General features: G+C 63.8%; 60 protein-coding genes (1 of these 60 cut by a window edge). 21 read left to right on the top strand and 39 right to left on the bottom strand.

What is annotated here, in order from left to right:
• The 6 genes from wecB to ABT23_RS03010 form a co-directional block, all read right to left on the bottom strand.
• Positions 1-624: the 5' portion of a UDP-N-acetylglucosamine 2-epimerase (non-hydrolyzing) gene (gene wecB / locus ABT23_RS03035; protein WP_296630957.1), read on the bottom strand. Its footprint begins 498 nt before the window's first position; 624 of the gene's 1,122 nt are visible here — the first part of the coding sequence; the start codon lies at positions 622-624; the stop codon falls past the left edge of the window.
• A 10-nt stretch (positions 625-634) separates the two neighbouring features.
• Complete coding sequence (locus tag ABT23_RS03030; RefSeq protein WP_296630955.1) at positions 635-1,669, bottom strand: XrtA/PEP-CTERM system-associated ATPase; 1,035 nt, start codon at positions 1,667-1,669, stop codon at positions 635-637.
• 72 nt (positions 1,670-1,741) lie between these two features.
• Positions 1,742-3,373 (bottom strand): TIGR03016 family PEP-CTERM system-associated outer membrane protein, encoded by a 1,632-nt coding sequence (locus ABT23_RS03025; RefSeq protein WP_296630952.1) that lies wholly within the window; start codon positions 3,371-3,373, stop codon positions 1,742-1,744.
• A complete protein-coding gene (locus ABT23_RS03020) occupies positions 3,345-4,277 on the bottom strand; it encodes an XrtA-associated tyrosine autokinase (protein WP_296630949.1) in 933 nt (310 codons plus the stop codon). The genes ABT23_RS03025 and ABT23_RS03020 overlap by 29 nt, the downstream gene beginning before the upstream one ends.
• An 8-nt stretch (positions 4,278-4,285) precedes the next feature.
• The gene (locus tag ABT23_RS03015) at positions 4,286-5,821 is read right to left on the bottom strand and encodes an XrtA system polysaccharide chain length determinant (protein ID WP_296630947.1); all 1,536 of its coding nucleotides are present in this window, start codon (positions 5,819-5,821) and stop codon (positions 4,286-4,288) included.
• Between the two features lie 51 nt (positions 5,822-5,872).
• The gene (locus ABT23_RS03010) at positions 5,873-6,496 is read right to left on the bottom strand and encodes an XrtA/PEP-CTERM system exopolysaccharide export protein (RefSeq protein WP_296630944.1); all 624 of its coding nucleotides are present in this window, start codon (positions 6,494-6,496) and stop codon (positions 5,873-5,875) included.
• A 211-nt stretch (positions 6,497-6,707) separates the two neighbouring features.
• On the opposite strand from ABT23_RS03010, the gene ABT23_RS03005 reads away from it, so the two are divergent.
• From ABT23_RS03005 to ABT23_RS02980, 6 genes are all read left to right on the top strand, one after another.
• Complete coding sequence (locus tag ABT23_RS03005; protein ID WP_296630942.1) at positions 6,708-7,103, top strand: nucleotide pyrophosphohydrolase; 396 nt, start codon at positions 6,708-6,710, stop codon at positions 7,101-7,103.
• Positions 7,100-7,417: a (2Fe-2S) ferredoxin domain-containing protein gene (locus tag ABT23_RS03000; protein ID WP_296630940.1), complete on the top strand. Its 318-nt coding sequence runs from the start codon at positions 7,100-7,102 to the stop codon at positions 7,415-7,417. Before ABT23_RS03005 ends, ABT23_RS03000 begins: the two co-directional genes overlap by 4 nt.
• A gap of 22 nt (positions 7,418-7,439) precedes the next feature.
• Positions 7,440-8,042: an alpha/beta hydrolase gene (locus ABT23_RS02995; protein WP_296630937.1), complete on the top strand. Its 603-nt coding sequence runs from the start codon at positions 7,440-7,442 to the stop codon at positions 8,040-8,042.
• Positions 8,036-8,941, top strand: coding sequence for an ATP-binding cassette domain-containing protein (locus ABT23_RS02990; protein WP_296630934.1), 906 nt, complete (start codon positions 8,036-8,038; stop codon positions 8,939-8,941). Before ABT23_RS02995 ends, ABT23_RS02990 begins: the two co-directional genes overlap by 7 nt.
• 4 nt (positions 8,942-8,945) lie before the next feature.
• Positions 8,946-9,731 (top strand): ABC transporter permease, encoded by a 786-nt coding sequence (locus tag ABT23_RS02985; RefSeq protein ID WP_296630932.1) that lies wholly within the window; start codon positions 8,946-8,948, stop codon positions 9,729-9,731.
• Positions 9,732-9,885: 154 nt separating this feature from the next.
• Positions 9,886-10,728: a PEP-CTERM sorting domain-containing protein gene (locus ABT23_RS02980; RefSeq protein WP_296630930.1), complete on the top strand. Its 843-nt coding sequence runs from the start codon at positions 9,886-9,888 to the stop codon at positions 10,726-10,728.
• Positions 10,729-10,742: 14 nt separating this feature from the next.
• On the opposite strand, the gene lipA is transcribed toward ABT23_RS02980, so the two are convergent.
• The 13 genes from lipA to ABT23_RS02915 form a co-directional block, all read right to left on the bottom strand.
• Positions 10,743-11,669 (bottom strand): lipoyl synthase, encoded by a 927-nt coding sequence (lipA, locus tag ABT23_RS02975; RefSeq protein ID WP_296630927.1) that lies wholly within the window; start codon positions 11,667-11,669, stop codon positions 10,743-10,745.
• Positions 11,670-11,776: 107 nt separating this feature from the next.
• Positions 11,777-12,085: a non-heme iron oxygenase ferredoxin subunit gene (locus ABT23_RS02970; protein WP_296630924.1), complete on the bottom strand. Its 309-nt coding sequence runs from the start codon at positions 12,083-12,085 to the stop codon at positions 11,777-11,779.
• Positions 12,085-13,200 (bottom strand): anthranilate phosphoribosyltransferase, encoded by a 1,116-nt coding sequence (locus ABT23_RS02965; protein ID WP_296630922.1) that lies wholly within the window; start codon positions 13,198-13,200, stop codon positions 12,085-12,087. The genes ABT23_RS02970 and ABT23_RS02965 overlap by 1 nt, the downstream gene beginning before the upstream one ends.
• Before the next feature lie 49 nt (positions 13,201-13,249).
• Positions 13,250-13,888 (bottom strand): lipoyl(octanoyl) transferase LipB, encoded by a 639-nt coding sequence (lipB, locus tag ABT23_RS02960; protein WP_296630919.1) that lies wholly within the window; start codon positions 13,886-13,888, stop codon positions 13,250-13,252.
• Positions 13,888-14,154, bottom strand: a complete 267-nt coding sequence (locus ABT23_RS02955) for a DUF493 domain-containing protein (RefSeq protein ID WP_296630917.1) — start codon at positions 14,152-14,154, stop codon at positions 13,888-13,890. The genes lipB and ABT23_RS02955 overlap by 1 nt, the downstream gene beginning before the upstream one ends.
• Positions 14,151-15,014, bottom strand: coding sequence for a D-amino acid aminotransferase (locus ABT23_RS02950; protein WP_296630915.1), 864 nt, complete (start codon positions 15,012-15,014; stop codon positions 14,151-14,153). Before ABT23_RS02950 ends, ABT23_RS02955 begins: the two co-directional genes overlap by 4 nt.
• A complete protein-coding gene (locus tag ABT23_RS02945) occupies positions 15,011-16,126 on the bottom strand; it encodes a D-alanyl-D-alanine carboxypeptidase family protein (protein WP_296630913.1) in 1,116 nt (371 codons plus the stop codon). The genes ABT23_RS02950 and ABT23_RS02945 overlap by 4 nt, the downstream gene beginning before the upstream one ends.
• Before the next feature lie 14 nt (positions 16,127-16,140).
• Positions 16,141-16,959 (bottom strand): septal ring lytic transglycosylase RlpA family protein, encoded by an 819-nt coding sequence (locus tag ABT23_RS02940; protein WP_296630910.1) that lies wholly within the window; start codon positions 16,957-16,959, stop codon positions 16,141-16,143.
• A gap of 18 nt (positions 16,960-16,977) precedes the next feature.
• Positions 16,978-18,078: a rod shape-determining protein RodA gene (rodA, locus tag ABT23_RS02935; protein WP_296630907.1), complete on the bottom strand. Its 1,101-nt coding sequence runs from the start codon at positions 18,076-18,078 to the stop codon at positions 16,978-16,980.
• Entirely contained in the window at positions 18,065-19,960 is a 1,896-nt protein-coding gene (gene mrdA, locus ABT23_RS02930; RefSeq protein ID WP_296630904.1) for a penicillin-binding protein 2, read from the bottom strand. Before mrdA ends, rodA begins: the two co-directional genes overlap by 14 nt.
• A 7-nt stretch (positions 19,961-19,967) precedes the next feature.
• The gene (gene mreD / locus ABT23_RS02925; RefSeq protein WP_296630901.1) at positions 19,968-20,468 is read right to left on the bottom strand and encodes a rod shape-determining protein MreD; all 501 of its coding nucleotides are present in this window, start codon (positions 20,466-20,468) and stop codon (positions 19,968-19,970) included.
• Entirely contained in the window at positions 20,465-21,310 is an 846-nt protein-coding gene (mreC, locus tag ABT23_RS02920) for a rod shape-determining protein MreC (RefSeq protein ID WP_296630897.1), read from the bottom strand. The genes mreD and mreC overlap by 4 nt, the downstream gene beginning before the upstream one ends.
• 28 nt (positions 21,311-21,338) lie before the next feature.
• Entirely contained in the window at positions 21,339-22,382 is a 1,044-nt protein-coding gene (locus tag ABT23_RS02915; RefSeq protein WP_026240916.1) for a rod shape-determining protein, read from the bottom strand.
• A 101-nt stretch (positions 22,383-22,483) separates the two neighbouring features.
• Between ABT23_RS02915 and gatC the strand changes: the two genes are divergently transcribed.
• Genes gatC through gatB form a run of 3 tightly spaced genes read left to right on the top strand, consistent with a single transcriptional unit; the run spans position 22,484 to position 25,677 of the window.
• Positions 22,484-22,771 carry an Asp-tRNA(Asn)/Glu-tRNA(Gln) amidotransferase subunit GatC gene (gene gatC, locus ABT23_RS02910; RefSeq protein ID WP_296630895.1) on the top strand — a complete coding sequence of 96 codons (288 nt, stop codon included), beginning with the start codon at positions 22,484-22,486 and terminating at the stop codon, positions 22,769-22,771.
• A gap of 3 nt (positions 22,772-22,774) precedes the next feature.
• On the top strand, positions 22,775-24,232 hold the full coding sequence (gene gatA / locus ABT23_RS02905; RefSeq protein WP_296630893.1) for an Asp-tRNA(Asn)/Glu-tRNA(Gln) amidotransferase subunit GatA: 1,458 nt from the start codon (positions 22,775-22,777) through the stop codon (positions 24,230-24,232).
• Positions 24,232-25,677, top strand: a complete 1,446-nt coding sequence (gene gatB / locus ABT23_RS02900) for an Asp-tRNA(Asn)/Glu-tRNA(Gln) amidotransferase subunit GatB (RefSeq protein ID WP_296630890.1) — start codon at positions 24,232-24,234, stop codon at positions 25,675-25,677. The genes gatA and gatB overlap by 1 nt, the downstream gene beginning before the upstream one ends.
• Before the next feature lie 49 nt (positions 25,678-25,726).
• On the opposite strand, the gene ABT23_RS02895 is transcribed toward gatB, so the two are convergent.
• Together ABT23_RS02895 and pyrE are read right to left on the bottom strand one after the other, a co-directional pair.
• Positions 25,727-26,380 carry a DUF4124 domain-containing protein gene (locus tag ABT23_RS02895; protein WP_296630886.1) on the bottom strand — a complete coding sequence of 218 codons (654 nt, stop codon included), beginning with the start codon at positions 26,378-26,380 and terminating at the stop codon, positions 25,727-25,729.
• Complete coding sequence (pyrE, locus tag ABT23_RS02890; protein ID WP_296630883.1) at positions 26,319-26,957, bottom strand: orotate phosphoribosyltransferase; 639 nt, start codon at positions 26,955-26,957, stop codon at positions 26,319-26,321. The genes ABT23_RS02895 and pyrE overlap by 62 nt, the downstream gene beginning before the upstream one ends.
• A gap of 27 nt (positions 26,958-26,984) precedes the next feature.
• Here pyrE and ABT23_RS02885 point away from each other — a divergent pair, with 27 nt between their 5' ends.
• The 3 genes from ABT23_RS02885 to ABT23_RS02875 are packed head-to-tail and all read left to right on the top strand — an operon-like array spanning position 26,985 to position 29,823.
• Positions 26,985-27,764, top strand: coding sequence for an exodeoxyribonuclease III (locus ABT23_RS02885; RefSeq protein WP_296630879.1), 780 nt, complete (start codon positions 26,985-26,987; stop codon positions 27,762-27,764).
• On the top strand, positions 27,761-29,146 hold the full coding sequence (locus ABT23_RS02880; protein WP_296630876.1) for an MFS transporter: 1,386 nt from the start codon (positions 27,761-27,763) through the stop codon (positions 29,144-29,146). The genes ABT23_RS02885 and ABT23_RS02880 overlap by 4 nt, the downstream gene beginning before the upstream one ends.
• Positions 29,143-29,823, top strand: a complete 681-nt coding sequence (locus ABT23_RS02875) for a sulfite exporter TauE/SafE family protein (RefSeq protein WP_296630873.1) — start codon at positions 29,143-29,145, stop codon at positions 29,821-29,823. The genes ABT23_RS02880 and ABT23_RS02875 overlap by 4 nt, the downstream gene beginning before the upstream one ends.
• Before the next feature lie 19 nt (positions 29,824-29,842).
• Here the strand turns inward: ABT23_RS02875 and ABT23_RS02870 are convergent, their stop codons facing one another.
• The 8 genes from ABT23_RS02870 to ABT23_RS02835 all read right to left on the bottom strand — a co-directional run bounded on the left by ABT23_RS02870 (position 29,843) and on the right by ABT23_RS02835 (position 36,852).
• A complete protein-coding gene (locus ABT23_RS02870; RefSeq protein ID WP_296630870.1) occupies positions 29,843-30,271 on the bottom strand; it encodes a DUF4426 domain-containing protein in 429 nt (142 codons plus the stop codon).
• Positions 30,272-30,318: 47 nt separating this feature from the next.
• Entirely contained in the window at positions 30,319-30,921 is a 603-nt protein-coding gene (locus tag ABT23_RS02865; protein WP_296630867.1) for an ABC-type transport auxiliary lipoprotein family protein, read from the bottom strand.
• Positions 30,918-31,865: an MlaD family protein gene (locus ABT23_RS02860; RefSeq protein WP_296630864.1), complete on the bottom strand. Its 948-nt coding sequence runs from the start codon at positions 31,863-31,865 to the stop codon at positions 30,918-30,920. The genes ABT23_RS02865 and ABT23_RS02860 overlap by 4 nt, the downstream gene beginning before the upstream one ends.
• Entirely contained in the window at positions 31,855-32,622 is a 768-nt protein-coding gene (locus tag ABT23_RS02855; protein ID WP_296630861.1) for an ABC transporter ATP-binding protein, read from the bottom strand. The genes ABT23_RS02860 and ABT23_RS02855 overlap by 11 nt, the downstream gene beginning before the upstream one ends.
• On the bottom strand, positions 32,622-33,716 hold the full coding sequence (locus tag ABT23_RS02850; protein WP_296630858.1) for an ABC transporter permease: 1,095 nt from the start codon (positions 33,714-33,716) through the stop codon (positions 32,622-32,624). The genes ABT23_RS02855 and ABT23_RS02850 overlap by 1 nt, the downstream gene beginning before the upstream one ends.
• Complete coding sequence (locus ABT23_RS02845; protein WP_296630855.1) at positions 33,713-34,765, bottom strand: homoserine O-succinyltransferase; 1,053 nt, start codon at positions 34,763-34,765, stop codon at positions 33,713-33,715. Before ABT23_RS02845 ends, ABT23_RS02850 begins: the two co-directional genes overlap by 4 nt.
• Before the next feature lie 2 nt (positions 34,766-34,767).
• Positions 34,768-35,619, bottom strand: a complete 852-nt coding sequence (locus ABT23_RS02840) for an ATPase (RefSeq protein WP_296630852.1) — start codon at positions 35,617-35,619, stop codon at positions 34,768-34,770.
• 111 nt (positions 35,620-35,730) lie between these two features.
• Positions 35,731-36,852: a methyl-accepting chemotaxis protein gene (locus ABT23_RS02835; RefSeq protein ID WP_296630849.1), complete on the bottom strand. Its 1,122-nt coding sequence runs from the start codon at positions 36,850-36,852 to the stop codon at positions 35,731-35,733.
• Between the two features lie 630 nt (positions 36,853-37,482).
• On the opposite strand from ABT23_RS02835, the gene ABT23_RS02830 reads away from it, so the two are divergent.
• Both ABT23_RS02830 and ABT23_RS02825 read left to right on the top strand, forming a co-directional pair.
• A complete protein-coding gene (locus ABT23_RS02830) occupies positions 37,483-39,699 on the top strand; it encodes a bifunctional diguanylate cyclase/phosphodiesterase (protein WP_296630846.1) in 2,217 nt (738 codons plus the stop codon).
• On the top strand, positions 39,689-40,552 hold the full coding sequence (locus tag ABT23_RS02825; RefSeq protein WP_296630841.1) for a hypothetical protein: 864 nt from the start codon (positions 39,689-39,691) through the stop codon (positions 40,550-40,552). The genes ABT23_RS02830 and ABT23_RS02825 overlap by 11 nt, the downstream gene beginning before the upstream one ends.
• Before the next feature lie 70 nt (positions 40,553-40,622).
• Here the strand turns inward: ABT23_RS02825 and ABT23_RS02820 are convergent, their stop codons facing one another.
• From ABT23_RS02820 to ABT23_RS02810, 3 genes are read right to left on the bottom strand one after another with little or no spacing between them, the layout of a single operon-like run.
• Positions 40,623-41,381, bottom strand: a complete 759-nt coding sequence (locus ABT23_RS02820; protein ID WP_296630838.1) for an anti-sigma factor — start codon at positions 41,379-41,381, stop codon at positions 40,623-40,625.
• A complete protein-coding gene (locus tag ABT23_RS02815; protein WP_296630831.1) occupies positions 41,378-41,881 on the bottom strand; it encodes a sigma-70 family RNA polymerase sigma factor in 504 nt (167 codons plus the stop codon). Before ABT23_RS02815 ends, ABT23_RS02820 begins: the two co-directional genes overlap by 4 nt.
• Positions 41,865-42,239, bottom strand: a complete 375-nt coding sequence (locus tag ABT23_RS02810) for a hypothetical protein (RefSeq protein ID WP_296630828.1) — start codon at positions 42,237-42,239, stop codon at positions 41,865-41,867. The genes ABT23_RS02815 and ABT23_RS02810 overlap by 17 nt, the downstream gene beginning before the upstream one ends.
• A gap of 195 nt (positions 42,240-42,434) precedes the next feature.
• Between ABT23_RS02810 and ABT23_RS02805 the strand changes: the two genes are divergently transcribed.
• Positions 42,435-43,001, top strand: a complete 567-nt coding sequence (locus ABT23_RS02805) for a hypothetical protein (protein WP_296630824.1) — start codon at positions 42,435-42,437, stop codon at positions 42,999-43,001.
• A 37-nt stretch (positions 43,002-43,038) separates the two neighbouring features.
• Here ABT23_RS02805 and ABT23_RS02800 read toward each other — a convergent pair whose 3' ends face one another.
• Together ABT23_RS02800 and ABT23_RS02795 are read right to left on the bottom strand one after the other, a co-directional pair.
• Positions 43,039-43,329, bottom strand: coding sequence for a coiled coil domain-containing protein (locus ABT23_RS02800; protein ID WP_296630821.1), 291 nt, complete (start codon positions 43,327-43,329; stop codon positions 43,039-43,041).
• A 1-nt stretch (position 43,330) separates the two neighbouring features.
• A complete protein-coding gene (locus ABT23_RS02795) occupies positions 43,331-43,822 on the bottom strand; it encodes a hypothetical protein (RefSeq protein WP_296630818.1) in 492 nt (163 codons plus the stop codon).
• A gap of 161 nt (positions 43,823-43,983) precedes the next feature.
• Between ABT23_RS02795 and ABT23_RS02790 the strand changes: the two genes are divergently transcribed.
• The 5 genes from ABT23_RS02790 to ABT23_RS02770 all read left to right on the top strand — a co-directional run bounded on the left by ABT23_RS02790 (position 43,984) and on the right by ABT23_RS02770 (position 49,288).
• Positions 43,984-44,661, top strand: a complete 678-nt coding sequence (locus ABT23_RS02790) for a YceH family protein (RefSeq protein ID WP_296630811.1) — start codon at positions 43,984-43,986, stop codon at positions 44,659-44,661.
• 169 nt (positions 44,662-44,830) lie between these two features.
• Positions 44,831-45,310 carry a YbhB/YbcL family Raf kinase inhibitor-like protein gene (locus ABT23_RS02785; protein ID WP_296630808.1) on the top strand — a complete coding sequence of 160 codons (480 nt, stop codon included), beginning with the start codon at positions 44,831-44,833 and terminating at the stop codon, positions 45,308-45,310.
• 263 nt (positions 45,311-45,573) lie between these two features.
• Complete coding sequence (locus ABT23_RS02780; RefSeq protein WP_296630805.1) at positions 45,574-46,446, top strand: patatin-like phospholipase family protein; 873 nt, start codon at positions 45,574-45,576, stop codon at positions 46,444-46,446.
• 47 nt (positions 46,447-46,493) lie between these two features.
• Positions 46,494-48,254, top strand: a complete 1,761-nt coding sequence (locus tag ABT23_RS02775) for an ABC transporter transmembrane domain-containing protein (RefSeq protein ID WP_296630802.1) — start codon at positions 46,494-46,496, stop codon at positions 48,252-48,254.
• Positions 48,255-48,337: 83 nt separating this feature from the next.
• Complete coding sequence (locus tag ABT23_RS02770; RefSeq protein WP_296630799.1) at positions 48,338-49,288, top strand: hypothetical protein; 951 nt, start codon at positions 48,338-48,340, stop codon at positions 49,286-49,288.
• Between the two features lie 176 nt (positions 49,289-49,464).
• On the opposite strand, the gene ABT23_RS02765 is transcribed toward ABT23_RS02770, so the two are convergent.
• The 5 genes from ABT23_RS02765 to ABT23_RS02745 all read right to left on the bottom strand — a co-directional run bounded on the left by ABT23_RS02765 (position 49,465) and on the right by ABT23_RS02745 (position 53,876).
• Positions 49,465-50,076, bottom strand: coding sequence for an SCO family protein (locus ABT23_RS02765; protein WP_296630796.1), 612 nt, complete (start codon positions 50,074-50,076; stop codon positions 49,465-49,467).
• Entirely contained in the window at positions 50,073-50,531 is a 459-nt protein-coding gene (locus tag ABT23_RS02760; RefSeq protein WP_296630794.1) for a copper chaperone PCu(A)C, read from the bottom strand. Before ABT23_RS02760 ends, ABT23_RS02765 begins: the two co-directional genes overlap by 4 nt.
• A 97-nt stretch (positions 50,532-50,628) precedes the next feature.
• Positions 50,629-51,501, bottom strand: a complete 873-nt coding sequence (locus ABT23_RS02755) for a cytochrome c oxidase assembly protein (RefSeq protein WP_296630792.1) — start codon at positions 51,499-51,501, stop codon at positions 50,629-50,631.
• 525 nt (positions 51,502-52,026) lie between these two features.
• A complete protein-coding gene (locus ABT23_RS02750; RefSeq protein WP_296630789.1) occupies positions 52,027-52,587 on the bottom strand; it encodes a dihydrofolate reductase family protein in 561 nt (186 codons plus the stop codon).
• A gap of 746 nt (positions 52,588-53,333) precedes the next feature.
• On the bottom strand, positions 53,334-53,876 hold the full coding sequence (locus ABT23_RS02745; RefSeq protein WP_296630786.1) for a hypothetical protein: 543 nt from the start codon (positions 53,874-53,876) through the stop codon (positions 53,334-53,336).
• A 238-nt stretch (positions 53,877-54,114) separates the two neighbouring features.
• Between ABT23_RS02745 and ABT23_RS02740 the strand changes: the two genes are divergently transcribed.
• Complete coding sequence (locus tag ABT23_RS02740; RefSeq protein ID WP_296630783.1) at positions 54,115-54,729, top strand: OmpA family protein; 615 nt, start codon at positions 54,115-54,117, stop codon at positions 54,727-54,729.
• Positions 54,730-54,754 lie beyond the last annotated feature (25 nt).

Genomic DNA, 54,754 nt, shown 5'->3' with positions numbered 1-54,754 from the left:
CACATTGGACGGCCGGTGCAGCGTCAACACCGCGTACTGCGACAGCGTGGCGCCCAGGGTCCGGGCGCTCGGCACGGCCTGTTCGAGGTTGCGATGCAGGGTGTCGATCATCACGTTGCCGACGAACTCGACGCGCGCGGGATCGATCCCCTCGCGCTGCAGGTTGGCCAGTGCGCTACGCTCGGTGGTGAACAACAGATCAGAAATCTGGTCGGTCAATACGCGGTTGATTTCTTCCGGCATGCTGCGGTCGTAGCTGCGCAGGCCGGCCTCGACATGGATCACGCGCACGCCGCGCTTGGCGGCCACCAGCGCACACGCGATGGTGGAATTGACGTCGCCCACCACGAGCACGGCCTGCGGCCGCACGCTTTCGAGCACGGGTTCGAAGCGTTTCATCACTTCAGCCGTCTGCACCGCATGACTGCCCGAACCCACTTCCAGATGATGGTCGGGCCGCGGAATGCCCAGATCGGCGAAAAAACTGTCACTCATCGCCGCGTCGTAATGCTGGCCGGTATGCAGCAGCTGCGCGGCAATGCCGGTCTCGGCCAGGGCGGCCATCACCGGGGCGATTTTCATGAAATTGGGGCGCGCACCTGCGACGCATAAAACCTGAGTCATGGCTGGATCGTCAGTGCGTGGTATCGGGGCTGTCCGGCGAGGCATCGCCGTCTGCCGCCGCGTGGCGTTCGCTCACCGTGTACAGGATTTTGCGCACGATGGGCAAGATACGGTTGACCGAACGTTCCACCTGATCGATGCGTTGCGCCAGACGGGCGCTATCTTCGTTATTCAGCACCCCGACTGCCTGCGCATGGTTGTTCACACCCGTTGTGCCATTGAAATCCTGGTGCGCGACCTCGTTCTTCAGATCGGCGATCACCTCGGCCACCTCGGCTTCGCCGAAATGATTTTTCTCTTCGAGAAAGCCGAACAGCAACAGGCGGTCGCAGGTGGTATTGAGGCGTCGCGGAATGCCGCCTGTAAAGCGGTGCAATTCGGCGAAGGCCTCGTCATCGAATCCCGGCGTGCCATGCCAGCCGACCGTACGCAGGCGGTGCTCGATATAGCCGCGCGTTTCGTCGGCATCGAGCGGTCCCAGATGGTAGGAGGCCACCACGCGCTGGCGCAGCTGCTGCATGTCCGGGCTTTGCAGAATGCCACGGAATTCGGGCTGTCCCAGCAGGAAGGTCTGGATCAGCGAACGTTCGCTGGTCTGGAAATTGGACAGCATGCGCAGCTCTTCCACGGCGCGCGGTGTCAGGTTCTGCGCCTCGTCCACCACCAGCAGCGCGCGCTTGCCCTGGCGCGCGGCCGCGGCCAGGAAATCCTCCAGATTCTTCAGCAGTGCGGATTTGGTCAGGCCTTCGTGCTCCAGGCCGAACGATGCGGCCACGCTACGCAAGGTGTCCTCCGCATCCAGCTGAGTCGACACCAGCTGCGCCGCCACCAGATTGTGGGACTCGAGCTGACGGAACAGGTTACGTACCAGCGTGGTCTTGCCGGCACCGACCTCGCCGGTGATGACGATGAATCCCTCGCCCAGCGACAGGCCGTAATCCAGGTAGGCCATCGCCCGCTTGTGGCCCTTGGAGCCGAAGAAAAATCGCGGATCGGGATTGAGCTGGAACGGCTTGGCGCTAAAGCGGTAATAGTCTTCGTACATGGACAATCCGTTGTCTGAGTGGAGGCACGGCGCACTGGATAAAGCAACCGCTGTGCCATGCCGGCGGATCGGTCAGAAGCGCATGTTGACCGACGCCGTAAGGCTGTTTTCGTCGTAGTCGGCGTTCGCCACGTTCGAACTCCGTTGGGTATGGCGGAAAGTCAACGCACCGTAGAGCTTGTCGGCAAAGCGGCGGTTGAGGCCGAGACTGAGACTGAGGAGGTCGTCCTGCCTGGCCACGCCACCGGCCACCAAACTATCCAAGTTGGTACGGGTCAGTGACAGGCTACTGTTGACTGTCGTTGCAGCAGACAGACGATAGCTTACCGTCCCCACCACACTTTGAATATGATCCTGGGCATTGCTCAATTGCTGGTACAGTCGTTTCGTGTCCTGCGCCGAGAGACCGAATCCCAGTTTCCCGATATCCCATGACACTCCAGCTGTGAGGCTCTTGATGATGAAAATACCATTGGCCGTCCCAATCCCAAGATCCCCCCTCAACCCCAGATTTGCGTACAAATCCAACAATTCCTGTTGAGTCGTCGCCAGATTAAGTAATTCGAATGGTTCGTAAGGTCCGTCGCAAGTCGACATAGGCCGCTGATTGGGATCAGTCACCAATATATATTGATTACGTCCTCCTCCAAGTGGGCACTTCCAGTAAGTACGGCCACTCTGCAATAGCAATTGCTGACTGATATCACTCACATCCTCGGAATAGCTCATCCGCCATTGCGTGAGCCGCGTGCGGTGGTTGGCGGCCAGGCTGAACGTGCGACCAAAATAGCGCTCGCCGGCCGAGGCTTCGACGCTCGTACGGCGCGTGGGCGACCAGCCGAAGCCGGCGCTGTAGAAGGAACCGCTCGTTCCGCTCCGGCTCAGGTAATCGTTCGAATCATGACCGACCGTGCCGAACACCCTGAATTGGCGGGTCAAGGCATAGCCAGCCGTTGCACTGGCGCTCTCGAAAGTGGCGTCCGTATTGTTGACGCTATTGATGGCATTGCTGTTCTGCAGTTTGCGGAGGGAGTAATTGAGTCCCCAACTGAGATCGGTAAAGCGGGTGCCGCTTTTCAGACTGGCCGCAAACGAATTCGAATTGGCATTGGGCGCGACGTTATTCTGAAAAATCGCCCCGCTGGCTGTGTAACGTGCCTGCGCGAAGGCGAAGGTTCCCAGCCGCTGCTGGATGTAGGGGCTGATCGAATAGGTGCCGACGGTGGTCCGGTTGCTGTTGTTGACCGTGGCATCGGCAGGCGACCCCAGCAGCGAGATCAGTTGCTGCGAGATGTGGGCATTGCCATCGATGAACAGGAAATCCTGGACCAGTTCGGCTTTCCCGACCGCGTTCAGGTTGTGATAGAAGTTGTCGCTCTGGCCGCCGCCGAAACGCTTCACGCCCGTCAGGCCGTATTGCAGACTGGCCTGCACCCTACGCGATCCTTCCGAGCGCAATGTGAAACCGGGCGTCGCGGTGAGGATCAAGGCGTCCTGCGTATTGCTCGAGCTCTGTTTGACGTTGTCGGTGTAGGTGGACGACGCATTCAGGGTGGGTTCGAAGCGCCAGTCGATGGCGTGGGCGGTCGGCGCGACGGCCAGCGCCATGAGGACACCACACGCACCGGCACGGCGAATCGCCTTGTTCCATGCCGCCGGCGCGCCGGGGCGGCGCTTACTTGCCGTAACTGCCATAGTAGCCATAGTAGTAGTCTGCGCCCGGGGTCGGCGTGGTCTTGTTCAGCAGCATGCCGACGACCTCGCACGATTGGATATGGCTCAAGGCTTCGCGTACCGCCTCCTGCGAGGTTTTTTCGGCTTCCACCACCATGACGATCTGGCCCATGTGCGTGGCGAGTACGCTCGACTCGCTGGTCGCCAGCAGCGGCGGCGAATCGAACAGGATGATACGGTCGGGGTACCGGTTGCCGATGTCCTCGATAAGACGCGTCATGGCGGCACTCGCCAGCAACTCGGTCGCGCGCTTGTAGGTGCGGCCGGCAGGCAGCACGGTCAGCTTGGCGATGTCGGTCTTGATCAGCACGTCGGACAATTTGAGGTCCTTGTCCTGCAGCACGTCGAGCAGGCCTTTGTCCGCATGGATACCGAGGTATTCGGGTACGCGCGGCTTGGCGACGTCGGCGTCGATCAGCAGGACGGTGCGATCCATCTCCATCGCCATCGAGATCGCCAGGTTGATGGCGCAGAAGCTCTTGCCCTCGCCCGGCAGCGAGCTGGTGACCATGATGAGATTGCCGTTCTTGACGCGTGCCGTACCCTGGCCAAATGCATTGGCGATGAGCGGCCGCTTGATGATACGAAACTCTTCGGCGATCTGGCTCTTTTCCGCATCCGGCGCGACTACGCCCATCCGATGCAGGCGCGCCAGGTTGATCGACTGCACCTGACTTCCGCCTTCCATCGCGAGGGTATCCGGCGCATTGAATATCGGCTCGACCGGTGTCGCCACAAAAGGCGCCGCATGGCTGCTGCGTTGCTTGTTGAGCGCATTTTCGATCAGGCTGGCGTCGTGGCCGGGATCGCTCTGGGGAGCGGGATGCGGCGCGCCCGTGCCAATCTTGCCTGCTGCTTTTTCAATAATGCTCATGGTTTCTCCTAGCCGGCGCGCGACACGAGCAGTTGCAGGACCATCACCGCGCCATAGGCGGCAATCAGGCTACCCAGTGCTGCCAGATACGTCAGCAGGCCTTTGCGTTTGCGGCGACGGGTTTCGTCGGTTTCCACCCGGGACACGGCGCCCAGCAGCGGCAAACCGGTCAGTTCGCGCAGGACACGGCGATCGGTCACGGTACGGCGCAGCTGGCTCAACAGGAAGGCCACCGCAATGCCGGCACCGAGTCCGCCCAGCGTCACCAGCGAAAGCAGCAATGGGCGGTTCGGCCAGGCCGGCTGGCTCGGCACGAAAGGCGGATCGATCACGCGGAAATCGACGGTGTCGGTCTTGCTCTCGACTTCGCCCGACATGGTGACCGACTCGCGGCGCTTGAGCAGGGCATCGTAGTTCTGTCGATACACGTCGTAATCGCGCATCAGCTGGGTATATTCCTGCTCCACCTGCGGAATCATGTTGGACGCATTGCGCAACTCGGCATAACGGCGTTGATATTCCGCCACGCGCGCGCGCAGGGAGGACACGTTGGCATCCGCTTCGGCGATGGAAAGCGTGAGCTGCTGATAGACCGGATTCTGAATCTTGGAGCCCGACGGGTCGGCCTTGTGCTTCGCCAGATCGGCCTTCTTCTCCGCCTCCAGTTTTTCGATCAGGCGCTTGGTCGCCTGGACATCGGGATGCAGGTCGGTGTATTGCAGGCGCATTTGATCCATCTGCTTTTGCAAAGCCTGGATGCGGTCATCGATTTCGCTGTTGGTCGCACCCGCCGCTGCCGCAGCGGTCAACTCAGGTTCCTCGTCCGACAACTGGCGCTTCAGCTGGTCGCGACGGTTGATCGCTTCCTGCTGGTCCAGCTGGGCCTGCCGCAACTGGGTGCTCACCTCGGCCAGCTTCGCGTAATAGTCGCCCCCCTGCCCCGGCATCATGCCGATATGCTTCTGCTTGAATTCCTTGAGCGCGTTTTCGGCATCGGTCAGCTTCTGCTGATACTGCTGCAACTGCTCTTCGATGAAGCGTTGCGAACTGGAAATATCCTGGCGCGTCTTGCCGAGACTGGATTCCACGAAAATGGTCAGCAACGACTGCACGACCTTCTTGGCCAGTTCGCCGTTGGCATCCTGGTAGCTGATGGTATAGAGATTCTCGCGCCCCGCATCGGCGATGGAAATCTTGCTCGCCAGGTCGTTCAACATCCGTTCGGTCTGTTCGGACGTTTTCGCCTTGACGTCCAGATCGGTCATGCGCGCAACTTTTTCCAGCGTCGGCCGGCTCACCAGCTGGCGCGTCATCAGTTTGATCTGCTGCTCGACGTTAGGCTCCGCCGCCAGCCCTGACAGCAACGGCTTCAACAGGGTTTGCGTATCCACATAGACGCGCGCTGACGCCTGGTAGCGGTCCGGGATCATCATCACCCAGGTCCAGCCGACGACGCATACCAGCCAGGCTATCGCCACGCCCCACCAGCGACGATACCAGGCGGCTTTGGCATAGCCAAAAAGTTGCTGCAACAATTGATCCATGTGGACGTTCCGCCATCAAGAAGCGCCGCCCAACGGCGGCGCAGACACGTTTTAGAACAGGCTTTCCGGCACGACCAGCACGTCACCCGGCCGCATGTCGACGTTGGCCGACGTATCGCCGCCGCGCAGCAGGTCGTCAAGTCGCACGCCGAGACGTTCCTGCTTGCCGTCCACAGTACGCAGGATGTAGGCCTTGTTGCCCGCCGCGAAATCGGTCAGTCCGCCCACCGAGATCATCAGGTCGATCAGGCTCATATGCTCGCGGTAGTTCAGCGCCTGCGGTTTGGCCGCCTCGCCCACGACACGGATCTGCTGATCGAACGGACCGATGCCGCCCGAGACGATGACGGTGACGATGGGTTCCTGGATGTATTTGCCGAGCGCCTTCTCGATATCGCGCGCCAGCTGGGTGGGGGTCTTGCCGGAGGCCTGGATATCCTCGACCAGATTCATGGTCATCTTGCCGTCAGGGCGGACCGGGAAGGTTCCGGAGACTTCGGGGTTGCGCCAGACGAAGACCTGGACCGAATCGCCCGGGCCGATGAGGTAATTCCAGTTGTAGCTTCCCGTCTGCGCAGGGGCGGGCGGATAGGTCGGCGTGCTGGAGCAGCCTGCCATGGCAGCGACGGCCAGCATGACGCCAGCACGTGCAAGATGCTTCTTGATCGTAAACATATCCATCCTCCCTTATATGCCGTTAATCCGCTGGCATTATGCCAGAGCGAACTAGAAAACTGGTGTCAACGCAAAGACTGCTAGCAAGCCGCAGGCCAAATCGGAATTTTCTCGAAATCCCCGCCACGCCGCGATTTACGCGTCCCCCGCCATGGCTGGAGCGTCGGCCGCTCGACAGCGATGTCGTAAGTCTGTCGCCTGCCGCGCTATTATGCCAACCATGAGCACGCATGAAATCGACAGCCTAGACACCCTGCGCCAGCATATTCGCGATTTCGCGCTGGCACGCGCATGGGAGCGTTACCATACCCCCAAGAATCTGGCCATGGCGCTTTCCGTGGAAGCGGCGGAACTGCTCGAGCCTTTCCAGTGGCTAACGGCAGAACAGAGCGGGCAGTTGAGTCCGGAACAACACGAAGCGGTACGCCAGGAAATCGCCGACGTATTGATCTACCTGACCCGGCTGGCTGACCTGCTGGACATCGACCTGCTCGACGCCGCCGCCGACAAGCTGGCGATCAATGCACGCAAATACCCGGTCGACAAGGCGCACGGCAACGCGCTCAAATACTCAGCCTTCCAACCCGATCAAGACAGCCCAGAATGACCAACCAGTATTACAAGCACCATGTTTTTTTCTGCACCAACCAGCGTGACGACGGCGCCAAATGCTGCGGCGCGTCCGGCGGCCAGCAGATGCGCGATTACCTGAAGAAAAAGGTCAAGCACGTTCATCTCAACGGCGAAGGCAAGTGCCGTATCAACAGTGCCGGCTGCCTCGACCGCTGTGACGAGGGCCCGCTGCTGGTCGTGTACCCCGAAGGCGTCTGGTATACCTATGTGGACGAAGCCGATATCGACGAAATATTCGAGGTCCACCTCAAGCAGGGGCGTATTGTCGAGCGCTTGCAATTGAAGTGACGCGGCCGAGCGGAACGGCCACATGAAGCGTTACAAGCTGCGTATCCCGGTATCCGTAGGCAAGCTGGAAACCGTGATCGACGACCCCGAGACCGAACGCCGCGGCCTGCTGCTGGTCGCCCATCCGCACCCCTTGCATGGCGGCAGTCTCGACAACAAGGTGGTGACGACCCTGGCCAAGGCGGCCAACGAGGCCGGCTGGATCAGCGTGCGCCCGAATTTCCGCGGCGTCGGCATGAGCGACGGCGAATTCGACGCCGGCGTCGGCGAAACCGAGGACCTGCTCGCTGTCGCCCGCTTCGTCGAGGCCAGCTACCCCGGTCTGCCGTGGGCACTGGCCGGTTTCTCGTTCGGCGCTTTCGTGCAGCATCGGCTGCGCCAGGAACTCCATGCAAAACGCCTGATCCTGGTCGCCCCGGCGGTCACCATGTACGAATTCGATCCGGTTCCACCCGACACGATTGTGATTTTTGGCGATGCCGACGAACTCATCCCGCCCACCGCGATCCGGCTGTGGGCCGAGCAGCAGCAGCTTGCGGTGAAAGCCATCCCCGGCGCTGGGCATTTCTTCCACGGCAAGCTGAAGGAACTGAAGCAGGCGTTTCTGGAGGCCTGTCCATGCTGAAGGTACGCGGGCTGACAAAAAAATACGGCGACACCGAAGTGGTGCGCGGCCTCGACCTGACTGTGCGGCGCGGCGAGTGTTTCGGCCTGCTCGGGCCCAACGGCGCCGGCAAGACCACCACGCTGCGCCTGCTGCTGGGCCTGATCGAGCCGGATGGCGGCAGCATCGAACTGGCCGGCATCGCGGTCCCGCAACGCTCGCGCGAGGCCCGCATGAAAGTCGGCGTGGTGCCGCAGATGGACAACCTCGACCCGGACTTTTCGGTACGCGAGAACTTGCTCGCCTACGGCCGTTATTTCGGCATGAGCAAGGCCGCCGTCACGGCACGCGTGCCGGAATTGCTCGATTTCGCCGGGCTCGCCAGCAAGGCCGATGCGCAGATCGCCCAGCTGTCGGGCGGCATGAAACGACGCCTCACGCTCGCCCGCGCGCTGGTGCATGATCCCGACATCCTGTTCCTCGACGAGCCCACCACCGGACTCGACCCGCAGGCGCGCCATCTCATCTGGCAGGGCCTGCGGCGGCTGATCAACGCCGGCAAGACCATCGTGCTGACCACGCATTTCATGGACGAGGCCGAACGCCTCACCGACCGTCTCGCCATCCTCGACCACGGCCGTGTCGTCGCCGAAGGCGCGCCGCGCGCGCTGATCGAAACGCATATCGAGCCGGCAGTGGTCGAAGTGTTCGGCGAAGGCCTGGCCGATTGGACCGGCCAGCACGCGGCCGATCTGTGCCAGCGCTTCGAGACCGTCGGCGAAACGCTGTTCTGCTACACCAGTACGCCCGACATCGTGATCGACGCGCTCAAGCATGCCCCGGCCTTGCGCTACCTGCACCGCCCGTCGAACCTGGAGGACGTGTTCCTCAAGCTCACCGGGCGCGACTTGAGGGATTGAGCGCATGAATCCTTTATTCCGCCTTCCCCGTCTGTCGGCACGCTTCATTCCGGTATGGCAGCGCAACTACCTCGTGTGGAAGAAGCTCGCCATCCCGTCCATCCTCGGCAACCTGGCCGACCCCATGCTGTACATGCTCGGATTGGGCTACGGCCTTGGCAGCCTGCTGCCTGACGTCGGCGGCATGCCCTACCTGACCTTCCTCGCTGCCGGTACCGTGGCCTACAGCACGATGAACGCGGCCACCTTCGAGGTGCTGTATTCGAGCTTCTCGCGCATGCACGTACAGCGCACCTGGGATGCGATCCTCAACGCGCCGATGACGCTCGACGACGTGATGCTGGGCGAACTGACCTGGGCTGCGTCCAAAAGCCTGCTCTCCGGCGTGGCGATCCTGGCGGTGATCTGGGGACTGGGGCTCTACGGAAATTTCTGGATGACGCTGTGGATCGTCCCCGTCGTCGCCCTGGTCGGCTTCTGCTTCGGCGGCATGGGCTTGGTGATGAACGCGGTCTCGCCCAGCTACGACTTCTTTCTCTACTATTTCACGCTGGTGATCACGCCGATGGTGCTGCTGTGCGGGGTGTTCTTCCCCGTGTCGCAGCTGCCTGCGGCCGTGCAAGGCGTGTCCGCCTGGCTGCCGCTCACCCACGCCATCGACCTCGCTCGACCGCTGGTCGTCGGCACCGTGCCAGACAACATCGCGCTGCACGTGATCGCGCTGCTGGTTTACGGCAGCCTCGGCTACATCGTCGCGCTGGCGCTCACCCGCAGACGGCTCCTGAAATAAGCGGGTGTCGAAACGCCGACGACCGCGTCGGCCCATGGACGCAACAGGCAACTGGAAAACGGCATGCCGCCCGGCTCGACGCGGGTTACGGTCCATTTGACCACGGGTACGGGAATTGCGAAGTCATTCGCAATTCCTCACCCAGATCTTCGCCATGTCCCGCAAACCCTCCGCTTCACGCGCCCGCACCCGTCGTATCGGTCTGCTTGGTCTGCTGCTCGCCACGGCACTCACGCCGGCCGGCATTCTGATAGGCACGGTCACCGCCGCTGCCCTGGTCGGGGGGCTGGCACTTCATCTGGACCACGCCAGGCCCACGTCGCCTGCCGTCGTCACACCTCACTTTGTCGCGAAGCAGCGCCTGCATCCGCTCGCCATCGAACACAAGGGGGAAACCCTCTCGCTTGTCATGGCCGAGAGCGATTTTGCAGACGGCGGCAACCTGGACCCATTCATCCTCACCGGGCCGTCACCCGGCAATCCTGCCGGCAACGAGGCGGCGCCTGACCATATGGAACACGGCATGCCGGGCCCGGACCGCGCGCCGGGCGGCAAACCTGACAGAGCGCGTCCTTTGGCGCCGTCGCATCCACCATCGGGCGAGCCCGCCGGCATCCCGCCCGGCGACGGATCTTTCTTTCCTGCAGGGAAGCCGCAAGGCAGCCCCGCCATCCCGCCCCAGGCAAACGGCCCCTCCACCCCACCTCCAGGCGGCCCGCACTCACCCGAGCATAACGGCCCGACCGGGGGACCCGGTGCACCCTGGGCGCCGACATCGCCCGACGAAGCACCGGGCGGGAACATGCCGCCGACCCCGTTCCCCGCAGCCGGCCCCGGTTCGTGGACGCCGCCCCAGACGGACACGCCCCTCGGCCCGCCGTCAGGCCAGCAAGCAGCCACTCAGCCTCATGCCGTACCGGAACCGTCGATGATGGGATTGATGGCGCTCGGTATCGCCACCCTGCTCTGGATGGGGCGCCGTCGGACGATGCCGTAGGGGACAGCCGGATTCTAGACGCCTGCCGCCTGCTGGTCGGCGTGGTAACTCGAGCGCACCATCGGCCCGCAGGCGGCGTGCTTGAAGCCCATTGCCAGTGCTTCCTGCTCGAACTGGGCGAAGCGTTCGGGGGTGACAAAGCGCAGCACGGGCAGATGATGCTGCGAAGGCTGCAGATACTGGCCCAGCGTCAGCATGTCCACATCGTGTGCACGCAGATCGCGCATCACCTGCAGGATCTCGTCGTCGTCCTCCCCCAGCCCCAGCATGAGGCCGGATTTGGTCGGGATGTCCGGATGGTGTGCCTTGAAGTCCCGGAGCAGTTTCAGCGAGTGCGCATAATCCGCACCAGGACGCGCCGCCTTGTAAAGGCGCGGCACGGTTTCCAGATTGTGGTTCATCACGTCGGGCGGGGCGGTGGCGAGCATGTCGAGCGCCTTGTCGAGCCGTCCACGGAAATCGGGGGTCAGGATTTCGATCCGCGTCGACGGCGAAGACTCACGCACGGCAGCGATGCACTGCGCAAAATGTTCGGCGCCGCCATCGCGCAAATCGTCGCGGTCGACACTGGTGATCACTACGTATTTCAATGCCATCAGCGCAATCGTATCGGCCAGATGGCGCGGTTCTTCAACGTCTGGCGGCAGTGGCGTGCCATGGCCGACGTCGCAGAAAGGGCAGCGCCGCGTGCACAGGTCGCCAAGGATCATGAAGGTGGCGGTGCCATGGCCGAAGCATTCGCCCAGGTTGGGGCACGAGGCCTCTTCGCACACCGTGTGCAGCTTCGCTTCGCGCAGGATGCCCTTCAGCCGGGCCACGTTGGGCACGTTGGGCGACTTGGCGCGGATCCAGGACGGCAGCCGCATCCTGGGTTGCGGCACGATCTTGATCGGGATTCGCGCGGTCTTGGCTGCGCCTTTGTGCTGGAGAGGGTCTGCCATGGTCTGACCATACCGGGAAATGCAATTCCCGGATTCTAGCCTATGCGCCCAACAACCCCGACCCTGCCGGCTGTATGGTGTGCACTACGCCCGACTCGATCGGCAGTCTAGACTTCCACCCAGACTTGGCCGGCTTCTATTTTCACCGGATAGGTCCGGATCGGCTCGTCTGCGGGGTCGCAGGTGGGCTGACCGGTGGTGAGATCGAAATAACTGCCGTGCAGCGAGCACTTGATCTTGCCATCCTTGATACAACCCAGGTACAGCGAGTAATCCTCGTGGCTGCACATTTCGTCGACGACGTAATGGGTGCCGCCGGCATTGCATAGCAGCAGCCGCTTGCCGTCGACAAGGACGCGCTTCATCTCGGCGGGTTTGAGCTCGTCGGCAGCGGCGATGGCAATGTATTTGCCCATCACTTGACCCGTACGACGGCCTTGCCGGAATCCAGCACAGCACGAATCTGCGCGGCCGCGTCGGCCACGCTGGCGGCCTTGCCGACGTGATGCAGGACAATCGAACCGGCCAGCACCAGTGAATCATAGGTCGCACCCTTGTCGCCCTTGAGCGCCAGGATGCCCGCTTCGGCAGCAGCGTGCGCGGTGGCCTTGATGTCGATCGCGGCGACGATCTCGTCCTCGCCCGCTTCGGTGGCGACCGCGCCGGGCAGTGGCACCGCGCGTACCGGCTGAGCGATGCCGAGCGCCACCGGATCGACCGTCGCTTCGATTTCGACACCCCGATCGTGATAGTGGAAATACTTGCCAGCCTGGCGCAGCGACGGGATCACGCCGCCTTCGACGCCGCGCACGATACAGGCCGTGTCAAAGCCGGCCTCACGCGCGAGGTCGGCATACACCGGCGGATAAGGCTTGTGCACGTAGCCTGTGACGAAATGGGTCAGCTTGCGGCCCTCTATGGGCTTGGATAGCACTTCCACCGTCGTCAGTACCTGGCGCTTGATCATCTGCGCACGGAGCGTGGTGAGGTTGTGCAGACCGGGATTGGATTGTGCCTGGTCGATGTAGGTCCAGCCGAGGGTGGGATCGGCCAGCCGCGCGGCGGCCTCCGCCGGCGTCAGGTTGACCGGCACGCCCGCGGCTTCCAGCACATGGCGCGCCGTCACGCCGTACTTGGGCCCGACCTTGTCGAGGCCATGACTGACGACGTGCACGCCGAATTCGGCCAGCAAGGGGCCCAGGAAAGGCGCGGCAGGCAGGCAGCGATTGTAGCCGTCATAGGGATCGCCGATGTCGACCACTTCGTCGACCTCCGCCGTGACGCGGCGGGTGGTTTCGAGCACGGCGTCGAGCACGCCGCGGTTTTCGTCCATCGTCTCGCGTTTCATGCGCAGGGCGATGAAATAGATGCCGACCTGAATCGGGTCGATCACGTTGTCGATGATGGCCTTGGTGCCCAGATGCGCCTCGGTGCGGCTGATGTTCTTGGACAGGTCCGGACCGGTGGCGATGCGCTGGATGATCGAGCGCATCAGGAGTTTAGGGTCGGACGGCAGCGTATCGGTGCTCATGAATAACTCCATTAGAAGTTATAAGAATACTTATAACCAAGTAAATCAGTCAAGAATAGATCGTGTCCTGCAGGCAGCGGACAAGCGCCTGTCCGGCTTCGGCCGGAGACCATTTCAGGCCGAGATCGCGACATTGCGTCACCCGCATCCCCGCGTAGCCACACGGGTTGATGGCGGCGAACGGACGCATATCCATGTCGACGTTGAACGCCAGGCCATGATACGTGCAGCCGTGTCTGACGCGCAGGCCGAGTGCGGCTATTTTCGCGCCATCGACATACACGCCTGGCGCGCCTCCCAGGCGTGCGGATGCCACGCCCTGCTCCGCCAGGAGATTGATCACAGCCTGTTCCAGGCGTGTCACCAACTCGCGGATGCCGTAGCCACGCCGCCGCAGGTCGATCAGCACGTAGACCACGACTTGTCCCGGGCCGTGATAGGTAATCTGCCCGCCACGGTCGATTGGCACGACGGGAATGTCGGTCGCGGCGATCAGGTGCTCCGGCTTGCCGGCCTGACCCTGCGTGTAGACAGGCAAATGTTCAAGCAGCCAGATTTCGTCCGCGGCATCGGGTGCACGCCGTGCGGTGAAAATCTGCATCGCCCGCCAGGTCGAAATATAGTCGACCTGCCCCAGTAGCCGAATGATCGCCTCGCCGCTCACCGCTTGCTGCTCACCGCTCGCCATCAAAGCGCCATCTTCACCCACGGATGGGCGGTGATTTCTCGATACAGCGCATCGAGCTGGGCTTTCGAGGTGGCGCGCACCACGCAGGTCACTGACAGGTAGTTGCCGCTGCTGGATACGCGCATCTCGACGGTCTCGGCCTTGAAATCAGGCGCATGCCTCAGCACCAGCTCGACCATGGTCTGCGCAAAATCGTCGCGGCGTTCACCCATGATCTTGATGGGAAAGTCGGTGGGGAATTGCAGCAGGGTTTCCTGTTCACTCATGACCGCATCACCTGTTGTTTGAAGGTCTGGTACAGCGCATCCATCCGCCTGGCCAGCGGCCCCGGTACGCCGGCGCCGACCGGCACGCCGTCCAGTGCCACGATCGCCATGATCTCCTTGGTGGACGAGGTCATCCAGAGTTCGTCCGCGCCACGCACCTCGGCTTCGGTAATCGCCCGCACCTCGTGCGGTATGTCGTGGGCAGCGGCGAGTTCCAGCACCACGTCGTAGGTAATGCCGGTCAGCATCAGGCTGGACGGCGGCGGCGCACGCAGCACGCCGTCTTTCACCACAAAGATATTGCTCGCCGCGCCCTCGGTCAGGAAGCCGTCGCGCAGCATCACGGTTTCGGCGCAATCCGCGTCCACCGCCTGCTGACGCAGCAGGAGATTGGCCAGCAGGGAAATGGCCTTGATGTTGCAGCGCAGCCAGCGGTTGTCGACCGCGCTGACGGCACAGACGCCGGCAGCCTTCTGCGCCGGCGTGGCGGTCACCAGCGGCTGCGCAAACATGAACACGGTCGGCGACACATTGGATGGAAAGGCATGGTCGCGCAGAGGCTGTCCTTCGGCAGGCGTGCCGCGCGTCACCTGAATGTAGACTGATTGGTCGGCAAAATCCTGCTGCGCGATCAACTGCAGGATGCGCTCACGCCACTCGCCCACGCTGTGCGGGTTGGCCAGGCGGATGCCGTCGAGGCTGAACTGCAGGCGACGCAGGTGCGCGTCGAGCCGGAAGGGTTTCCCCGAATACACCGGGACCAGTTCGTAGACGCCGTCACCAAAGACAAAGCCACGGTCGAGCACCGACACCTTCGCTTCGGCGAGCGGCAGGAACTGTCCGTTCAGGTAGACGCTCATTTTGCGAACAGCAGCCGGATCGAATCCCAGCCGCGGCCGAACAGGCCGGCCACGCCGACATCCTCCAGGGCGACCAGCGGATAGTCGCCGATCGACTTGCCGTCGAGCGTCAGCCGCAGGGTACCCAGGCGCTGCCCCCTGTTGATCGGTGCCACAATGGGTTGCCGGGTGATGACTTCCGCCTTGACGCGTGCGGCGCTGCCTCGCGGGACCAGCAGATGGAAATCCTGCTCGAACCCCATACTCACCGACGGGCGCTCGCCCCGGTAGATATTGATGACCTTGACGGCCTGGCGAGCCCGATAAAGCGGCACACTGTCGAAATTCTCGAAACCGTAATTCAGCAGCTTCAACGCATCCTGCGTACGCTGCGCATCCGAGCGTGCATCCAGTACCACCGCGATGCGGCGCTGGTCACCGCGCTGCGCCGAAGCCGCCATGCAATAGCCGGCCTGCGGCGTACGCCCGACCTTCAGGCCGGTCACGGTGCTGTCGCGCCACAACAGTCGGTTGCCGTTGTAATACGTGACGCCCTTGTAAGGCAGCTCCTTCTGGCTGAAGAAGGGCAGCCGCTCCGGGAAATCGCGCGCCAGTGCGCGGCCGAGCAAGGCGAGGTCGCGTGCGCTCGATTCATGGCCTGGCGCATTCAGACCGGTCGCATTCATGAAGCGGGTCTTGCTCATGCCCAGTCGCTTGGCCTCGCGGTTCATGCGCGCGACGAACGCGGCTTCGCTGCCATCCGCTGCCGTCACCAGCGCAATCGTGGCATCGCTGGCCGATTCCACCAGCATTGCCTGCAGCAGCGTATCGACGCTCACCTGGTCGCCCGCCTTGAGGAAGACGCGCGCACCATCCATCTGGGTGGCCGCCGCCGGCACGGTCACCATCTCGCCCAGGCTCAGCTTGTTCTTGCGGATATCGCCCAGCAGAACATAGGCTGTCATCAGCTGGGTCAGCGAGGCCGGGGCCAACGGCAGGTCGGCCTGGCTGGCCGCCAACTCGCGCCCGCTTGCCTGGTCGATCACGACCCAGGCACGCGACGAGACATTGGGCGGAGCGGCCCATGTCGTTGCTGTAAACAAGAGTGCCAGCCCCAGCCAGAAGAATTTCATGTTCAGCCTTTTCATCAATCGCGTTTGACCAGGACTGCATTCAGGTCGAGGCGTTCCCGCACGCGCGCACGATCCGACTGTGCCGCATCGTCATTGGCATACGGGCCGAGCTGCACGCGATGCAACCCGCCATCCAGCACCACGCGCGTCTGGCTGGCGTCGATGTCGAGCTGGCGTTTCAGGCGGTCGAGCAACTGTTGCGCATTGTCGGCACGCGAGAAAGCGCCCACCTGTAGGTAGATACCATCCTGTAACGCCTTGCCCTGCGTGTCGTAAGTGTCGGGGTCGATGCTTTCCACCCGCACCCGGGCGCTGCCGCGTCCCAAGTACCCCAGCTTGTAGGCCGCGGTATACGACAGGTCGATGATGCGCTTGCTGTGAAACGGCCCGCGATCGTTGATGCGTACCACCACCGATTTCCCGGTGTCGAGCGACGTGACCCGCGCGTAGCTCGGAATCGGCAGGGTCGGATGCGCAGCCGTCATGGCGTACATGTCATAGGGCTCGCCCGAGGAAGTTTTCTTGCCCTGGAAACGGCGGCCATACCACGAGGCCAGCCCTTCCTCGCTGTAGGGCTGGCGCGTGGTCTGCGGCGTATACGTCGTCCCCAGCGCGACATAGGTGCGGTTGGCAAAGGGATGCAAGGGTTCCTTGCGCGGCACAGCGTCGGGAACGGCATCCAGATTTGCCGGCGGATTGGCCTCCGGGCCATCGTCGAGGTAATAGCCTCCGCCTTTGGGGGCAGTGGAGGCCTGTTTTGCGGGCGGCGTGCTGGCACATCCGCCGAGGGTCAGGGCGAGGACAATCATCCCCAGGAGCGATTTAGTTTTCATGGCACTTATTTTATCGCGTCATGATTTATTGAGTTGGCGATGCGTCGCTACGCTCATCAGGATACCCATCCCCAGCAGCAGCGTGACGAGCGCCGTTCCGCCGTAACTCATCAGCGGCAAAGGCACACCGACCACCGGCAGGATGCCTGACACCATGCCCATGTTGACGAACACATAGGTGAACAGATTGAGGCTCAGGGTGGCCGCCATCAACCGGCCGAACAGCGTCGGCGCCCGCGCGGCGATGACCAGGCCGCGCGCGACGATGGCCAGATAGAGACACACCAGCAGAATCGCGCCGGCGTAGCCGAATTCCTCGCCGAACACGGCGAAGATGAAATCGGTGGTGCGCTCGGGGATGAAATCGAGCTGGTTCTGCGTGCCCTGCATCCACCCCTTGCCGAACAGTCCGCCGGAGCCGATGGCGATGGTCGACTGAATGATGTGATAGCCCGCGCCCAGCGGATCGGACGCAGGATCGAGCAGCATCAGCACGCGGCGCTGCTGATAGTCATGCATCAGCCCCCACACCACAGGCAGACTCGCCGCGCCCAGCGTGGCGCCTCCCAGAATCACCTTCCAAGGCAGACCGGCAAAGAACAGCAGATAAAACCCCGATGCGCCGAGCATCAGCGCCGTCCCCAGATCAGGCTGTCGCAGGATCAGCAGGAAGGGCACCAGCAGCAGGATGCCGCCGACCATGAAATGCTTGGCGCGCAGCACCGCTTCGTTGCGCTGGAAATACCAGGCCAGCATCAGCGGCAAGGCCAGCTTCAACAGCTCGGACGGCTGAAACGCGATGAATCCCAGATCCAGCCAGCGGCGCGCACCGTTGCGTATCTCGCCGAACAGCGCCACGCCGACCAGCAGCACCACGCCCGCCGCATACAGGGGCGGCCCGACTTTTGACAGCAGATGCGGCGGCACGTTGGCCATCAACACCATCACCGCCAGCGCCAGCCCGATGTTGACCAGGTGGCCGCTGATGCGTACCGGACTCTGCCCCGAGGCGCTCGTCACCACCGCCAGGCTGATGCCCAGCACCAGCAGCGCCAGCGTCAGCAGGATGCCGTCGACATGGTGCAGGCCGCGCAGGAGCCAATGGCTAGTCCGAGGCATCGCTTCCTCCCTCCAGTTTCATGTTACCGGGGCGTTTCCCGGTCAGGTAGTAATCGAAGACCGCACGCGCAATCGGCGCCGCCGTGGAGCCGCCATGGCCGCCGTTCTCGACCATGACCGCCACCACGATGGTGGGGTTCTCGGCCGGCGCATAAGCAATGAACAGCGCATGGTCCCGATTTTTCCGGGACAGGCTGCCAGCGTCATAGCGGGCGCCCTGCTTGATGCCGACCACCTGCGCGGTGCCGGTCTTGCCGGCAATGGTGTAGGGTGCGCCGGCAGCTGCGGCCGCGGCCGTACCGCCCGGCCGCATCGCGTCCAACATGCCCTGCCGCACCACGGCCAGATCCTCCGGTTTGAGCGGCAGTTGTTCGTGCACCACTACCGGCTGCGGCTGCCAGACGTGGGTAAGCGGGTCGCGTACCGCCTGCACCAGGCGCGGTTCGATCCGCTTGCCGCCGTTGGCGATCATGGCGGTCGCGGTCGCCAGTTGCAGCGGTGTGGTGAGATGGTAGCCCTGGCCAATGCCCGCGATCACCGTCTCGCCGGGATACCAGACTTTCTTCCAGCGGCGCTGCTTCCATTCGCGCGAAGGCAGCAGGCCGGCGGATTCGCCATCCAGATCGATGCCGGTTTTCTCGCCGAAACTGAATTTCTGCAGATAGTCGTGCATGCGGTCGATCCCCATATCGACCGCCAGTTTGTAGAAATAGGTGTCGCACGATTGCGCGATGGCCCGGCGCAGATCGACGATTCCATGGCCGCCGCGTTTCCAGTCGCGGTACTGGTGGCTACTGTTGGGCAAGCTGAAATAACCGGGGTCGACGATGGTGTCCTCGGGCTTGCGTACGCCCAGTTCCAGTCCGGCCAGTCCCATGAACGGCTTGATCGTCGAGCCCGGTGGATAGATGCCGCGCAGCACGCGGTTCACCATCGGCCGCTCAGGCGATTCGTTGAGCGTCTTCCAGGTTTCCGGGTCGATGCCGTCGATAAAGAGATTGGGGTCGAATCCCGGCTTGCTCACCAGCGCCAGCACGCCGCCGGTATTGGGATCGAGCGCCACCAGCCCGCCCATGTAGTCGCCAAACGCATGTTCGGCCACCGCCTGCAGCCCTTCGTCCAGGTACAAGCGCAAATCCTTGCCCGGCACCGGCGGAATCCGCGACAGGGCGCGTACGGCGCGGCCGCTGGCGTCGGTCTCCATCTGGTCGAATCCGGTGCGGCCATGCAGCAGGGTTTCGTAACTCTGCTCCAGCCCTGTCTTGCCGATATGGACCGTGCCCCGATAGTTCTGCTCTCGCCCCGATTCCCGCAGGCTCTTGAGATCGCGATCATTGATCCGGCCAATGAAGCCGACCACGTGCGCCATGCCGGGTCCTGCCTGATAGTTGCGGAACAGCCGCGCCTTCACTTCCGCCCCCGGCAGGCGGTAGCGGTTGGCCGCCAGGATCGCGACCTCTTCGTCGGACAGCTTGCTTTTCAGGGGCACCGTTTCGAACTCGTGCGATTCAGCGAGAAGGCGCCGAAAACGCCGCAACTCGCCCGGCGTGATCTCAATCAGCTTGGCCACTTCGGTCAGGGTGGCTTCCAGATCGTGGGGCTGCGCCCGCGCCAGTTCGAGCGTATACGCCGAGTAGTTCTCCGCCAAGATGTGGCCTTTCCGATCCAGGATCAATCCACGGTTGGGCGCCACGGGTACCAGCGAAATACGGTTGTTTTCCGCGCGCTGGATATAGTAGTCGTGCTGCGTGATCTGCAGATAGAAGGCGCGTCCCAGCAGCGCGGCCGCGAGCAGCACGACGAAGATTCCGCCCGCTTTCAGCCGCCCGTGAAAACGGGCCAGTTCACGATCCAGGTTTTTGAGCGGAGTGGCTAACGGCATGTCCGGCTCATGCCCGGTCCTGGGCACCCTTGCCATGCCACAGGCGCACGAACAAGGCGATCAGATACCACAGAACGGTACTGCTCAGCACCGGAATGAGGATACTCAATCCGGCCGGTGGGTTGACCGCGAGCCAGCCGACCAGCAACACCATCAACTGCACCCCCAGCAGGATCGGAAACATTTGCGCAGCCTGCCGGGAGGGGTCGAACTGCAACAGGCGCAGACGCAGGTACAGCACCACGTACACTCCGATCGCATAGGCGATGGCATGCTGGCCGAACACTGCGCCATCCTGGAAATCGGCCAGCAGGCCGAAAAAGAACGCCACGCCGAAACCGATGCGCTCAGGCTGGTGCAAGGCCCAGAAGAGCACGGCGACCAGCACGAAATCCGGCCGCACGATCAGCGCCCAGCCGGACCACGGCAACTGCTCCAGCAAGACCGCCAGAACCAGGCTGCCGAGAATGCGACGCCAGCTGCTGCCGGACTGGGTCGACACGTTCATCGTGCCGTCACCTGTGGTTCGGCAATCAATACCAGCACGCCGCGGGAACGATCCAGGCCTGCCAGCGGCAGACAGTCCACCCGCAGGTAGGGGCTGGACTGCGAGCGGGACACCCGATTGATGGTTGCCACGGGGATACCCGCCGGATATACCCGGTCGATGCCCGAAGTCAGCAGGCGATCGCCCGCTCGGAGGTCGGTCTGCGACGGCATGTAACGCAACTCCATCTGGCCGTGCCCGCTCCCTGCAGCCAGCCCGCGCTGGCCGGTGCGCTCGACGAACACCGGCGTCAGCTGATCGGTGCTGCTGACCAGCGTGACTTCGCTCGATCCGGGATATACCCGCGTCAGCTGCCCCACCAGACCGTCCGCATCGACCACCGGCAAACCGGTGCGTAGCCCGGCCCCACTTCCCTGGTCCAGCGTAAGGCGCTGGGCAAACCAGTCATGCCCTTGATACAAGAGCGCCGCGTGCACCACTTTCTGGCCCGGACGGATCTGTAATTGCAGCAGGGCGCGCAATTCGGCGTTCTCCCGGGCCAGTTCGGCCGCGCGATTCACCCCGAGCTGTAGCTGCGCCCGTTCAGCCAGCAGGGCGTCGCGCTCTTTTTGCAGGAGACGGTGGCGGGTGAAAAAACCTGTCAGTTCGGAGGCAACGCTGGTGGGAACCCGCATGACTTCACGCACCGGTTGCAGCAGCAGTGAAAACCCGCTGCGCAGGCCGTCGAGCGCGTGATAACGGACATCGACCACCACGCAGGACAAGCCGATCAGGAGCCAGATCATCAGGCGTGCCGTCGGCCCCAGCCGGCGGGCGAACATGAGCTGGCCCGGCATGGCCATCAGGGGTTCCGGTCAGCTGCGACTGCGTTCACTCGTTGGTGAACACCGACGCCAATTTGTCCATCTCTTCGAGCGCACGGCCCGACCCGCGCACCACGCAAGTCAGCGGATCGTCGGCGACGATCACCGGCAGGCCGGTCTCTTCCATCAGCAGCCGGTCGAGATCGCGCAGCAGCGCGCCACCGCCGGTCAGCACCATGCCCTTCTCGGCGATGTCGGCGCCGAGTTCCGGCGGCGTCTGCTCCAGCGCCTGCTTGACCGCGCTGACGATGGCATTGAGCGGCTCGGTCAGCGCCTCGAGGATTTCATTGGACGACACGTTGAAGCTGCGCGGCACGCCTTCGGCGAGGCTGCGGCCCTTGACTTCCATTTCCAGCACTTCGGCACCGGGGAAGGCCGAGCCCATTTTCTTCTTGATCTGCTCGGCGGTGGCTTCGCCGATCAGCATGCCGTAGTTGCGGCGGATGTAGTTGATGATCGCTTCGTCCATACGGTCGCCGCCGACGCGCACCGAATTGGCATAGACCACGCCGCCGAGCGAGATCACGCCGACCTCGGTGGTGCCACCGCCGATGTCGACCACCATCGAGCCGGTCGCCTCGGCCACCGGCAGGCCGGCGCCGATCGCCGCGGCCATCGGTTCCTCGATCAGATACACCTGGCGCGCGCCGGCGCCAATCGCCGACTCGCGGATCGCACGGCGTTCCACCTGGGTCGAGCCGCACGGTACGCAGATGATGATGCGCGGGCTGGGGCGCAGCATGCGGGTGTCGTGCACCTTCTTGATGAAATACTTGAGCATCTGCTCGGTGACGGTGAAGTCGGCAATCACGCCGTCCTTCATCGGCCGGATCGCCTGCAAGTTGCCCGGTGTGCGGCCCAGCATCAGCTTGGCCTCCGCGCCCACCGCCTGCACGGTGCGCTTGCCGCCTGCTGCCGCATCGGTGCGGATCGACACCACCGAGGGCTCGTCCAGCACGATGCCCCGGTCGCGCACGTAAATCAGCGTGTTGGCGGTGCCGAGATCGATCGCGAGGTCGGTCGAGAAATAGCTGGTCAGAAACTTGAACATGGTGGCGGCAGCACCCGCGCCAGCGGGCGAAAGGGCAGAAAAAACAAGGGGGCTATGATACCCTAACGCGCTTCGTTCCCGTAAGTCATTCAGGTGCTTCCATGTCCCTCAGTCCGGACGACGTCAAGCGCATCGCTCGCCTTGCGCGCATAGAAACCAGCGATGCCGAGGCGCAGGCCACACAGGCCCAACTCAACACCATTTTCGATCTCATCGCCACCATGCAGGCGGTGGACACCCGCGGGATTGCCCCGATGGCCCATGCGCAGGAGGTCTTCCAGCGCTTGCGCGACGACGCCGTGACCGAGACCGATCGTCATGCAGCCTTCCAGGCCATCGCGCCAGCGGTCGAGAACGGCCTGTATCTCGTGCCCAAAGTCATCGAATAAGCCATGTCCGACACGTCTCTTTCCACGCTTGCCGCGCAGCTCGCTGCGAAGCAGGTCTCCAGCCGTGAGCTGGCGCAGACCTATCTCGACCGCATCGCCGCGCTGAATCCGTCGATTAATGCATTCATCACGGTCGATCCCGAGAAGACCCTGCTTGAGGCCGCCGCCGCCGACGCCCTGATCGCCGCCGGCCAGGCCGGTCCGCTGACCGGCGTGCCGATCGCGCACAAGGACATCTTCTGCACCGACGGCTGGCTCACCACCTGCGGCTCGAAGATGCTGCACAACTTCGTCGCCCCCTACGATGCCCACGTGATCCAGCGCTTCAAGGCCGCCGGCATGCCGAGTCTCGGCAAGACCAACATGGACGAGTTCGCCATGGGATCGTCGAACGAGACGAGCTACTACGGCGCGGTGAAGAATCCGTGGGACACCGCCCGCGTGCCGGGCGGCTCGTCGGGCGGCGCCGCCGCCTGCGTGGCGGCGCGCATGGCGCCCGCCGCCACCGGCACCGACACCGGCGGCTCGATCCGCCAACCGGCCGCGCTGTGCGGCATCACCGGCCTCAAGCCCACCTACGGCCTGGTGTCGCGCTACGGCATGATCGCGTTCGCCTCCAGTCTCGACCAGGCCGGGCCGATGGCGCCCTCGGCCGAGGACTGCGCACTGCTCTTGAACGTGATGACCGGCTTCGATCCCAACGACTCGACCAGCCTCGAGCGCGACAAGGAAGACTACACGCGCGACCTCGGCAAGCCGTTGACCGGCCTGCGCGTCGGCCTGCCGCGGGAATTCTTCGCCGAAGGCCTGAACAACGAAGTCGCGGCGGCGGTTGACGCTGCCGTCGAGGAACTGAAGAAGCTCGGCGCCACGACGGTCGAGATCTCGCTGTCCAACTCGAAGCTCGCCATCCCCGTGTACTACGTGCTCGCACCTGCCGAGGCGTCGAGCAACCTGTCGCGCTTCGACGGCGTGCGCTACGGCTACCGCGCGCCGGACTACGCAAGCCTCGACGACATGTATTGCAAGACCCGTGCGCAAGGCTTCGGCGCCGAGGTCAAGCGGCGCATCCTGATCGGCGCCTATGTGCTCTCGCACGGCTACTACGACGCCTATTACCTGCAGGCGCAGAAAATCCGCCGCCTGATCGCCGACGACTTCAACGAAGCGTTCAAGGTCTGCGACGTCATCCTCGGCCCCACCGCGCCCGGTACTGCGTTCAAGCTCGGCGAGAAATCCGACGACCCGGTGGAAATGTATCTGAACGACCTCTACACCATTCCCGCCAACCTGGCAGGCCTCCCGGGCATGAGCCTGCCGTGCGGCTTCGATACCCGGGGCCTGCCGATCGGACTGCAGCTGGTTGGCAACTATTTCAGCGAAGCGAAGATGCTCAACGTCGCCAATCAATACCAGCGTGCCACCGACTGGCATGCGCGCGCGCCGGAGGGTTTGAAATAATGAAATGGGAAACCGTCATCGGGCTGGAAGTCCACACCCAGCTCGCCACGAAATCCAAGATTTTCTCGGGCAGCAGCACCGCCTTCGGCGCCGCGCCCAATACGCAGGCGAACGCGGTCGACATCGCGCTGCCCGGCGTGCTGCCGGTCCTGAACAAGGGCGCAGTGGAATGCGCGATCAAGTTCGGGCTCGCGATCGGCGCCACGCTCAACCGCGTCAACGTGTTCGACCGCAAGAACTACTTCTACCCCGACCTGCCCAAGGGTTACCAGATCAGCCAGCTGGCGAAACCCATCGTCGAGGGCGGCGCGCTCACCATCGTGGTCCCTTCGACAAGCTCAGGACAGTCGGAAGAGCGCGTCATCCACCTCACCCGCGCCCACATGGAGGAAGACGCCGGCAAGTCGCTGCACGAGGACTTCCACGGCATGACGGGAATCGATCTGAACCGCGCCGGCACGCCACTGCTGGAAATCGTCTCCGAGCCGGAGATGCGCTCCAGCGCCGAAGCCGTGGCCTATGCCCGCGCGCTGCACACGCTGGTGACCTGGATCGGCATCTGCGACGGCAACATGCAGGAAGGCAGCTTCCGCGTCGACGCCAACGTCTCGGTGCGCCCGGTCGGGCAGACCGAATTCGGTACCCGCCGCGAAATCAAGAACCTCAACTCCTTCCGCTTCCTGCAGCAGGCGATCGACTATGAAGTCCGCTGGCAGATCGAGACGCTGGAGGACGGCGGCCGCATCGAGCAAGCCACCGTGCTGTTCGACCCCGATACCGGCGAAACACGCATGATGCGCAGCAAGGAAGACGCGCACGACTATCGCTACTTCCCCGACCCCGATTTGTTGCCGGTAAAACTCGACGAGCCGTGGATCGAGTCCGTGCGTGCCGCGCTGCCCGAGCTGCCTGCCGCGATGCAGGTGCGCTTCCAGAACGACTACGGCGTGTCGGCCTACGACGCGACCGTGCTCACCGGCTCGCGTGCGCTCGCCGACTATTTCGAGGCTGCCGCACGAGCCTGCGGCCAGGGCAAGCTCGCCGCCAACTGGGTGATGGGCGAACTCTCGGCTGCGCTCAACAAGGCCGAGCTCGACATCGCACAAAGCCCGGTCTCCGCCGCCCAGCTCGGTACGCTGATCACCCGCATCCAGGACGGCACGCTGTCCGGCAAGCTCGCCAAACAGGTGTTCGAAGGGCTGTGGGAAGGCGCCGGCGAAGTCGACGCCATCATCGAAGCGCGCGGCCTCAAGCAGATGTCGGACACCGGCGAACTGGAGAAGATCGTCGACGACGTACTCGCCGCCAACCCGAAATCGGTCGAGGAATTCCGCGCCGGCAAGGAGAAGGCGTTCAACGCGCTGGTTGGCCAGGTGATGAAGGCCAGCCGGGGCAAGGCCAACCCGGCGCAGGTCAACGAGCTGCTGAAGGGCAAGCTGCAGTAAAAACAAAAGGGCGCCGTTTGGGCGCCCCTTTTCACGACAATGCGGCCGGCTACTTGCCGGTCAGTTCGCGGAAGCGCAGCTTGTCCGCCTCGTATTTCTCGCGCACCTGCACCATGGCTTTCTGATTTTTCTGGATGGTGCGTTTCAGCTCCTCGCTTTCGCGAACGGCCTGGTCCAGCTGTTCCTGCAGTCCGGGGCCGACCTTGCGGCCTGCCTTTTGCACGTTGGCGATGCGGGTGCGCAGATCGGCCAGATTGGCATCGACCGCACCAGCCCGGATTTCGGCGCCCCGGATCATCAGCTTGTAGTTCTCCAATGCCCGGTCGCGCGCCAGGTCGATTTCCGCTTCGGTGGTATAGGTCTGGGTCAGTGCACGGTCGAGCTGCGCCTGCTTCTGTTGCTCGTCCTGGATGCGTTTCTGCTCGGCCTCGCGCTCGGCCTGGGCGCGGCGCTCGGCTTCGGATTGCGTGCGCTTGATGATGTTGCCCTGCTTGCTCATCTCGGCCGCGCCGCTTTGCTGGTAGGTTGGCGGCAGCGTGTCGCCGTAATGCACACGGCCATTGCCATCCACCCAGCGATACATGCCCGCCACGGCCGGGCTCGCTGCCAGCAGCGAAATGGCCGCAACCGCCGCCAGCAGGCTATACGCCATACGTTGAACGGTACGCGGCCACGGCTTGCAATTCAGCTTGTCGGTTTGCATCACGCTCCAGAAACTCCACCAAATTGTCCAGCGTGACCACAGCCACCACTGGAATGCCATATTGTTCCCGCACTTCCTGCACGGCGGACGTCTCGCCCGTTCCGCGTTCCATCCGGTCCAGCGCGATCACCACCCCGGCCGGTTCCGCACCCGCGTGCCGGATCAGATCCACCGACTCGCGCACCGAGGTGCCCGCCGAGATCACGTCGTCGACGATCAGCACCCGGCCCTGCAGCTTCGCGCCGACCACCGACCCGCCTTCGCCGTGATCCTTCGCCTCCTTGCGATTGAAGGCGAACGGCACGTTCCTGCCCATGCCTGCCAGTGCGATCGCGATGCTCGCCGCCAGCGGAATGCCCTTGTAGGCCGGACCGAACAGCACGTCGAATACGATCCCCGAGTCGACGATGGCTTTCGCGTAAAATTCGCCCAGCCGTTTCAGCTTGTCGCCGTCGTTGAACAGACCCGCATTAAAAAAGTAGGGGCTCATGCGCCCCGCCTTGGTTTTGAACTCGCCGAAACACAACACGTTCGAAGCGATGGCGAATTCCACAAACTCGGCTTTGTAATCGGACATTTTCCTTAACTTCTTGAATCGATCTTGATGCGAATTATATCGGCCAACCTCAACGGTATCCGCTCCGCCGCCACCAAGGGCTTTTTCGATTGGCTCCCCACGCAACATGCCGACGTCGTCTGCGTGCAGGAACTCAAGGCGCAGGCCGCCGACCTCAGGCCGGAATTCGTGGCCTGCGGCGGCCTCAGCGGCGCCTTCCACTACGCCGAGAAGAAGGGCTACAGCGGCGTCGGCGTCTACACCCGCCAGCCGCCACAGCGCATCATCGAGGGCCTCGGCATCCCGGAATTCGATGCCGAAGGCCGCTACATCGAGGCCGACTACGGCCATCTCGCCGTCATCTCGCTCTACCAGCCCTCCGGCTCCAGCAGCGACGAACGCCAGCAGGCCAAGTTCCGTTTCCTCGACGTCTTCTTCCCGCGCCTCCAGGCGCTGATCCAGTCCGGCCGCGAAATCGTCATCTGCGGCGACTGGAACATTGCCCACAAGGAAATCGACCTCAAGAACTGGAAATCCAACCAGAAGAACTCCGGCTTCCTGCCCGAGGAGCGCGCCTGGATGACGCGCCTGTTCGACGAACTCGGCTGGGTCGACGTCTACCGCAGCCTCTACCCCGAGCACACCGGCGAGGCCTACACCTGGTGGAGCAACCGCGGCCAGGCCTGGGCGAAGAATGTCGGCTGGCGCATCGACTACCAGATCGCCACCCCCGGTATCGCGGCGAAGGCGAAGTCAGCCTTCGTCTACAAGGACCAGCGCTTCTCCGACCACGCGCCGCTGATCGTCGATTACGATTACGCTCCATGACCTTACGCGACCATCCCTGGCTTGCCGCCCTCAAGGTCTACGCCCACCCCCGCGTCGTCGGCATGCTGTTCCTCGGCTTTTCGGCCGGGCTGCCGCTGCTGCTGGTGCTGGGCACGCTTTCGTTCTGGCTGTCCGAAGCAGGCATCGCGCGCGCGACGATCGGGCATCTTTCCTGGGTGGGCCTGGCGTACGGCTTCAAGTTCCTGTGGTCGCCGCTGGTGGACCGGCTGCCGCTGCCGTTGCTGACGCGCATGCTGGGCCGGCGGCGGGCCTGGCTGCTGCTCTCGCAGATCTGCATCGCGCTGGCGCTGCTGGGCATGGCGAACACCGACCCGGTGCTGAACCTGACGCATACGGTGTTCTTCGCGCTGGCAGTGGCCTTCGCCTCGGCGACGCAGGATATCGCGCTCGACGCCTACCGTATCGAGGCGGTGGAAACCGAGAAGCAGGGGGCGATGGCGGCGACCTACCAGGCAGGCTATCGCATCGCGATGATCACGGCCGGTGCCGGCGCGCTGTGGATCGCGGCGAGCGTCGACACGACCACGGCCGCCTACGACTTCCACCCCTGGCAGGTGGCGTACACGGTCATGGCGGCCCTGATGGCGGTTGGCATCCTCACCACGCTGACCATCCGCGAACCCGAGAAGAAAATTCCGCGCACCACAAGCGAACGCGAGTTGCATGCGCGCGCGAAGTTCGCCTCGCTCGGGCTGTCGGACGGGCTGCTGAACGCCGCCGCATGGTTCTACGACGCGGTGCTGTCGCCCTTCATCGATTTCATCCAGCGTTACAAATGGCAGGCACTGTTGATGCTGGCGCTGATCGCGCTGTACCGCATCTCCGACGTGGTGATGGGGGTAATGAGCAATCCCTTCTATCAGGAAATGGGCTTCAGCAAGGACGAAGTCGCCACCGTGTCCAAGGTGTTCGGTGTGATCATGACCATCGCCGGCGCCGGGCTCGGCGGCCTGCTGACGATGCGTCTCGGCGTGATGCGCACGCTGTTCCTCGGCGCGCTGCTGTCGGCGGCGACCAACCTGCTGTTCGTCTGGCTGGCCGGCCGCGGGCACGACATGGGGGCGCTGGTGTTCACGGTGTCGGCCGACAACCTCTCCGCCGGCATCGCATCCAGCGCCTTCGTCGCCTATCTGTCCGGCCTGGTGAACCAGGCGTATTCGGCCACACAGTACGCGCTGTTCACCTCGGTGATGCTGCTCCTGCCCAAGTTCATCGCCGGCTTTTCCGGGGAATTCGTCGACGCCTATGGCTGGGCAACGTTCTTCACCGGCACCGCACTGATCGGCGTTCCGGTGCTGCTGCTGGTATGGCTGGTCGCCCGTGAACAGGAAGCGGCAAGCAGGAAGCAGGAAAAGCCATGATCGAGTTCTCCCTCCTGACCGCCCTGCTCGCCGGCCTGCTCGGCGGGGTGCACTGCGTCGGCATGTGTGGCGGCATCGTCGCGGCGTTCTCCTTCCGCGCCGATGGCAGCACGCCACCGTTCCGCCTGCACCTGGCCTACAACCTGGGGCGGGTGTCGTCGTATGTACTGTTCGGCGCGCTGGCCGGCGCATTGGGCGCTTCGCTCAAGCTGGCGGAATTCATGCCGGTGCAGACCGTGCTGTATGTACTGGCGCAGGTCGTGATGATCCTGCTCGGCCTGTACCTGGCAGGCTTCAATCAATGGGTGCTGGTATTCGAACGGGCCGGCGGATCAGTGTGGCGACGGGTCAAACCGCTGTTTCAGAAACTGCTGCCGGTAAAGTCGCTGCCCCAGGCAGTGCTGGCCGGCATGGCCTGGGGCTGGCTGCCGTGCGGGCTGGTGTATTCGGTGCTGGTGTCGGCACTGGCGGCTGGTAGCGCCACCTCGGGCGCGGCGCTGATGCTGGCATTCGGACTCGGGACGCTGCCCAACCTGCTGGGCATGGGGCTGTTCGCCCGACAGATCCAGCCTTTCATGCAGCAGCTGTGGGTGCGGCGTGCAGCCGGCCTGACGGTGGCGGGATTCGGCGTGTGGGGACTGATGACGCTGGGGTATGCCGCGCTGTCCCACGCCTGAACCACGCTTCCGCGTGGGTTTACTTGAAGAACTTCTGGTCGAAGGTCATTTCCTGCTTGAGCTCTCCCGGCACTTCCACGGTCGCCTTGAAGGTCAGCGTATCCGGCGGCGCGACGCGGAATTCGCCCAGGTAATAGATCGCGGTGCCTTCCTTGATTTCGCGCATGCTCACGTCGGCCAACTGCCGGGTGAGATTGGTGGCGTAGACGGTCAGCTTGGCCGGTACCGGGCTGAGCACGCCAACCTTGTTCTTCTTCAGCACCGACATCGTCAGCAGGCCACGCGTCTTGCTGCGCTCGATCTTGTAGGTGCGTGCGACTTCAGGCTGTAGCTCGTCGGTGGTCAAGGCGTTGTAATGGATTTCGAATTGGCCGAATTTCTGCATGATTTCAGCGTGGGCAAGGGCAGCGACGGAACACAGGCACAGGGCGGCAAGCAGGCGCTTCATGGTGTCTCTCCTTTTGTTGTGGGGTCTGCTTTTAGCATTCTAGGCGCTTATTTGAAGGTGGCGAGCCAGGCGCTCACGTCGTCGAGCACGCGGCTGACCGCCACGTTGGACGCCTGGGCGGCGCCGGCGGCATCGTAGGTCGTCAACGGCACCTTCTGTTCAAACGTATGGCGGCCCAGCAATCTGCGTTGCTTCAGGTCCACCAGTTCGGCACGCAGTTCCAGCCGCACCTGCCCCGGCTCGCGGGTGGCGTCGTGATAGAACTCGACCAGCCGGGTATCCAGCATCAGGTCGCTGTGCACGACCCCGCCGGCGGGTGCGACCCGGTAGCGGCCAAGCCGGTCGAGCCGGGCGCGCAGCAGTTCGGCGAAGCGCCTGCCGGGCCGCTCGGTCCAGCGGGCAAACTGGTACTGGCCGCGGGTGTCGGCACTGCGGCTGAAGACGAGCTGGTCGCTATCGTAAAAACCGCCGGTGGTGGTATCGAGCACCCGCAGCGTAGGGGCGTCGGCAGGCACAGGCGTCGGTGCGGCGGCGGGCTCGGCGTCGTTCAGCACGTAATACACCACGCCGGGCGCGTTGGCACTCTGGCCGAAATTGACGCAGCCGCTCAGTGCGAGAACGAGGGCGATCAGGGAAAGACCGGTTTTCATGGAAGTTTCTCTCCGGGGCCGAGCTGCTTCTTGTCGGGGCCGAACAGGATGGCACGCGGATTCGACAGGCGCTGCCCGGCCGTGTTGAGCACATCGGCGCTGGTACGCACGTCGCGGCTGACGCTGTTCAATTCCAGCGTGCCGGATTCGCTGAGCTGCTGAACCTGCTGGGAAATCAGGTTGGCGTCGCGTTGCAGTTTCACCATCGCGACAGTGGCTTCCTTCAGCGCAACGTTGGCGTTCTGCCCTACGCTGGCAATGTTGACTTCGGCGCGGGTGGCGGCCTGGCCGATGCTGGCGCCGGCCAGACGGAATTCATCGGAAGCGTCACGGATACTCCGCACGGCCGCGGTGAGGTCTTGCTTGTTGGCCGCCAGGTGGCGCGACAGTTCATCGAGGTTGGCCAACGTCTGGCTGATGGCATGCTGGTTCTCGTCCGACAACAGCGTATTCATTTTTTCCAGCACCTGCGCGCCGTTCACCGCCAGCCGCGAAAGGGCGGTCGCGACCTTGTCGATATCGGAACTGCCCTCGGCGATGACCGGATAGCGCTCGCCATCGGGCGCCTTGCTGAGCAGCGGGCCTTCGGTCGGGCCGTTGGTGATTTCAACGGCTGCAATGCCGGTCACCAGGTTGCGCTTGATGAAGGCCGTGGCGCCGCTATGAACCGGCACTCCCTCGTCGATGCGTGCGGTGACCGCGACCGCTTCTTCCTGCTTGTTGGAGAAACGGTAGCCGTCGACCACCCCCACCTTGATGCCGCGCATTTTCACCGGGCTGCCGACCGCCAGGCCGTCGAGCGACTGCTCCTTGAAATAAATCGTATACGTCTGATAGGCGATGGTGTCGGCCGCGCCCGTCAGCCACACGATGGCCAGGGTCAGCAGACCAACCACGGCCAGGACCACCGCGCCGACCAGGGTGTAGCGACCTTCAGTTTCCATGCTGGGTTTCTCCCTCCGTGGCCCGCGCTGCAAAGTAGTCGTTGAGCCACGGGTCGTCGATGTGCTTCAGTTCGGCCACCGTGCCGCTGCCGAGCACGCGGCCGTTCGACAGCACGATGACGCGATCGATAATCGAAAACAGTGTATCCAAGTCGTGGGTGACGAGGAATATGGTGAGGCCCAGGCTGTCGGCCAGCAGCCGGATCAGCGTGTCGAACGCGCGGGCGGAAATCGGGTCGAGGCCGGAAGTCGGCTCGTCGAGGAACAGCAATTCCGGGTCGAGCGCCAGCGCGCGTGCCAGCGCCACCCTTTTGCGCATGCCCCCGGAGAGCTCGCTCGGCCGCTTGTCCGCAGCATCCGGTGGCAGGCCGGCCAGCGCGAGCTTCAGCCGGGCCAGCCGGCGGCAGGTGGCGTGCGGCAGGTCGGTATGCTCGAACAGCGGTGTGGCGACGTTATCCTCTACCGTGAGCGAGGAAAACAAGGCGCCATCCTGGAACAGCACGCCAAAGCGCCTCCGCAGCACGTTCATTTGCTCGGTCGTGCTGTCCAGAACCGATTGCCCGAATACTTCGATATGCCCTGCTTGCGGCCTCAACAGGCCGATGATTTCGCGCAGCAGCACCGATTTTCCGGTGCCGCTGCCACCGATCAACGCGACAACCTCGCCACGCGCGACGGACAGACTGAGGCCGCGATGAATGCTGTGTCCGCCCAGCGTGGTCGACACGTCGCGAACCTCGATCACGGACTCGGCCATCAGATATCCAGCCGCACGAACGTCACGGCAAAAATGGCGTTGAGAATGATGATGGCGATCAGGCTCTGCACCACGGTGGAGGTCGTATTGGCGCCGACGCTGCGCGCGTCGCGGGTAACCGACAGGCCCATGCGGCAGGCGATCAGCGCGATGAACATGGCGAACACCGGCGCCTTGCCGAGTCCCACCACCAGGGTTTTCAGCAGGATCACATCGGCCATCCGGTCCATGAACATGGAATACGAGATATCCAGCTGTTGCTGCGCCACCAGCATGCCGCCGGCGATCCCGGCGATATCGCCGATGAATACCAGCAGCGGCATGGCGATCAGCAGCGCCAGCATGCGCGGAATCACCAGGACAGCCAGCGGCGACAGGCCGAGCGTGGTGATGGCATCGATCTCCTCGGTGACTTTCATGGTGCCGAGCTGCGCGGTGATGGCGGCGCCCGTGCGCCCGGCCACGAGAACGGCGACGATGACCGGCGAAATCTCGCGCATGATCGCCAGCAACAGGCCGTCGACCACAAAGATGTTGGCGCCATACTGCTGCGCCTGATCCCCCAGCAGGTAGGCGAATACCACACCCAGCAGGAACAGCATGGCGGACACGATGGGAATCGCACCGACGAATACCGCACGCACCTGGGCCGCGAATTCGCGCCACCGCCAGCCGCCGGGCTTGCCTAGTAATACCCACAGTTCGATGGACAGCCGGCCGACGAAATCGAGCAGGCCGAGCGCATGCTCCGCCATTACCTGTGCGCCGCGGCCGGTCATCGCCAGCACGCTTTCGCGCCGGTGCTCGGGCTGCGCGGCCGAGGCTGCGCTGTGGCGGTTGACCAATTCCAGTATCGCCAGGTGCTGCGGCTGGAAAGCCTGCAGCTCGGGCATCGGGTCGTTCGCCTGCGGTCGGACAGCAGACAGCAGCAACCACGCGCCATTGGTATCGAGCTGGGTGACGCCGGCGCCATCTATGGCCCGTATGGTCTTGCCACCAAGTGCCAGCAAGACTGATGCGGCTCCGGCATGCCAGGCACCGCTGACGACCAGCGTAGCCCGGGCCTCGTCGAAGTCCGCGCGTGCTTCCGTCACGCCAGCCCTAAAGGATTGTTGGGATCGATGCCCGGCATGAAAGGCAGGCCGCGCTCGCGGTGGGTGACCTGGTAGACGCAGCCGATCCAGTTGCCGACCACGCCTTCGGCCGTGTCGTGCCAGGTATTGTCGAGCAGCGGCAGCACCTGCGCCTCGGGGAAGGTCAGTATCTCGCCCGCCTGGGTGCGGCTGCCGAACTCGGCCAGCAGCGCCTGCGCCTGGCGGCTGAAATAGCGCTCGGGAAACGGGGGGGACGCAGGCAGCTTGCCCGCCGCCGCAAGCATCAGGTCGCGTTTGTATTCCTTCAGGAGCGAGACGGTGTCGTATTCGGGATGTCCCTGGAAGAACACGGTACGCAGGCCGTCCCCGCTTACCGCCATGTGGACGCCGGCTTCCTCGCTCTCGACCAGAACCTTGACCCCCGCCGCCTCGAACTGCGCACGCGAGATGTCGTTCCAGCGCGAATGCGGCACGTCGAAACGCGTATTCACGTCGGCCACCAGCGGGTGGCGGCCATCGGTCACGCGATGCTCGAATACCCCCCAGATCTTCCGCGGCTGCATGATGCGCGCCTGGCCATGGCGGAACTGCATCACCGCATGCGTGGCCAGGCACGAACACAGCGTCGAGGTGACATTGTCCCAGGCCCAGTCGATCACTTCGATCAGCGGTTGCCAGAACGGCTCGTCGGCAAGGTCGGAATGGGTGACGTTGGCACCGGTGATGATGAGCGCATCGAGCCCTTTCTCGCGGATCGCGTCGAAGCTTTCGTAATACTGCGCGATATGCGACTGCGCCGCCTCGCCGCGCGGCAGCGTCGGCAGGGTGAAGGGATGCATGTAGAACTGCGCGATCGGGTTCGATTCGCCGACCAGCCGATAGAACTGCCGTTCGGTCGCTTCCAGCGCCGCGTCCGGCATCATGTTCAGCAGGCCGACATGAAGCTCGCGGATTTCCTGGTTGGCCGCGCGCTCGGTCGACAGCACCGTGATGCCGTCGCGGCGCAGACGCTCGAAGGTGGGCAGGGTGTTATGCGCGACCAGCGGCATCGTCAGTCCTTCTTGCGCGCAACGGCTGACTCGACCAGTGCGAGGAAATCGCGCTCGTCGCGCACCTGGGCCACCTCCTGCGAGGTCACCGTATAGCCGTGCGGCCTGGCGATCGCTTCGTAGCGGGGAATGCGCGAATGGAACAGGCGCGGAAACACCCAGCGGGCGAAGTCGTCGGGCTCGATCTGCGCCACGAACTCGATGCCCTTTTCCTTCAGATAGACCGGCAGCTGTTCGGCGAGGAAGGCCGGGCGAAAATACAGCGGTTTGGGATCGGACTGCGCACGCTTGATCAACGTGTCCTCCTCTTCGCGGGTCGTGGTCTGGATATAGAGGATCAGCGTATGCTCGGCAAGCAATTCGACCACGCCGGGCTCGTCCAACTCGCACAGGCTGCCGCCGACGTCGTTGACGAAGTGATGATAGCCGTAGATTTCCTGGCCTTTGCGGATAAACGCCGGCACGTCGCGCATGGCGGCGATTTCGCCGTCGCGGTAGGCCGCCTGGCGGCGCGAGAACTCGTCGAGCGGGAGCCCGCCCCATTCCGGCCCCCCGAGCTTGCCGACGAAGGTCAGCACCGGGCCAAGGTCGTGAATCTTGATGTTGTTCTTGATGTCGATCCAGTCGTTGCGCAGCAGCTCGCGCAAAAACGGCACGCTCATCGCCTGCTGCTTGATGAGATCCAGAATCGGTTCATCGAGGTAGCGCGTGCCGATGCGGTAGTCGCCGGAAAAATGGAACCAGTCGTGACCGCGCAGCATGGAGGAGATGTGCGTCTTGCCGACGCCGGACATGCCGAGCAGGGTAATGCGCTTGGTCGGCCAGGCGCGGAAGGCTTCAGGTGTAAAGTGCATGGGGTCGGTTTTCTTGAGGCTAGCGCGAAGCCTACCGAAAAGCCACCCAATAAAAAAGGGCGTCGGGATGCCGGGCGGCATCCCGACGCCCTTACCCTGCTGTGACGACCGTCAGGCCGCGACGCGGAACGCCGCCATTGAACTGCTGAGCTGACCCGACTGCGCCTTCAACGATTGTGCCGCCGCGCTGAGCTGAACGACCAGCGCGGCGTTTTGCTGCGTCATCGTATCGAGCTGCGAAATGGCCTGGTTCATCTGGCCGATGTCATTGTTCTGCGATTGCCCGGCATCGGCGATGCTGACGATCAGTTCCGCCATGCGCTCCACGCTCTCGAAAATCTCCTGCATCGTGCGCTTGGCGTCGTGTACCAGCTTCGACCCGGCTTCGACCCGTGCGGTCGAGGCGTCGATCAACGCCTTGATCTCGCGCGCCGCGCTTGAACTGCTTTGGGCCAGCGCGCGCACCTCGGACGCGACCACGGCGAAGCCGCGCCCGCTGTCGCCCGCACGGGCCGCCTCGACCGCCGCATTCAACGCAAGAATATTGGTCTGGAAGGCGATGCTATCGATCACCCCGACAATCTCGCCGATGCGGGCGGCCCCGTCATGAATCTCGGTCATTTGCATCACCACGTCCTGCATCGTCTGCGAGCCGAGCAAGGCCACCTTGCTCGACTGCGCGACCACATCGCGGGCTTCCTGCGTACTTTGCGAGTTGCTGCGCACCATGCCGGCGAGCAGCTGCATCGAGCTCGAGGTCTGCTGCAGTGCGCTCGCCTGGCTCTCGGTACGGGTAGACAGATCGGTATTTCCGCTGGCGATCTCCTCGGACGCGCTGTTGACGTTCTCCACGGTCTGGCGCACCTCGAGCACCATGGCGCGCAACTTCTTCCGCATCGAATTGAGCTCGCTCCGCAGCCAGGAAATCTCGTCCTTGCCGGGGGAGCTGATCGCGGTCTCGAGGTCACCACCCGCAACCTGCGCCACGCATTGCACCGTGGATTCGACCGAATCCTTGATGCTTCTGCGAATCGCCCAGCCTGCCAGCAGCGCAAATCCGACGCCCGCAACGGTAATCAAGCCGATCACCCATTCCGCTTCCGATCCGGAGGCGGTTCCCGCCGCACCGCCCATGGCTGCATGTTGCAGCGCGGCAGCTCTGTTTTGCAGTGACCATATCGCGCTTGCCCCCAACACGCCGACCACCGTGGCCATGACCCAGAATCCGATCATGACCCGGCGCACCAAACTGACCTCACGAATCCATTCCACAGCAGTACCCCAGTTCTTCTATCAAGTTGAGTGGCGGGCAGACGTGGAGCTTGCCTGCGCTTGACAGCGTTATCGGTGGCGCATGAGACGGCTGAAGCGCACTAAGCAAACACCCTAGTCGTCCCCGTGAAATTCCGTACCTGCCGGATGCTGCATCGCATCTGCGTATATCGACCCTTCTCCCGGACAGCCTTTCTCGGCAGTCCATCGTGGTGCATGCACGCCAGCGGCCGCACCAATTCAGGCCATGGTCCGCCGTCGTCCTCCTCCACCACGGTGCATGCGCCCTGCGCCTGCCACGCCAGTACACGGCGGCGGCGCCTATCTCGCATATCGGACTCTGATGGCATATCTATTGCTCTCTGATGTTCAACGGGAATAGCGGCGCCTTGTCGTCTGCATCGCCCGCAGGAGACCAGGGTGTTCCGATTCCGTCGACAGGCAGGGGCCACGGCGGAACAAACACCCGGAAGTACACGCCCCCTGTGCTCCCGGGACCTGCAAACCCGATATCCCCACGGAGTGCACCATGCGTCAGAACCGCCTGCCGAAGCGATTGCTCACCACCGCAACCGACATCCCTGCCGGCGAATGGCCACGCCATCTGACGAACGCTGCGACGCTGCCCTGCATTCCATGAATCGGGTCGAAAACCTGCAGCCCATCGAGCCGGACATGACGGACCCGGCGGCGCCGCTCGACGTCACGCGTCTGCTCACCACCATCACCGACAATCTGGTCGGGATGATCTACCGCTGCCGCATCGATGCCATCTGGACGATGGAATACGTCAGCGAAGGCTGCCACAAGCTCACCGGTTATCGCCCCGACGAACTGGTATTCAACAACCGCGTGTCCTATGACCAGATGACCCTGCCCGAGGATCGCGAGCACGTCGGCCGCACGATCCGCGCCGCCCTCGCGGCCAACGAGGCCTTCGATGTGGAATACCGCATCCGCCGTGCCGACGGAAAGGTGCGCTGGGTTCTGGAGCGCGGTGTCGGGCTGGTCGACCCGCACGGCCACCTGGCCTGGATCGAGGGATTCATCCAGGACATCTCCGAGCGCATGGCCGCCAACGAAGCGCTGCACGAAGCGGTGCGGCGCTATCGCAGCATTTTCGAGCACGCCACCGAGGGGATCTTCCAGACCACGCCGGAAGGCCGCTATCTCAATGCCAATCCGGCGCTTGCGCACATCTACGGCCATGCCTCGCCGGACGAACTGGTTGCGCACCTGCACGACATCCAGCGTCAGCTCTATGTGCTGCCGGAACGGCGCGCCGAATTCGTGCGGTTGATGCAGGCGCATGGCGTGGTGCGCAATTTCGAATCGCAGGTCTACCGGCGCGACGGCCACATCATCTGGATTTCCGAGAATGCGCGCGCGGTGCGCGATGCCGACGGCAGCGTGCAGTTCTTCGAAGGTACCGTGGTCGATATCACCGAGCGCAAGCAGCACGAAGCCGTGCTCGAGCACCAGGCCAGCCACGACAGCCTGACCGGCCTGCCCAACCGCTCGCTGCTGCGCGACCGCATCGAACAGGCCATCGTCAAGGCGCAGCGCGACCATCATCTGGTGGCGGTGGTGTTCGTCGATCTCGATCACTTCAAGCTGATCAACGACAGCCTCGGCCACCATGTCGGCGACCGCCTGCTGCTGGAAGTCGCCGACCGGCTCATGGCCTGCGTCCGCGGCCACGACAGCGTGGCGCGCCAGGGCGGCGACGAGTTCGTCCTGGTTCTCACCGAACTGCACGAGGACAATGAAATCCTCGCCATCGTCAGCCGCCTGCTGGAAATCATTTCGCAGCCCTGGATGGACGAAGGGCAGGAATACGGGCTCAGCTGCAGCGTCGGCATCAGCTGCTACCCGCAGGACGGCGGCGATCCGGACGCCCTCCTGCGCTGTGCCGATGCCGCCATGTACAAGGCCAAGGAATCCGGTCGCAGCACTTATCACTTCTATACGCCCGAACTGAACCAGGCGATCAGCGAACGCCTCGAACTGGAAAACAGCCTGCGTCACGCGCTGGAGCGCGAAGAATTCCGCGTCTATTACCAGCCCCGCATCGACGTCGCCAGCGGCCGCATCATCGGCGCAGAAGCCTTGATCCGCTGGGATTGCCCGGGCAAGGGCATCATCCCGCCCGACAGCTTCATCTCGATCGCCGAGGAAACCGGACTGATCATTCCGATCGGACAATGGATCCTGGAGGAGGCCTGTCGCCAGAACAGCGCCTGGCAGCGCGCCGGGCTGCCGCTCATCAACGTGTCGGTGAACCTATCGCCCATCCAGTTCCGTCATACCGGGCTGGTGCAGGCGGTGGCCTCCGCCCTGGCGCAGGCCGGGCTCGACCCGGCCTTCCTGGAACTGGAACTGACCGAGTCCTTCGTCATGCACGATGCCGAGCGCATCAATGTCGCCATGAAGTCGCTGAAGACGCTGGGCGTCGACATTGCAGTGGACGATTTCGGCACCGGCTATTCCAGCCTCAGCTATCTCAAGCGTTTTCCCGTCGACCGCCTCAAGGTCGACAAGAGCTTCGTGCGCGACATCGACAGCGACCCCGACGATGCCGCCATCGTGCGGGCCATCATCACGCTCGGCCATGCGCTCGGGCTCAAGGTGGTGGCCGAGGGCGTCGAAACCCTTGCGCACCTCGAATTCCTGCGCCAGCACGGTTGCGACGAGCTGCAAGGCTACTACTTCAGCCGCCCGATCCCCGCGCTCGAAATGGAAGCCTTGCTGTGCGCCGGCGGCGCCAGCCAAACCGACATGAACCACCCGGATGACCATGAACCGTAACGACCTAGGCCTTGCCGGCGCCTTGCGCGATCTGTCACGACGCTACTTCGCTCCCCAGGCCGACATGGCGGCCGGCCCCGCGCCGGTTCCCAACGCCTATCTCGGCGTATGGCGTCGCAGCCTGCTGGAAACCGCCGGGCTGTGCGACACGCACAGCCACGTCTTCTGGCTGCAGACGCCGCGCTGGCACGCCGACCTGCGCCTCCCCGCCGGGCGGCCGGATTTCTCCGGCGTCCACAGTCTCGCCGAATGCAGCGACGCCCAGCTGGCCTGGCTGGCGCGCCAGCAGGGATTTTGCGGCGTCACCCAGATCGATGGCGAACGCTGCACCTGGCACCGCCAGATGGATTTTCAGCCTGCCAACGGCAGCCGCGACATCGGCCGCATGATCTTCGACGGCGAGCGCCTGACCGAAATCGGCCTCGAGGCCGACTACCGGGAGATCTGGGAACGCCTGCCGCCCAGCCGCGGCGGCACCGCCGCGCTCGAGCTCGTGATGGAAGCGGGCGAACAGCCCGTCCGCCCGGCCTGGCTGCTCGTCGCCGGGGCCTGCTTCATGTATGTGCAAGGCCGCCCCTATCCGCTGCCCGATGCGCCCGACCTGCCGCACCTCATCGCGCGGATGCAGCCATCGCATGCGCAATGGCTCGAGTGGCTGGATGTCGAAATCAGCTTCGGCTATCGCATGGGACCGAACCCCTGGCGTATCGAACATTCCACCCTGCCATTTCGCGAAGAGACCTTCCTTACCCACCCCGGCGCCATCCGCCGCCTGGGGTACCAGATCGCCGTCGAAGGCAGCCGCGAACGGCGCTGGCGGATACTGGACTGGAGCCTCGGCGCTGCGCTCTGAGTGCGTCCGCCCAGCGCCGATGCGCGCGGGAGCGGACGTCAGCTGGCCGCAGGCCCCCGCAATGCTTCGATCAACCGCCCATCATCTGACGATAGGCCGCGTCGGCCAGTTTCTGCATGTCCTGATGCGCGATCTGGCCGGACAGGGCATAGCCGAAATCGCGGTCGATCCAGTAGAACACCTCGACACCGTTTTCGGTGACGTGGCGGAACGCCGTCTCGCGATTGCCCGTCACGGCACGCCGCACATAGAGTGTGACACGATGCCCGCCCGCATCCTGATACATGAACTGTGCCACCGGGCCGGATTCACCTGCCAGCAGGCGCCCGCCCAGCAGTTCGAAACCGAGCGCGCCGAATTCCGGCGCCTTGATCGGTACGCCGACGCGCTTGGAAAGCCAGCTCACCAGATGCGCGGCGTGGGCCGCATCCACCTCGACCGGGTGCCGCGCCTCGGGGCTGAACACCGCATGCGCGATCGCTGCATCGCGGGCGAAATGCAACGGCACCGGGACGGGTTGATCCTCTCTGAGGCCGATGCCGTAGCCGATCAGGCCGCTGGCGGCCAATGCAAGCGCCGCCGCCATCGCCCGCCACGGCGCACGGACCGGCCGGCGGCGCGCCGCACGTACCAGGTCGATCGGCAAGGGTTCGTTGAGCACGCCATCGAATGCGGCATGCAGCGCCTGGTTCTGTCCAGCCCATGCCTGTACCCGCGCGGCGTCCTCCAGATGCGCAGCCAGCCAGGCCTCGACGTCCAGGCGTCGCGCCTCGGGCAGCGCGCCATCCACATAGGCATGCAAATCGTCCTCGCGCACAGGATCCGTCATTTCACCACCTTCAACTGTACGGCGGGCTCGCCCGCCAGCATGTGCCGCATCCGCTCGCGCGCACGGGCGAGACGCGACATGATCGTGCCGACCGGCACGCCCAGAACCTGGGCGGCCTCGGCATAGGAAAACTGTTCCAGCCCAACCAGCAGGATCACTTCCCGCTGCTCATCGGGCAGCCGCACCAGCGCTGCGTGCATGTCGCGCGCCGCCAGTGCTTCCATCTGTCCGCCGCTCACCGGGATGTCCAGAGCCTCGTCGAGTGCCGTGTCCTGCGGGCGGCGGGTCCGCAACTGATTCACGAACAGATTGTGCATCAGCGTGAACAGCCAGGCGCGCAGGTCGCTGCCGGGCTGCCACAGATCGAGCCTGGCCAGCGCGCGCTCGAGCGTGTCCTGCACCAGGTCGTCGGCACGCGCGACATCGCCCGTCAGCGCCCGGGCGTAGCGGCGCAGACGGGGCAGGTGCTCGATCAGATCCGGCTTAGGGCTTAGCCGCATGCCACACGTTCTTCACGCCGTCGCCCGTGGTATCGCCCGGTTTCTGGTCCTTGACCCAGCGATACAGCGGCTTGCCCTTGTAGGCCCACTGGCGGCTGCCGTCGTCGCGGGTAATGATGCTGTAGTCGCCGCTCGCCTTGTCGCCGGTCGTTGCCATCAGCGGCGGCCAGTTCGTCGCGCAATCGCCGTTGCACGCGCTCTTGCCGGAGCCGGCGGCATCCTTGTCGAACACGTACAGCGTCATGCCGTCGGCGTTGGTCAGCACGCCCGACTGCATGGCCACGGGCGCGGCGTTCGGCGTCGCACAGGCAACGAGCAGGACCAGGCCTGCCAGGGAGGAAGTGAATGCGGTTTTCATGGGAAATCCTTTTCTCGAAAATGGAGGGATGCAGTCAGCCTGCATGGACGCAAACACCGGGACGCCCCGATTTATTCCATCGCCACGAAAATTTATCCAGCCCGATCGACAACCGCATTATCCTGCGATGCGGCAGAACACGCCTCCAACCCGGATTCTCAGCTATACCAAGTGGGACTGCCCAGAAAGGACACCATGCCGGACACACTCAAGACCGCGGTGATTGCCGCACTGGAAGACCAGGACGTCCGCCGCGCCATGACGGAAAACATGCAACAGGCTGTCCAGGGGACGCTCCAGACCACCCTGCCTGCAGTGGTGAAAGCCGCCGTGCTTGGCACGCAACAGGCCGCAGACCAGAAAAAAGGCGACCCCTACCGCACCACCATCTATTTCCTGGCCGGCCTCATCGCCTTCTGCCTGGCGGTCATCACCGGGATTTTCAACGCCTTTCCCGATCCGCCTGCCGACACCGGCGATGTTGTCTACCGCATGCTGGGCGGCGTGCTCGCGTGGATCTCGATCACGGCGCTGGCCGCCACCGTGTGCATGGCCATCGTCCAGATTCTCAAATACAGGCACCGCAAGGACGCCAACGCACAGGATCCGGACACGGCCACGCTGGCGCTGCTCATGGGCATTCCAACGGTCTTCGGCGCCATGGCCGTCAGCTATTGCGTCCGCGGGGGCATAGCCGTCCTGCATGGCGGCACGGAACTGGTCGGGCTGCTGGATGCACTCTGCAAGCTCATTCGTTTCTGAGGCGCCGATTTGAGCTGAGCCGCGCTCGAGCGGCCGCTTATTTACCGAGGCGGGACCGGGCGGATTCGATCGCCTCGCCGATGGCATCCCATGCCAGTTCGACGCCGGCTTTCATATCCTGCCAGGCGCCCTCGCTCGCAGTGCGCAACGACTCCAGCCTGGCGCGCGCCTCGTCCTGCCGGGTGCGCAGCGTAGCGATCTGCTTCTGATACGCGTCGCGCGCGCCCGCCTCGGCATGCTCCATCCTGGCTGCCAGCGCGTCGATCTCGGCATTGCCCTTGTCCAGCAGAGAATGCATCTTGCGCACATATTCGTCGCGGGTACTCATGTCAGTGTCCTTTCGTTTCGGTTGCATTCCGCGCAAGCGCGCGATCGATCTTGTCGTCCATCTCGCCGACCAGCGCGGCAAGGCCATTGGCAGCTTCGTTCATGGATTGCCGCATCGACTGTTCCATCTTGTCCATATGGACATCGGCCTGCCCGATCGCATCGCGCAACTGCGCGAATTCATGCGTGACCTGAGCACGCAATTCGTTCAGGCGCGAAGCTTCGGCGCTTTCCGCAAGTTTGCGCTGGGCCTGCAATTCCTGATTGTGGCGACGCGACTCCATCAACATGTTCGTGCGCAACATCAGGGCATAGAGGACAAACAGCGCCACCAACACCAGCGTCACGCCCAGCAGGATCACCCCGAGCGGCCCCTCGACATGGAAGGCCACGAACGACAGCAGGGTGGGGGCGGTCAGCACCGACCAGTTGGCCAAAGTGAAGCCCGCCAACAGAAACAAGGCCACCAGGATGACTGCGCCGAGTACGTTCATTGCCATTCCTTCAATTCTTGTAGGGGTACACCCAGTATAGACGCGCGAGGAAACAGGCTGCCTGCGCACGCTTCACGCCGATCATCCACGAGCGTTCTTATCCGGCAAGCTGTCCGCCGCCTCGGGGCATAATGACTGCTCTCGATATTTCCGGCTCCATCATGACCCTCCCGCGCCTGCCTGTCCTGTCCCTGCTCGAAACCCGCGTCCTCGGCGTGCTCTGCGAAAAGCAGCACACCGTACCCGACACCTATCCGCTGTCGCTCAATGCCCTGGTGGCCGGCTGCAACCAGAAGACCAGCCGCCATCCCATCATGGAGGCCAGCGAGGCCGAGGTGCAGGCCGCCATCGACGCGCTCAAGGGGCCGGCCCTGGTCATCGAGTCCAGCGGCGGCCGCGTGACGCGCTACGCCCACAACACGGAAAAAGTCCTGCGCCTGCCTGCCCAGTCCGTCGCCCTGCTCACCGTGCTGATGCTGCGCGGCCCGCAAACCGCGGGCGAGTTGCGCATCAATAGCGAACGCCTGCATCGCTTCGCCGACATCTCGGCAGTGGACGCCTTTCTGCAGGAACTGGCCGAACGGCCCGATGGCGCCCTGGTGACCGAACTGCCGCGCCAGCCCGGCTCGCGCGAAAACCGCTGGGCGCATCTGCTCAGCGGCACCCCGGATATCGAGGCAATTCCGGCAGCGCCTGCCTCTGCATTCGAACCCGGCGACACCGTCAGCATCGGTGAAATCGCCGCGCTCAAGACACATGTGGCGCGACTCGAAACCGAAGTCGACGCCTTGAAAGAATTAGTGCGTAGACTGTGCGAGGAACTCGGCGTGCAGCCCTGAAAGGGGCGCATTGCGCGCCCCACGCACACGACCGGTTGAACTGTCTATATTTCATTCAAACTGAACGAATGGATGACGCATGCCGGATTGGGTACGCAAATCGATGGGGGCGGTTATCGCCCTCGCTCTGGCAGGCGGGATCGCATATGCCACGGAAAGGCACACGACTATGGAACTGACTTCAAGCGCATTCGCCCCGAACACCGATATTCCCAGCCTGCATACCTGCGAGGGCAGCGACCTGTCGCCTCCGCTGGCGTGGACCGGCGTACCGGCCGAGACCCGAAGCCTGGCGCTGATCGTCGACGACCCCGATGCGCCCGACCCGGCTGCGCCGAAAACGACCTGGGTGCACTGGGTGCTCTACAACCTCCCGCCCAGCACCCCCGGACTCGCCGCCGGCATGACCACGACGCGGCTGCCGGCCGGCACGCGCGAAGGTCTCAACGACTGGCAGCGCACAGACTATGGCGGCCCCTGCCCGCCCATCGGCCGCCATCGTTACGTCTTCAAGCTATACGCACTCGACACCCGACTGCCGGTTTTCTGGTCGGCGACCAAGGCCACACTGGAAAAGGCGATGCAGGGCCACATCCTGGCGCAGAGCGAATTGGTGGGGTATTACAAAAAGTCAGGCAGGCGCTCGTAGATCGCTGGAAAGTCGGTTTTTTGTTCCGGCCGATTGGCCAAGTAGCGGCAATATGCCGAAGTGAATGCTGGCGCCGATCGTCATCGCAAAAATACTCCACACAAGTCCCGCGTCAGATCCTGGCTCTTGTCGCAGGATCTGATTAGATTAAGGCGTATTCATTTCGACAGCCGATTCCGGCTTCCCCGAAATGCTTAGCGACTGGCTACCCGGTTCGACCGCCATCCTCCATAATCCGGCATCCTGAAAGTCCGGTTTATTCCATGCGCCGCCTCGCCCTGCTCCTCTTCACTGCCCTGCTCACCGCCTGCGCCGCGCCGCCACCGGCGCCGACAGTACCCACCCCGACGCCGAAACCGCCGCTTAAGATCGCGCTGGTCCTGGGCGGCGGCGCGGCGCGCGGCTTTGCCCACATCGGCGTGATCAAGGCACTGGAGGCCCAGGGCATCGTGCCCAGCATGGTGGTGGGCACCAGCGCGGGATCGGTGGTGGGCGCACTCTATGCCTCGGGCATGAGCGGATTCGACCTGCAGAAACAGGCCCTGGACATCCAGGAGAACATGGTGACGGACTGGGTCATGCCCAACCGGGGCGTGTTGAAGGGCGAGGCGCTGCAGGACTTCATCAACCAGCAGGTGAAGAACCTGCCCATCCAGCGGCTGCCGAAGCCCCTCGGCGTGGTGGCCACCGACCTGCAAAGCGGCGAGATGGTGCTCTTCCGCCAGGGAAACACGGGCATGGCGGTTCGCGCTTCCAGCGCCGTGCCGGGCGTGTTCCAGCCCGTCGAAATCAACGGCCGGGATTACGTGGACGGCGGCCTCACCTCGCCGGTGCCGGCCCAGGCGGCACGCGCCATGGGGGCGGACTTCGTCATCGCCGTGGACATTTCCAACGTCAACCGCCGCGACAGGCTCGCCGGCACGCTGGACGTGCTGCTGCAGACCTTCGCCATCATGGGCCATACGATCAGCCGCCACGAGCTGGAAGATGCGGATGTCGTCATCCGGCCGAAGACCGCCACCGTGAGCAGCACCGATTTCGCGGATCGCAATCTCGCCATCCTGGAAGGCGAGAAGGCCGCCGCCGCCGTCATGCCCGAACTCAAGGCCAAACTCGCCCGGGCCCAGCAGCGCTGAAGACGCATTTCCCGCACGCCGGGGAACGAGTTGGACAATAATTGGGGATGACCCCGGCTCCCCCCATCTCCACGGCCAGCCCTCGCCCCCTGTCGGCGCTGGCTGGCCTGTGGCCTTTCCTGCGGCCCTACCGGGCCCGGCTTGCGCTGGCCTTCATGCTGCTGTGCCTGGGTTCCGGAACCATCCTGCTGGTGCCGCTGGCGTTTCGCGATCTCATCGACTTCGGCTTCGGCCAACCGGCGCAACCGAGCGGCGGCCTGCTCGGCGCCTTGAGCCTGAACGGACATTTCGTCGTCCTGTTCGGCCTGGCGTGCATCTGGGCGCTCGCCGTGGCGGCGCGCTACTACACCGTGGCCTGGATCGGCGAGCGGGCAACGGCGGACCTGCGCAGCGCCGTCTACGCGCGCGTGCTGGCGCAATCGCCGCAATTCTTCGAAACCCTGACGACGCTGGTGCAGACCGTGGTCGGCAGTTCGATTTCGATGGGCCTGCGCAGCCTGTTCCAGTTCATCGGCGGCATGATCATGCTGGCCGTCACCAGCCTCTATCTGTTCTCCCTCAACCTCGGCCTGATGGCGCTGCTGACGCTGCCCATCCTCGCCATCGGCCGCAAGGTCAAGAAACTCTCGCGGGAATCGCAGGACAAGATCGCCGATGCCTCGGCGCTGGCAGGCGAGATTCTCAACGCCATGCCGACGGTGCAGGCCTATACGCAGGAACAGCAGGAAGCCCGAAGGTTTTCCGAGCGCACCGAAGCCAGTTTCGTCACCGCGATCCGGCGCACGCGCGTGCGCGCCGCGCTCACGGCGCTGATCATCACCGCCGTGATGGGGACGATCATCTTCGTCCTGTGGATCGGCGCCCGTCAGGTACACGACGGCATCCTGACCGGCGGCCAGCTCGCCTCTTTTGTCCTTTATGCGGCGCTGGTGGCCGGCGGCGTCGGCACCCTGTCGGAAGTGTGGGGCGACGTGATGCGCGCCGCCGGGGCGACGGAACGGCTGCTCGACCTGCTGCACGCCGAATCCGCCATCCACGAGGCCCCCAGCCCGCAAGCGCCGGCTCAGCCGGCCCGGGCGGCGATCCGCTTCGATCACGTCACGTTCCGCTACCCCGCCCGGCCGGACACCGACGCGCTCCACGACATCCGCCTCGACATCGCGCCGGGCGAAAGCGTCGCGCTGGTCGGCCCGTCCGGTGCCGGCAAGACCACGCTGTTCCAGCTGCTGCTGCGCTACTACGAAGTGTCCGCAGGAGCGATCCGGCTCAACGGGCAGGACATCCGCCAGCTGAGCCTGCACGACCTGCGCCAGGGCATCGCCATCGTGCCGCAGGACCCGGTCATCTTTTCGGCCAATGCGCTGGAGAACATCCGTTACGGCCGCGCCACCGCCAGCGACGAAGAGGTCCTCCGCGCGGCCCGAGCCGCCCTGGTGGACGAGTTCGTCGAGCGCCTGCCCGAGGGCTACCAGACCTTCCTCGGCGAGCGCGGCACCCGCCTGTCCGGCGGCCAGCGCCAGCGCATCGCGATCGCCCGCGCCATTCTGAAAGGCGCCCCCCTGCTGCTGCTCGACGAGGCCACCAGCGCGCTCGACGCAGAATCGGAAGCCCTGGTGCAGCAAGGCCTCGGTGCCGCCATGCAGGGACGCACCACGCTGGTCATCGCGCACCGGCTGGCCACGGTGCAGAAAGTCGACCGCATCGTGGTGATGGACGGCGGCCGCATCGTGGAAACCGGCACGCCGGAGGATCTGCGCAGGCAGGGCGGACTCTACGCGCGGCTGGCCGCACTGCAACTCAACCAGTGACCGGCCGCATCCCGGCCGCTGCATTCAGTTATTCCAGAACGGGCCGATACCCCTATTAAGAATGACACCGATGCGAGACCTGCTTGAACGCTTCCCCCGCCCCTGCCGCGAGCCCACGCTCCCGCGAGCCGACTGACGCGCCGGCTGCGGAAGAAACCCTGTCGGCACACGCCAAGCGCGCGCTGCGCACCAAGGTGCGTACCCGGATCACGGCCGTGCTCGACGCCGGCATCGCCTTCCTGCAACGTCTGCGCACGAAAGCCGGCGGGGAGCCGGAGAAAACCGACGACGCCGATGACAGGCGTGGCGCCCGGCCGGACCGCTCGGAGACGCGACGCGGCGCATCGGCCGCCCCGGCCGAGACGCCTGTCGAAGTCCCCAAGCCGAAACGCCGTCTGCGCGCACTCCTGATTTATATGAGCGTGCTCCTGGTCGGCGGCGCCGGCGGCGGTGCCCTCGCCTATACCCTGTTCCAGCAACAACTCGACCAGGTGCTCAACGACAACCTGCGCCAGGAAGCCGCGCGTGCGAAGAAAACCCGGCCCAGCGCCGACATCCAGAAGGCGTTCGACAACGAGCAGACCCAGCGCGCCGACGCCGAGAAGAAGCTGGCGGCGTCCCTCGCCGCCTACTCGGCCGCCACCTCCGACGCCCATCGCCAGCTCGAAAGCCTGATCGGCGAGCAGGTCGCGGAGAACCGGCGCCTGCAGACAGCCCTGGCCGACTCGACCCAGTCCAGCGCGGAAACGCACAAAGCGCTGACGGAAGAACAGGCCAAGCGCACTACCGCAGAGGAAAAGCTCGTCGAGACCTCGAAGGCCATGGCCGAAAAACAAAAGCAGCTCGACGCGGCGGAAAAGCAGCTGGCCGCGCTCAACGTCGCCGAAACCTCGCCCGGCGCCCGGCGTGACCTGCTGGCCAGTCGCAGCCCCCGCGACGAGTCGAGAAACCGTCCGCTCAAGACAGGCAACTGCACGCTCGGCACAAACAACGTCAACGCGCTGAAGAACTGCATCGCGGACTTCAACCGCTAAGGAAACGCTGAAAAAGCAGGTTTGCCGGGTGGTTCGACGAGCCTGTCCTGAGCTGCGCCGAAGGGCTCGCCACGAACGAAATCAACGGGTTGCCGTTCGTCCTGAGCGTGTCGAAAGACATGTTCAGCGTTCCCCACGTCTTACGGCCGACCGACAAGGGAAGCCCCCCCCCGCGCTCACGCGCCGCCGATGAGTTGCTGCACGTCGTGGGCAATGGCCACCGCACTGCTGGAGGATTCCGCCATCAGCCGCGCCTTGCCCTTGCCGTCGAAGATGAAGACCGCGCTGCTGTGGGTCGCTTCGTAGTTGCCGTGGGCATCCGGTTTGCCGAGGCTGTAGGTGACGCGGTAGCGCTTGGCCAGCTGGCGCAGTGCCGGGTCGTCGGTGCGAAGTCCGATGAATTCAGGCCCGAATGCCTCGGCATAGCGCTTGAGCAGTGGCGGCGTATCGCGTTGCGGATCGACCGTCACGAACAATATCCGCACCTTGTCGGCAGCGGCCCCAAGTTTCGACAACGCCTGGGACAGCGTGGCCAGCGTCGTGGGGCACACGTCGGGACAATGCGTGTAGCCAAAGTACAGCATGACGATCCTGCCGCGATAGGTCTCCGCGGTGACATGTCGCCCCGTGTCGTCCGTAAGCGAGAACGCCAGCGGCGACACGATGCCGGTAATGTTGACCAGGTCCCAGGTTTTCTCCTGGCTACATCCGCTCAGCAGGGCCGCACACGAACAGAACGCCGCAGCCAGGAAAATTCGCGTACGGGCAACAGGATTCCGCAGGCTCATTGCATGTCGGCGCCTCTGACCGCGAACATCACGTCCATCGAGCGCCCTCCGGAAAACGTCAACCGGATCGGCACCACGTCGCCCTTGGCCAGCGCCCGGGTACGGCCCATCAACATCAGGTGGTAGCCGTCCGGCGTGAAATGCAGCGTCTGCCCGGGGCGCACCTGCATGTCATGTACCGGCACCATCCCCGTTTCACCGCCGCGATGAACCGTGCGGTGCATCATCACGTCGCCGAATACCGTGCTGGATGCGCCCGTGAGCGTGAGCGGCCGCGGCCCCGTGTTGGTCAGGTCGAAGTAACCGGCCAGCGGCAGATCGTCCGGCAGCCAGCGAATGCGCGCATGCTCGACAGACGCGGGACTCCCCGCAGCCTGCGCCAGACCGGCAAACGCCATGCACAGTGCTGCGGCAAGCCACAGCAGCGGTTTTCGCGAAACATCTTTCAGGGACATGGTGCCTCCATTGATCGTGTGCGTGCTTATCCGGACCGATGATCGCGTCCATCGGGCAGACAACCCGACAGGCGGCGGCGTTCGCCCGAACACGGTTTCACTGCATCTCGACGCCAGGCCGAAGCGGCCTCGCCCGCTCGGAATGGCTATCGTTGCGCCACCGCCGCAACACGACCAGCGCGCCCACCGCGCTCATCATGGCGGCCGGGATCCAGGTGATCAAGCCGCCGATATCCTGATCGGTCATCGGGGCAATCGGCCAGGCACGGCCGCATACGCTGTAGCTGGTATAAAGAATGGTGCTGCTCAAGGCGATATAAGCGCCGATGGCGATCTGCGGCAGCATGATGGCCCACAGCATGATGATGCGGGTGCCATAGCCCAACGGCTTGAGGCCGGTGTGTTTCTCCGGCCCCACGATCAGCCACCAGAACAGCAAGCCGTCGACCAGCATGCTCCAGTTCATGACGTCGTAACGCGCAAGACTGAGCATGGCCTTGAAGTGAATCGACGGGATGAGCCAGAACCCGATCAGTCCCGTGAACAGCAGCGGGGCGACGACCGGATGCTGGAGGAGCCGATAGAGCCGCAGCGTCAGCGGATTATTGAACACAGGCACGAAGAGCCCCCGACGCAGCCAACGCGGCGTACCCAAAGCCATGATCTCCAGCGGCGCCGCCAACGCAATGAGAAACGGCCCCGCATGGTGCAGCACCAGATGCTGCAGCCGATGGATCCAGAACATGTGTTGGGACAGATAATCCAGATGCGTCTGCAGAAACGCATAGATGGACGTCAGGCCAACGAAGAAAGCGGCGATACGCCAGAATCCGGGCGACGTCGCCTCGCTGCCCGCATGGCGCAGCCCGCGCACATACAACAGCACGCTGCCGGCACACAGCAGCAGCACCGTTGGGGAGAACTCCCAAGGGAGCAGAAAGAGGGCGATGGATTGCAGCAGCGAGTGCACCGTTTAATCAAGCCGTAGCGCCCCCCATTCAGCATCTCGCGCTGCCTGGACACGCTGTCCAGCACGGATCAATCCGGTACGCGCACTGAAATCGGAGATGCGTTTTGTAATTACCGTGGTCGCTTGTTCAAGAGGCCACGCCGTACTTTTGCGATTATCCGTCCCGCGTTCTTGGGCGTCGCAGAAATCCGAAAGCGTTCAGGTGACTCGTGGAAGGAGGATTTTGTTCCTGATCGGGCCGCATGGCTTCGAGCAGAGGCCAGGTTCGGGAGACGAACTGGGTACCGGCATGCTGGAGCAGACACGGTGAATCGGTCTTGATTGCCACTTCCAGTGGCCTGGGTCAGTTTCTACAGTCTCGAGTCGGTCACGAGCGGAAGCTCAGATTGAAGGCATGCCTGTCTCATGTTCGGTCAAAGCGGCCTCCCAGGCTGACTATTTCATGTGTCCGGTGTTCGGTGACTACCGGTCAACGCCCCGGTTCAGCGGCGGGCCGCGCAGCGGACCGTCCGCTGCAACCGATTGTTAGCCGCGCACGCGCCGGTAGTGCATGGCGACCGCGCCGTTACTGAGCGGCGTCGCCGAGACCAGCTCGAGCCGTCGAGTACTGGCCAGCCCGCTCTGGTACAGGGTCGGACCATGGCCAGCGATCCTGGGGTGAACAAGAAATTTGTACTCGTCGATCAGATTCAGCCGGTCCAATTCGGTCGCGAGCTTGCTGCTACCGAGGAGTACGCCGGCCGGGGTCGCGTCCTTGAGCTTTTGCACGCCCGAGCGCAGGTCGCCAGCGATGGGGTGGCTGTTGGTCCAAGGGAATTCCGTTCGCGTCGACGACACCACGTACTTCGGCTTGGCCTCCAGCTTAACCGCCCACTCGCGCATCGCCGGCGGCGCCTCCTCGTCGCCGCGAGCGACCGCCGGCCAGTAGCCCTCCATCATCTCGTAGGTGAGGCGGCCCCACAGCATCGCCCCACTCTCGTCCATGAGGTGGGTGAAGAAAGCGTGTGTCTCGTCGTCGGCGATTCCCTCCTGGTGGTCGACGCAGCCGTCCAGGGTTACGTTGAGGCTGAAGGTTAGAAGTCCCATGAAATTTTACTCAGAGTTTGGCGTCCCACTGGATTGTCGCTTGTCGACGAGTCGCTCGCAGCGAGCTAACGTTTTAGGTAAGGGGCTGGCTGGAAGCGGGCAAGCCCACTGTAAGCCAGCCCCGCTTGACCGAATTGTTAGCCATGTTTAGTTGTTTGCGGGTCTGACCCGATAAAGGGAGCCTTGGCAGCCGCCGGATCCGCCCATGACGACAGAGAATTCATACACTTCGCCCGCTGCTACGGTAACTTCGGTTTCGGTGATGTTCCCACCGCATTTCATTTTGAGCTTGTGTGGGCCTGGGGCGAGCTCGATAGGGCCATAGGCGTTCGCTGGAGCGGCTCCATCCACTTCAACAACAGAAATAGTTGGCATACGCCCCAAGGTCCACAAATTGGTACCGCCAGAAGTAACAACGGCCACTTGATTTAGACGTTCACTCGGGACGGACTGAGTTGCACAACCTGCGAGAAGCAGAGTGGCGAGGGTTGCTATAGCTGATATGGATTTTGTGGTTCTTGTCATCTGATTATTAACTCCCTGATGGCTAACGTAGAAGTGAGGGGCGGCCGGAGCGCGAAGCGCTGAGGGAACCAACCAGCGCAGCTGGTTGGCCGTCCCTCTCGACTGCCGGGTTGGGCGTTTTCACCAAAGTTTCCACCATGGCTTCTTGCCTTGGTTTTCTATGCGTTCGCCAGAATGGGGTTTCGCGCAGGTCCGCTCGACTGAAAGGTTAGTCGTCATGGCTACTTCAGTACGAACGTTGTACGAAGTGGAAGCTCAACCTTCCGTATGGCGTCTCGAAGTACCACTTCGATTGACCAATTGCCTGGTGGATCGCCCGGATCGCCCGAGAAGGTAATTACCGGTGCCGAAAGCCGGAGGTAGTATGGGCCGCCTTGGATAGGCCCGGCAAAACAGGTCATGTCTTTTTGATCGAACGAAACCTTTCCTGTGGGAGCCAACATTCGTACATCACAGCGGACGTCAGCATTCCGTCGTTCGTCTAGCTTTGGGTTCACAAAAAAGATAAGAACATGGACCTTCTTACCATATGGCACCGTTCCGGCTCTGTTGAAGTTCGGCTTTGTTTCCGGAGGAGTGTTCCACTTCTTTTCCCAGGCTTCGTCCGTCGTCGCAAGCAACGAACCGGCAAATTCGCTTTTTGACTTCATCGACTCCGTTTCTGCCACGGGCTTTCCGCTACTGTCGTGCCAAGCGCTCCCTTCGGCGTGAGCTGGCGCAACCAAGAGCATGCAAAGCAGTGCGGAGTAGCGGATGAGGCTCATAGGGATCCTGTGACGGCTAAACGTTGACGGTAATGGGCTGGCCGGAAGCGGACGAAGGCCGCTGTAGGCCAGTCCCGCTTGACCGAAGTGTTGGGCGTCGTCATTTTGCGATTGGCCGCTTTGCAAGCGCCTCCGCCAGGAAGCCCATAAGACGCGCCTCATTGAACTGGTTAGTGAGCACTAAAATCTCTTTTCCAAGGGAACTGAGTTCTTCGACTGTAGGAAGCGGATGCCAACTATGATCGTTGGTACGTCGGAAGGCCTCGCCATCAACCCCGACTTGCCGGCGGATTTCATCACCAGCGCCGATGCCGGCAGCCGTGCCCTGAGCCTGCTGGCCGATGGCGAGTTCGGGCTCGACGGCGACAAATGGGTATTCATCGGCCGCGCCGAAACCGAAGCGACCAGGCAGGCGGCGCTGACCGCGCTTGCCGCGGTGCCGGCGCTCGATCAGTGGGAAACCAGCGTGACGCTGCTGCCGCCCCTCGATGTCTGTCGCGACAAGGTCGGCGCGCTTGCCGCCCGCAATGCCATCACCTTCCAGTCTGGCAGTGCCAGGATGGCCGAGGAGTCGCTGCCCGTGATTGACGAGCTGGCGGGCGACCTGGCCCTGTGTCCGGAAGCGACCGTCAATGTCGAAGGTCACACGGACTCCGACGGCGAGGACGAGGCCAACCTGGCATTGTCGGTGTCCCGTGCCGAAGCGGTTGTCGATGCGCTGATCCTGCGCGGCATCGGTCCGGAACGTCTCTACGCCATCGGCTACGGCGAGAGCCTGCCGATCGCAAGCAACGAAACCCGGGCCGGCAAGCAGGCGAACCGTCGCATCGTGTTCACCCTGGCCGACGAGTAGCGAGACGCGATGACCCTGGATTCGT

It is taken from the genome of Thiobacillus sp. SCN 63-57, from assembly GCF_001725555.1.
GTDB lineage: Bacteria > Pseudomonadota > Gammaproteobacteria > Burkholderiales > Thiobacillaceae > Thiobacillus.
The sequence above is the reverse complement of the archived record's forward strand: the minus strand, read 5'-3'. Positions and strand labels throughout refer to the sequence as shown.

Coding starts and splice junctions, on each gene's coding strand:
- ABT23_RS02865 (WP_296630867.1), bottom strand. CDS start 30,921: ATGAAAACCGGTCTTTCCCTGATCGCCCTCGTTCTCGCACTGAGCGGC.
- gatC (WP_296630895.1), top strand. CDS start 22,484: ATGTCCCTCAGTCCGGACGACGTCAAGCGCATCGCTCGCCTTGCGCGC.
- ABT23_RS02745 (WP_296630786.1), bottom strand. CDS start 53,876: ATGAGCCTCATCCGCTACTCCGCACTGCTTTGCATGCTCTTGGTTGCG.
- ABT23_RS02990 (WP_296630934.1), top strand. CDS start 8,036: ATGCTGAAGGTACGCGGGCTGACAAAAAAATACGGCGACACCGAAGTG.
- rodA (WP_296630907.1), bottom strand. CDS start 18,078: ATGCCTCGGACTAGCCATTGGCTCCTGCGCGGCCTGCACCATGTCGAC.
- ABT23_RS02785 (WP_296630808.1), top strand. CDS start 44,831: ATGGAACTGACTTCAAGCGCATTCGCCCCGAACACCGATATTCCCAGC.
- ABT23_RS02885 (WP_296630879.1), top strand. CDS start 26,985: ATGCGAATTATATCGGCCAACCTCAACGGTATCCGCTCCGCCGCCACC.
- ABT23_RS02810 (WP_296630828.1), bottom strand. CDS start 42,239: ATGAAAACCGCATTCACTTCCTCCCTGGCAGGCCTGGTCCTGCTCGTT.
- ABT23_RS03000 (WP_296630940.1), top strand. CDS start 7,100: ATGACCAACCAGTATTACAAGCACCATGTTTTTTTCTGCACCAACCAG.
- ABT23_RS02955 (WP_296630917.1), bottom strand. CDS start 14,154: ATGAGTGAACAGGAAACCCTGCTGCAATTCCCCACCGACTTTCCCATC.
- ABT23_RS02750 (WP_296630789.1), bottom strand. CDS start 52,587: ATGGGACTTCTAACCTTCAGCCTCAACGTAACCCTGGACGGCTGCGTC.
- ABT23_RS02760 (WP_296630794.1), bottom strand. CDS start 50,531: ATGTCCCTGAAAGATGTTTCGCGAAAACCGCTGCTGTGGCTTGCCGCA.
- ABT23_RS03010 (WP_296630944.1), bottom strand. CDS start 6,496: ATGTTTACGATCAAGAAGCATCTTGCACGTGCTGGCGTCATGCTGGCC.
- ABT23_RS02780 (WP_296630805.1), top strand. CDS start 45,574: ATGCGCCGCCTCGCCCTGCTCCTCTTCACTGCCCTGCTCACCGCCTGC.
- ABT23_RS02765 (WP_296630796.1), bottom strand. CDS start 50,076: ATGAGCCTGCGGAATCCTGTTGCCCGTACGCGAATTTTCCTGGCTGCG.
- pyrE (WP_296630883.1), bottom strand. CDS start 26,957: ATGTCCGATTACAAAGCCGAGTTTGTGGAATTCGCCATCGCTTCGAAC.
- ABT23_RS02805 (WP_296630824.1), top strand. CDS start 42,435: ATGCCGGACACACTCAAGACCGCGGTGATTGCCGCACTGGAAGACCAG.
- mreD (WP_296630901.1), bottom strand. CDS start 20,468: ATGAACGTGTCGACCCAGTCCGGCAGCAGCTGGCGTCGCATTCTCGGC.
- ABT23_RS02940 (WP_296630910.1), bottom strand. CDS start 16,959: ATGAAAACTAAATCGCTCCTGGGGATGATTGTCCTCGCCCTGACCCTC.
- ABT23_RS02835 (WP_296630849.1), bottom strand. CDS start 36,852: ATGATCGGATTCTGGGTCATGGCCACGGTGGTCGGCGTGTTGGGGGCA.
- ABT23_RS02740 (WP_296630783.1), top strand. CDS start 54,115: ATGATCGTTGGTACGTCGGAAGGCCTCGCCATCAACCCCGACTTGCCG.
- ABT23_RS02870 (WP_296630870.1), bottom strand. CDS start 30,271: ATGAAGCGCCTGCTTGCCGCCCTGTGCCTGTGTTCCGTCGCTGCCCTT.
- ABT23_RS03015 (WP_296630947.1), bottom strand. CDS start 5,821: ATGGATCAATTGTTGCAGCAACTTTTTGGCTATGCCAAAGCCGCCTGG.
- ABT23_RS02845 (WP_296630855.1), bottom strand. CDS start 34,765: ATGCCGCTGGTCGCGCATAACACCCTGCCCACCTTCGAGCGTCTGCGC.
- ABT23_RS02795 (WP_296630818.1), bottom strand. CDS start 43,822: ATGAACGTACTCGGCGCAGTCATCCTGGTGGCCTTGTTTCTGTTGGCG.
- ABT23_RS02875 (WP_296630873.1), top strand. CDS start 29,143: ATGATCGAGTTCTCCCTCCTGACCGCCCTGCTCGCCGGCCTGCTCGGC.
- ABT23_RS03005 (WP_296630942.1), top strand. CDS start 6,708: ATGCCAACCATGAGCACGCATGAAATCGACAGCCTAGACACCCTGCGC.
- ABT23_RS02915 (WP_026240916.1), bottom strand. CDS start 22,382: ATGTTCAAGTTTCTGACCAGCTATTTCTCGACCGACCTCGCGATCGAT.
- ABT23_RS02995 (WP_296630937.1), top strand. CDS start 7,440: ATGAAGCGTTACAAGCTGCGTATCCCGGTATCCGTAGGCAAGCTGGAA.
- ABT23_RS02965 (WP_296630922.1), bottom strand. CDS start 13,200: ATGAGCACCGATACGCTGCCGTCCGACCCTAAACTCCTGATGCGCTCG.
- ABT23_RS02980 (WP_296630930.1), top strand. CDS start 9,886: ATGTCCCGCAAACCCTCCGCTTCACGCGCCCGCACCCGTCGTATCGGT.
- ABT23_RS02945 (WP_296630913.1), bottom strand. CDS start 16,126: ATGAAATTCTTCTGGCTGGGGCTGGCACTCTTGTTTACAGCAACGACA.
- ABT23_RS02880 (WP_296630876.1), top strand. CDS start 27,761: ATGACCTTACGCGACCATCCCTGGCTTGCCGCCCTCAAGGTCTACGCC.
- ABT23_RS02815 (WP_296630831.1), bottom strand. CDS start 41,881: ATGCGGCTAAGCCCTAAGCCGGATCTGATCGAGCACCTGCCCCGTCTG.
- ABT23_RS02775 (WP_296630802.1), top strand. CDS start 46,494: ATGACCCCGGCTCCCCCCATCTCCACGGCCAGCCCTCGCCCCCTGTCG.
- ABT23_RS03030 (WP_296630955.1), bottom strand. CDS start 1,669: ATGTACGAAGACTATTACCGCTTTAGCGCCAAGCCGTTCCAGCTCAAT.
- ABT23_RS02790 (WP_296630811.1), top strand. CDS start 43,984: ATGACCCTCCCGCGCCTGCCTGTCCTGTCCCTGCTCGAAACCCGCGTC.
- gatA (WP_296630893.1), top strand. CDS start 22,775: ATGTCCGACACGTCTCTTTCCACGCTTGCCGCGCAGCTCGCTGCGAAG.
- ABT23_RS02800 (WP_296630821.1), bottom strand. CDS start 43,329: ATGAGTACCCGCGACGAATATGTGCGCAAGATGCATTCTCTGCTGGAC.
- ABT23_RS02895 (WP_296630886.1), bottom strand. CDS start 26,380: ATGCAAACCGACAAGCTGAATTGCAAGCCGTGGCCGCGTACCGTTCAA.
- ABT23_RS02840 (WP_296630852.1), bottom strand. CDS start 35,619: ATGCACTTTACACCTGAAGCCTTCCGCGCCTGGCCGACCAAGCGCATT.
- ABT23_RS02830 (WP_296630846.1), top strand. CDS start 37,483: ATGGCCACGCCATCTGACGAACGCTGCGACGCTGCCCTGCATTCCATG.
- mrdA (WP_296630904.1), bottom strand. CDS start 19,960: ATGCCGTTAGCCACTCCGCTCAAAAACCTGGATCGTGAACTGGCCCGT.
- ABT23_RS02970 (WP_296630924.1), bottom strand. CDS start 12,085: ATGGGCAAATACATTGCCATCGCCGCTGCCGACGAGCTCAAACCCGCC.
- ABT23_RS02860 (WP_296630864.1), bottom strand. CDS start 31,865: ATGGAAACTGAAGGTCGCTACACCCTGGTCGGCGCGGTGGTCCTGGCC.
- mreC (WP_296630897.1), bottom strand. CDS start 21,310: ATGGCCATGCCGGGCCAGCTCATGTTCGCCCGCCGGCTGGGGCCGACG.
- ABT23_RS03020 (WP_296630949.1), bottom strand. CDS start 4,277: ATGAGCATTATTGAAAAAGCAGCAGGCAAGATTGGCACGGGCGCGCCG.
- lipB (WP_296630919.1), bottom strand. CDS start 13,888: ATGGCGAGCGGTGAGCAGCAAGCGGTGAGCGGCGAGGCGATCATTCGG.
- ABT23_RS03025 (WP_296630952.1), bottom strand. CDS start 3,373: ATGGCTACTATGGCAGTTACGGCAAGTAAGCGCCGCCCCGGCGCGCCG.
- ABT23_RS02825 (WP_296630841.1), top strand. CDS start 39,689: ATGAACCGTAACGACCTAGGCCTTGCCGGCGCCTTGCGCGATCTGTCA.
- ABT23_RS02820 (WP_296630838.1), bottom strand. CDS start 41,381: ATGACGGATCCTGTGCGCGAGGACGATTTGCATGCCTATGTGGATGGC.
- ABT23_RS02985 (WP_296630932.1), top strand. CDS start 8,946: ATGAATCCTTTATTCCGCCTTCCCCGTCTGTCGGCACGCTTCATTCCG.
- ABT23_RS02855 (WP_296630861.1), bottom strand. CDS start 32,622: ATGGCCGAGTCCGTGATCGAGGTTCGCGACGTGTCGACCACGCTGGGC.
- gatB (WP_296630890.1), top strand. CDS start 24,232: ATGAAATGGGAAACCGTCATCGGGCTGGAAGTCCACACCCAGCTCGCC.
- ABT23_RS02950 (WP_296630915.1), bottom strand. CDS start 15,014: ATGAGCGTCTACCTGAACGGACAGTTCCTGCCGCTCGCCGAAGCGAAG.
- lipA (WP_296630927.1), bottom strand. CDS start 11,669: ATGGCAGACCCTCTCCAGCACAAAGGCGCAGCCAAGACCGCGCGAATC.